The 45,686-nt window shown below is 69.4% G+C and carries 52 protein-coding genes and 1 pseudogene; 30 read left to right on the top strand and 23 right to left on the bottom strand.

What is annotated here, in order from left to right; all coding sequences use genetic code 11:
- Positions 1-119 (bottom strand): annotated as a pseudogene (locus VEC04_RS06570) (DNA recombination/repair protein RecA); the annotation flags it as partial.
- A 218-nt stretch (positions 120-337) separates the two neighbouring features.
- On the opposite strand from VEC04_RS06570, the gene VEC04_RS06565 reads away from it, so the two are divergent.
- The gene (locus tag VEC04_RS06565; RefSeq protein WP_324775060.1) at positions 338-1,885 is read left to right on the top strand and encodes a GNAT family N-acetyltransferase; all 1,548 of its coding nucleotides are present in this window, start codon (positions 338-340) and stop codon (positions 1,883-1,885) included.
- Between the two features lie 3 nt (positions 1,886-1,888).
- On the opposite strand, the gene VEC04_RS06560 is transcribed toward VEC04_RS06565, so the two are convergent.
- The 6 genes from VEC04_RS06560 to chpT all read right to left on the bottom strand — a co-directional run bounded on the left by VEC04_RS06560 (position 1,889) and on the right by chpT (position 7,489).
- On the bottom strand, positions 1,889-2,341 hold the full coding sequence (locus VEC04_RS06560) for a MaoC family dehydratase (RefSeq protein ID WP_324775059.1): 453 nt from the start codon (positions 2,339-2,341) through the stop codon (positions 1,889-1,891).
- Position 2,342: 1 nt separating this feature from the next.
- On the bottom strand, positions 2,343-4,235 hold the full coding sequence (locus VEC04_RS06555; protein ID WP_324775057.1) for a M20/M25/M40 family metallo-hydrolase: 1,893 nt from the start codon (positions 4,233-4,235) through the stop codon (positions 2,343-2,345).
- Positions 4,236-4,318: 83 nt separating this feature from the next.
- Positions 4,319-5,350, bottom strand: coding sequence for a hypothetical protein (locus VEC04_RS06550; protein WP_324775056.1), 1,032 nt, complete (start codon positions 5,348-5,350; stop codon positions 4,319-4,321).
- 196 nt (positions 5,351-5,546) lie between these two features.
- Complete coding sequence (locus VEC04_RS06545) at positions 5,547-6,362, bottom strand: protein-glutamate O-methyltransferase CheR (protein ID WP_324775053.1); 816 nt, start codon at positions 6,360-6,362, stop codon at positions 5,547-5,549.
- A gap of 4 nt (positions 6,363-6,366) precedes the next feature.
- Complete coding sequence (locus VEC04_RS06540) at positions 6,367-6,738, bottom strand: response regulator (RefSeq protein WP_324775050.1); 372 nt, start codon at positions 6,736-6,738, stop codon at positions 6,367-6,369.
- A gap of 97 nt (positions 6,739-6,835) precedes the next feature.
- Positions 6,836-7,489, bottom strand: coding sequence for a histidine phosphotransferase ChpT (gene chpT, locus VEC04_RS06535; protein WP_324775047.1), 654 nt, complete (start codon positions 7,487-7,489; stop codon positions 6,836-6,838).
- A gap of 90 nt (positions 7,490-7,579) precedes the next feature.
- Between chpT and cysQ the strand changes: the two genes are divergently transcribed.
- The gene (gene cysQ, locus VEC04_RS06530; RefSeq protein ID WP_324775045.1) at positions 7,580-8,365 is read left to right on the top strand and encodes a 3'(2'),5'-bisphosphate nucleotidase CysQ; all 786 of its coding nucleotides are present in this window, start codon (positions 7,580-7,582) and stop codon (positions 8,363-8,365) included.
- Between the two features lie 3 nt (positions 8,366-8,368).
- Here cysQ and VEC04_RS06525 read toward each other — a convergent pair whose 3' ends face one another.
- Entirely contained in the window at positions 8,369-9,613 is a 1,245-nt protein-coding gene (locus VEC04_RS06525; RefSeq protein WP_324775043.1) for a hypothetical protein, read from the bottom strand.
- Between the two features lie 126 nt (positions 9,614-9,739).
- On the bottom strand, positions 9,740-10,606 hold the full coding sequence (locus VEC04_RS06520) for a LysR family transcriptional regulator (protein ID WP_324775041.1): 867 nt from the start codon (positions 10,604-10,606) through the stop codon (positions 9,740-9,742).
- Between the two features lie 91 nt (positions 10,607-10,697).
- Between VEC04_RS06520 and VEC04_RS06515 the strand changes: the two genes are divergently transcribed.
- Positions 10,698-11,465, top strand: coding sequence for a class I SAM-dependent methyltransferase (locus tag VEC04_RS06515; RefSeq protein WP_324775038.1), 768 nt, complete (start codon positions 10,698-10,700; stop codon positions 11,463-11,465).
- A 75-nt stretch (positions 11,466-11,540) separates the two neighbouring features.
- Entirely contained in the window at positions 11,541-12,305 is a 765-nt protein-coding gene (locus VEC04_RS06510) for an SDR family oxidoreductase (protein WP_324775036.1), read from the top strand.
- Between the two features lie 6 nt (positions 12,306-12,311).
- Here VEC04_RS06510 and VEC04_RS06505 read toward each other — a convergent pair whose 3' ends face one another.
- A complete protein-coding gene (locus tag VEC04_RS06505; protein WP_324775033.1) occupies positions 12,312-13,958 on the bottom strand; it encodes a peptide chain release factor 3 in 1,647 nt (548 codons plus the stop codon).
- A gap of 161 nt (positions 13,959-14,119) precedes the next feature.
- Here VEC04_RS06505 and VEC04_RS06500 point away from each other — a divergent pair, with 161 nt between their 5' ends.
- Positions 14,120-14,251: a hypothetical protein gene (locus VEC04_RS06500; protein ID WP_324775031.1), complete on the top strand. Its 132-nt coding sequence runs from the start codon at positions 14,120-14,122 to the stop codon at positions 14,249-14,251.
- Here the strand turns inward: VEC04_RS06500 and VEC04_RS06495 are convergent.
- The 3 genes from VEC04_RS06495 to VEC04_RS06485 all read right to left on the bottom strand — a co-directional run bounded on the left by VEC04_RS06495 (position 14,248) and on the right by VEC04_RS06485 (position 16,713).
- Complete coding sequence (locus VEC04_RS06495; RefSeq protein WP_324775029.1) at positions 14,248-15,798, bottom strand: hypothetical protein; 1,551 nt, start codon at positions 15,796-15,798, stop codon at positions 14,248-14,250. The genes VEC04_RS06500 and VEC04_RS06495 overlap by 4 nt on opposite strands.
- 67 nt (positions 15,799-15,865) lie before the next feature.
- The gene (locus VEC04_RS06490) at positions 15,866-16,246 is read right to left on the bottom strand and encodes a hypothetical protein (RefSeq protein WP_324775064.1); all 381 of its coding nucleotides are present in this window, start codon (positions 16,244-16,246) and stop codon (positions 15,866-15,868) included.
- A gap of 116 nt (positions 16,247-16,362) precedes the next feature.
- The gene (locus VEC04_RS06485; protein ID WP_324775026.1) at positions 16,363-16,713 is read right to left on the bottom strand and encodes a DUF1491 family protein; all 351 of its coding nucleotides are present in this window, start codon (positions 16,711-16,713) and stop codon (positions 16,363-16,365) included.
- A gap of 56 nt (positions 16,714-16,769) precedes the next feature.
- On the opposite strand from VEC04_RS06485, the gene VEC04_RS06480 reads away from it, so the two are divergent.
- From VEC04_RS06480 to VEC04_RS06440, 9 genes are all read left to right on the top strand, one after another.
- A complete protein-coding gene (locus VEC04_RS06480; protein WP_324775024.1) occupies positions 16,770-17,630 on the top strand; it encodes a hypothetical protein in 861 nt (286 codons plus the stop codon).
- A 94-nt stretch (positions 17,631-17,724) separates the two neighbouring features.
- Positions 17,725-19,362 carry a flagellar basal-body MS-ring/collar protein FliF gene (fliF, locus tag VEC04_RS06475; protein WP_324775023.1) on the top strand — a complete coding sequence of 546 codons (1,638 nt, stop codon included), beginning with the start codon at positions 17,725-17,727 and terminating at the stop codon, positions 19,360-19,362.
- A gap of 11 nt (positions 19,363-19,373) precedes the next feature.
- Entirely contained in the window at positions 19,374-20,399 is a 1,026-nt protein-coding gene (gene fliG, locus VEC04_RS06470) for a flagellar motor switch protein FliG (RefSeq protein ID WP_324775021.1), read from the top strand.
- Between the two features lies 1 nt (position 20,400).
- Positions 20,401-21,069 (top strand): flagellar assembly protein FlbE, encoded by a 669-nt coding sequence (locus VEC04_RS06465; protein ID WP_324775019.1) that lies wholly within the window; start codon positions 20,401-20,403, stop codon positions 21,067-21,069.
- Complete coding sequence (gene fliN / locus VEC04_RS06460; RefSeq protein ID WP_324775017.1) at positions 21,069-21,401, top strand: flagellar motor switch protein FliN; 333 nt, start codon at positions 21,069-21,071, stop codon at positions 21,399-21,401. The genes VEC04_RS06465 and fliN overlap by 1 nt, the downstream gene beginning before the upstream one ends.
- A 36-nt stretch (positions 21,402-21,437) precedes the next feature.
- Entirely contained in the window at positions 21,438-22,832 is a 1,395-nt protein-coding gene (locus tag VEC04_RS06455; protein ID WP_324775015.1) for a sigma-54 dependent transcriptional regulator, read from the top strand.
- A gap of 2 nt (positions 22,833-22,834) precedes the next feature.
- A complete protein-coding gene (gene bla, locus VEC04_RS06450; RefSeq protein WP_324775013.1) occupies positions 22,835-23,737 on the top strand; it encodes a class A beta-lactamase in 903 nt (300 codons plus the stop codon).
- Positions 23,734-25,848: a flagellar biosynthesis protein FlhA gene (flhA, locus tag VEC04_RS06445; RefSeq protein WP_324775010.1), complete on the top strand. Its 2,115-nt coding sequence runs from the start codon at positions 23,734-23,736 to the stop codon at positions 25,846-25,848. Before bla ends, flhA begins: the two co-directional genes overlap by 4 nt.
- Before the next feature lie 53 nt (positions 25,849-25,901).
- Complete coding sequence (locus tag VEC04_RS06440) at positions 25,902-26,456, top strand: SRPBCC domain-containing protein (RefSeq protein ID WP_324775007.1); 555 nt, start codon at positions 25,902-25,904, stop codon at positions 26,454-26,456.
- On the opposite strand, the gene VEC04_RS06435 is transcribed toward VEC04_RS06440, so the two are convergent.
- Positions 26,457-27,170 carry a hypothetical protein gene (locus VEC04_RS06435; RefSeq protein WP_324775005.1) on the bottom strand — a complete coding sequence of 238 codons (714 nt, stop codon included), beginning with the start codon at positions 27,168-27,170 and terminating at the stop codon, positions 26,457-26,459.
- A gap of 114 nt (positions 27,171-27,284) precedes the next feature.
- Between VEC04_RS06435 and VEC04_RS06430 the strand changes: the two genes are divergently transcribed.
- The 3 genes from VEC04_RS06430 to VEC04_RS06420 all read left to right on the top strand — a co-directional run bounded on the left by VEC04_RS06430 (position 27,285) and on the right by VEC04_RS06420 (position 29,408).
- Entirely contained in the window at positions 27,285-28,661 is a 1,377-nt protein-coding gene (locus VEC04_RS06430) for a sensor histidine kinase (RefSeq protein ID WP_324775004.1), read from the top strand.
- On the top strand, positions 28,661-29,128 hold the full coding sequence (locus VEC04_RS06425; protein ID WP_324775002.1) for an NUDIX domain-containing protein: 468 nt from the start codon (positions 28,661-28,663) through the stop codon (positions 29,126-29,128). The genes VEC04_RS06430 and VEC04_RS06425 overlap by 1 nt, the downstream gene beginning before the upstream one ends.
- A gap of 94 nt (positions 29,129-29,222) precedes the next feature.
- Entirely contained in the window at positions 29,223-29,408 is a 186-nt protein-coding gene (locus tag VEC04_RS06420; protein WP_324774999.1) for a CsbD family protein, read from the top strand.
- Positions 29,409-29,465: 57 nt separating this feature from the next.
- Here VEC04_RS06420 and VEC04_RS06415 read toward each other — a convergent pair whose 3' ends face one another.
- The 6 genes from VEC04_RS06415 to VEC04_RS06390 all read right to left on the bottom strand — a co-directional run bounded on the left by VEC04_RS06415 (position 29,466) and on the right by VEC04_RS06390 (position 34,239).
- Positions 29,466-29,975 (bottom strand): hypothetical protein, encoded by a 510-nt coding sequence (locus VEC04_RS06415; protein ID WP_324774997.1) that lies wholly within the window; start codon positions 29,973-29,975, stop codon positions 29,466-29,468.
- Between the two features lie 35 nt (positions 29,976-30,010).
- Entirely contained in the window at positions 30,011-31,189 is a 1,179-nt protein-coding gene (locus tag VEC04_RS06410; protein WP_324774995.1) for a VWA domain-containing protein, read from the bottom strand.
- A 12-nt stretch (positions 31,190-31,201) separates the two neighbouring features.
- Positions 31,202-31,927, bottom strand: a complete 726-nt coding sequence (locus tag VEC04_RS06405) for a DUF72 domain-containing protein (protein WP_324774993.1) — start codon at positions 31,925-31,927, stop codon at positions 31,202-31,204.
- Positions 31,928-31,950: 23 nt separating this feature from the next.
- Positions 31,951-32,625, bottom strand: a complete 675-nt coding sequence (locus VEC04_RS06400) for a hypothetical protein (protein WP_324774991.1) — start codon at positions 32,623-32,625, stop codon at positions 31,951-31,953.
- 65 nt (positions 32,626-32,690) lie between these two features.
- Positions 32,691-33,218 carry a GNAT family N-acetyltransferase gene (locus VEC04_RS06395; RefSeq protein WP_324774989.1) on the bottom strand — a complete coding sequence of 176 codons (528 nt, stop codon included), beginning with the start codon at positions 33,216-33,218 and terminating at the stop codon, positions 32,691-32,693.
- A 16-nt stretch (positions 33,219-33,234) separates the two neighbouring features.
- Positions 33,235-34,239, bottom strand: a complete 1,005-nt coding sequence (locus tag VEC04_RS06390; protein WP_324774986.1) for a zinc-binding alcohol dehydrogenase family protein — start codon at positions 34,237-34,239, stop codon at positions 33,235-33,237.
- An 85-nt stretch (positions 34,240-34,324) separates the two neighbouring features.
- Between VEC04_RS06390 and VEC04_RS06385 the strand changes: the two genes are divergently transcribed.
- From VEC04_RS06385 to VEC04_RS06325, 13 genes are all read left to right on the top strand, one after another.
- Complete coding sequence (locus tag VEC04_RS06385; protein WP_324774984.1) at positions 34,325-34,702, top strand: helix-turn-helix domain-containing protein; 378 nt, start codon at positions 34,325-34,327, stop codon at positions 34,700-34,702.
- On the top strand, positions 34,699-35,619 hold the full coding sequence (locus tag VEC04_RS06380; protein ID WP_324774982.1) for a histone deacetylase family protein: 921 nt from the start codon (positions 34,699-34,701) through the stop codon (positions 35,617-35,619). Before VEC04_RS06385 ends, VEC04_RS06380 begins: the two co-directional genes overlap by 4 nt.
- A 36-nt stretch (positions 35,620-35,655) precedes the next feature.
- Positions 35,656-36,309, top strand: a complete 654-nt coding sequence (locus VEC04_RS06375; protein ID WP_324774979.1) for a histidine phosphatase family protein — start codon at positions 35,656-35,658, stop codon at positions 36,307-36,309.
- A 69-nt stretch (positions 36,310-36,378) separates the two neighbouring features.
- A complete protein-coding gene (locus VEC04_RS06370; RefSeq protein ID WP_324774977.1) occupies positions 36,379-36,627 on the top strand; it encodes an exodeoxyribonuclease VII small subunit in 249 nt (82 codons plus the stop codon).
- Complete coding sequence (locus VEC04_RS06365; RefSeq protein WP_324774974.1) at positions 36,627-36,992, top strand: tRNA-binding protein; 366 nt, start codon at positions 36,627-36,629, stop codon at positions 36,990-36,992. The genes VEC04_RS06370 and VEC04_RS06365 overlap by 1 nt, the downstream gene beginning before the upstream one ends.
- Before the next feature lie 35 nt (positions 36,993-37,027).
- Positions 37,028-37,897 carry a farnesyl diphosphate synthase gene (locus tag VEC04_RS06360; RefSeq protein WP_324775062.1) on the top strand — a complete coding sequence of 290 codons (870 nt, stop codon included), beginning with the start codon at positions 37,028-37,030 and terminating at the stop codon, positions 37,895-37,897.
- A gap of 209 nt (positions 37,898-38,106) precedes the next feature.
- The gene (gene dxs / locus VEC04_RS06355) at positions 38,107-40,014 is read left to right on the top strand and encodes a 1-deoxy-D-xylulose-5-phosphate synthase (protein WP_324774971.1); all 1,908 of its coding nucleotides are present in this window, start codon (positions 38,107-38,109) and stop codon (positions 40,012-40,014) included.
- 68 nt (positions 40,015-40,082) lie between these two features.
- A complete protein-coding gene (locus VEC04_RS06350; RefSeq protein ID WP_324774969.1) occupies positions 40,083-40,442 on the top strand; it encodes a hypothetical protein in 360 nt (119 codons plus the stop codon).
- Between the two features lie 252 nt (positions 40,443-40,694).
- The gene (locus tag VEC04_RS06345; protein WP_324774967.1) at positions 40,695-41,057 is read left to right on the top strand and encodes an AtpZ/AtpI family protein; all 363 of its coding nucleotides are present in this window, start codon (positions 40,695-40,697) and stop codon (positions 41,055-41,057) included.
- Between the two features lie 50 nt (positions 41,058-41,107).
- Positions 41,108-41,890 (top strand): F0F1 ATP synthase subunit A, encoded by a 783-nt coding sequence (locus tag VEC04_RS06340; RefSeq protein WP_324774964.1) that lies wholly within the window; start codon positions 41,108-41,110, stop codon positions 41,888-41,890.
- A gap of 45 nt (positions 41,891-41,935) precedes the next feature.
- Positions 41,936-42,160, top strand: coding sequence for a F0F1 ATP synthase subunit C (locus VEC04_RS06335; protein WP_324774962.1), 225 nt, complete (start codon positions 41,936-41,938; stop codon positions 42,158-42,160).
- Positions 42,161-42,240: 80 nt separating this feature from the next.
- A complete protein-coding gene (locus VEC04_RS06330; protein WP_324774960.1) occupies positions 42,241-42,840 on the top strand; it encodes a hypothetical protein in 600 nt (199 codons plus the stop codon).
- A complete protein-coding gene (locus VEC04_RS06325) occupies positions 42,840-43,358 on the top strand; it encodes a F0F1 ATP synthase subunit B (RefSeq protein ID WP_324774958.1) in 519 nt (172 codons plus the stop codon). Before VEC04_RS06330 ends, VEC04_RS06325 begins: the two co-directional genes overlap by 1 nt.
- 59 nt (positions 43,359-43,417) lie before the next feature.
- Here the strand turns inward: VEC04_RS06325 and VEC04_RS06320 are convergent, their stop codons facing one another.
- From VEC04_RS06320 to gcvPB, 3 genes are all read right to left on the bottom strand, one after another.
- Entirely contained in the window at positions 43,418-43,885 is a 468-nt protein-coding gene (locus tag VEC04_RS06320) for a DUF6789 family protein (protein ID WP_324774955.1), read from the bottom strand.
- Between the two features lie 104 nt (positions 43,886-43,989).
- Positions 43,990-44,460 (bottom strand): nuclear transport factor 2 family protein, encoded by a 471-nt coding sequence (locus VEC04_RS06315; RefSeq protein WP_324774953.1) that lies wholly within the window; start codon positions 44,458-44,460, stop codon positions 43,990-43,992.
- 6 nt (positions 44,461-44,466) lie between these two features.
- The coding region (gene gcvPB / locus VEC04_RS06310; protein ID WP_324774950.1) for an aminomethyl-transferring glycine dehydrogenase subunit GcvPB at positions 44,467-45,686 on the bottom strand (1,220 nt) is incomplete at its 5' end.

Genomic DNA, 45,686 nt, shown 5'->3' with positions numbered 1-45,686 from the left:
AGCTTCATCACCGAGCCCTTGCCGAAGGCGCGGTCGATCTGCGCGATCGCCGCCTCCAGAGCCCGTTGCTTGTCGCCGTCGTCCTTGCCGACCAATTTCAATGCCGCCTGCGCTGCCACCTTGCCACTCTCCCTTGCCATGATTCCCGATCGGTATTCCGGGGGAGAGGCCCGCCTTCGGTCCGATGACCGTGACCCGCTCCCTGTGAGCAGGGATATGTGCACGGTTTGTTCCCGTTGCCAATATGTTCTTTTCAGAGCGTCGGGGCTTACGACCGATTTTGACGTATTCCAGCGGTCCGAGTTGATCCACGCGCGCCGCCGTGCGTTCAGGGGCGATGAAGAAGCCCCGCAAATCCGCCATCCTCAACATCCGCAACGCCCGCCTCGGCGACGTCGACGCCATCTCCGCCCTCGTCGCCAAGGTTTACAAGGACATGCCGGCCTATACGCCGGGCATGCTGCGCGGCCAGATCGCGGCCTATCCCGACGGGCAGTTCGTGGTCGAGTACGATGACGAGATCGTCGGCTACGCCGCCGGCTTCCGCATCGACGAGAAGACGGCGATGTCGCCCCACACCTGGACCCAGATCACCGGCGGCGGCTATGCGGCGCGGCACGACCCCCTCGGCGACTGGTTCTACGGCATGGAGGTGTGTGTCGATCCCGACCGACGCCGGCTTCGTATCGGCCAGCGGCTGTACGACGCCCGGCGCGACCTGTGCGAGGCCCAGAACCTGAAGGGCATCGTCTTCGGAGGCCGCATGCCGGGGCTGGCGCGGCGCAAGGCGGCCTGGCCGGACCCGCGCGACTATCTGGACGCGGTCACGGCGCGCAAGCTGAACGACCCCGTCATCGGTTTCCACATGCGCTCCGGTTTCGAGCCGATCGGGGTGCTGGAGAACTACCTGAGTTCAGACGCCGCCTCGATGGGTCACGCGGCCCACATGGTCTGGCGCAATCCCTACTACGCGGAGACGCACGGCCGGGGCGCGGCGTTCGCGGTCAAGGAGACGGTGCGGGTGGCGACGGTGCAGCTGCAGGCCCGCAAGGTCGCCAGCTTCGAGGAGTTCATCGCGAACATCGAGTATTTCGTCGACGTCACCTCGGACTACCGCTCGGACTTCGTGGTGTTCCCGGAGCTGTTCACCCTCCAGCTACTGTCGCTGGAGTCGAAGAAGCTGTCGCCGGTCGAGTCGATCGAGGCCCTGACCCGCTATACGCCCCGCTTCGTTGAGGCGCTGCGGAAGATGGCGGTCGAGTACAACATCAACATCATCGGCGGCTCTCACCCGACGCGGACCGAGGATGACGACATTCAGAACGTCGCCTACGTCTTCCTGCGCGACGGATCGGTTCACGCCCAGGAGAAGATCCACCCGACGCCGAACGAGCGCCACTGGTGGAACATCAAGGGCGGCGACCGCGTCCATGCCATCCCCACCGATTGCGGACCGATCGGGGTGCTGATCTGCTATGACTCGGAGTTCCCCGAGCTGGCCAGGCGGCTGGTGGACGAGGGGGCGCGGCTGCTGTTCGTGCCCTTCTGCACGGACAACCGGCAGGGCTATCTGCGGGTCCGCTACTGTTCGCAGGCCCGGGCCATCGAGAACCAGTGCTACGTCATCCTGTCGGGCAACGTCGGCAATCTGCCCAATGTCGAGAACATGGACGTCCAGTACGCCCAGTCCTGCATCCTGACGCCGTGCGACTTTCCGTTCGCGCGCGACGGGGTGGCCGCCGAGGCCAGCGAGAACGTCGAGACGGTCACCGTGGCCGACCTCGATCTTTCCGATCTGGCCTGGGCCAAGTCGCAGGGCACGGTGCGCAACCTGCGCGACCGCCGCTTTGATCTCTACAAGACGGTGTGGGCCGACGGCGGCTGAGGGTCAGACTCCGGCCTGCCGCCGCCACACCACGATGCCGAGGTGGGATATCTGCACCGCCTCGCCATGCTGGTTGCGGGTCTCGTGGCGGGTGCGGACGATGCCGCGCTCAGGCCGCGACTTCGACGGAATGATCTCGAGCACCTCGACATGGACGGTCAGGGTGTCGCCCGGGCGGGTCGGGCGCGGCCATGTGGTTTCGCCGCCGACGCCGACGAGGCCGCCGGCGAAGGGCAGGCCGTCGACCATCAGCCGCATGCTCAGCGCCGCCGTGTGCCAGCCGCTGGCCGCCAGCCCTCCGAACAGACTGTCCCGCGCCGCCGCCTCGTCCAGATGGAAAGGCTGGGGATCGTATTCCCGCGCGAAGGCCTTGATGGCGTCGGCGGTGACGGTGACCGAACCGGTCACGAAGGTCTGACCGACATGGAGGTCGTCGATGTAGAGCGGGTCCTTCACCTCAGGCCGCCCCGGCGACGGCGGGAGCGGGCGGCATCGGCTGGGCCATGCGCGCCCAGCCCGACACGGCCGCGCCGAGCACCAGCACCGCCAGCGCAGCCATCAGCCACGGCCTGACCGCGCCGCGCTCGGGCGACAGCGGCCGCACCAGCATGAGCACCAGCAGCCCCACCAGCACCAGCACGCCCGGCAGGTCGAGACCGATGCCGAGAAACACCGGATGGGACAGGCCGATCAGCCAGCCGCCGCCGAGAGTCGCCGTCACGGAGATCGGGACCAGCGACGGCGCCCGGGTCAGGCCGGGATCGAGGACCGCCGCCAACGCCGCCCCGGCGGCCGCCAGCAGACCCGGCCACAGGAACAGGAAGGCGGCTTCCGGCGCGACCGTCTGGGCCACGGCGCCGACGGCCAGCACGAGGCCGATCAGACCGATCCAGCCGCCCCACGCCGTGCGCGCGGCCAGTCCGGGAAGCAGCGACAGGCCGACGGCCGCCATCGACGCCCCGATGACGATCGGATTGCCGAACCCTCCCAGCGTGAGCCCGACGACGGCCATGGCGGCGAGGGCGGTCGCCGTGACCCTCGGGTCCGGCCGGCTTCGGCCGCCCAGCAGCGCCATGCCGAGCGCCAGCACGGTCAGCGCCGCCCCGGCCTCCATCCACGGCAGGCGCGCCAGCAGGGTGTAGTAGGCCTCGGCGCTGTCCGCCCGGTGGGTCATCGGTCCCGCCAGCGTCCGCACCGCGTGGGTGAGAACGAGGCCGACGGCCAGGAACCAGATCCCGTCCAGCGCTCCTCGCCCGACATCGGCCAAGGTCAGCCCCGCCCGCGCCCGCGCGCGCCACACCGCTGTTGCAGACAGCGCGAGGGCCAGCGCCAGAAGGGCCCAGCCCACCGCCGGTGGATGGCTGACGACCACCCGCCCGAACAGGTCGGCGTAGACCGCATTGGCGCCGCTTGCGGGCAGCGCGTCGGCGCGCAGCAGGGCGTCCGCGCTTTCCAGCGCCTGCGAACCGAGGTGCTGCACCGCGCCGCGATCCAGAGCCTCCGGCGTGGAGCTCGCGTGGTACTGTTCCGGCCGTCCGATGAAGGCGAGGTTCAGGCCCTGCACGCCCCGGCGTTTGGGGATGGTGAAGTCGGTGCCGTTGGGCATCCGCTCATAGACGAACACCGCCAGCGAATTCGAGGTGACGCCGCCCTCGGCGCGCACGCCCGCCCGGCTGAACAGGGCGATGGTCTCCGCATTGCCGCGCCCGGTCTCGAACATCATGGCCCGGCCGCCGCCGCCGCGCGCCTCCAGATTGATCACCGCGCCGATCCGGTCGCGCAGCGGGTGGTCGCCCCAGAAGGCCCGCGCCCCCTCCATGCCGATCTCCTCGGCGTCGGTGAACAGGACCACCAGCGTCCGGTCGGCTGGTCCCCGCGCCCGGATCGCCCGAACGGTTTCGAGCGCCGCCGCGACCCCGGCGGAATCGTCGGCCGCCCCAGCCGACATCGGCACGGTGTCGTAGTGGGCCATCAGGGCCACGGCGGGCAGGGCGGGGTTGCGCCCCGGCAGTACGCCGATCAGGTTCACAGCCGTGAAGTTCGCCGCCTCGGGATCGCCGCCCATCCGGCGCAGATAGTCCGCCGCCCCGCGCGCGATCGGCCCGGTCTGGGTCGAGGTCTGGAGTCCGAGCGCCGCCATCCTCCGCAGCAGGACCCCCTGCACCCTGGCGTGGTCGGGTGAGCCGACCGGATGCGGCCGTTGCGCCAGCTCGCGCACGTCGACCATGGCCCGCTCCGCCGAGAAGGCCGTCGCGGGTGCACCCCGCCCAGCCGGGGAGGGGACCTGCAACGACATGATCCCGACGAGCAGCGCGAGCGCCAGCGATCCGGTCAGCCAGAACAGCCGCATCAGACATCCTCCCCGATGACGGCCTGACCCTAGCGGTGCGGGCAGGGTCCGTCATCAGGGAGGACGCTGGAGTGTGGGCCCGGCTAGATGCAGCTGGCGGGATCGGCGCGGCAGCGGGCGAGACGCTGCAGCTGGGCGATCAGATCGGCCTCGCCCTTGACCTCGGCGGCCTGAACGGCGGCGCTGTCTTCCCCGAACAGGCCAAGGATCGTGGCCCCGCCGTTCGCGGCTCCGGCGACGCCGCTCTTCGTGCCGTAGGTGAGGGCGGTGACGGCCCCCGATTCGGCCAGGCCGAGCGACAGGGAGTTTTCTCCGAACGGCGCGGCGCGCGGCAGCGGGATTTCATACTCATCGGACTCGGCGATGACGATCGTGCTCGTGATCGTTTCGTCACTGAGCGTCGTCAGGACCAGATCGACCGCCGCAGTGTGGTTCAGCGGGAGCATGACGAGGTAGGGGTCCGCCTGGCCGGTATAGACGGCGGTCGGAGAGAGGCGACGCGGATCGCCAGCTGTCAGTCGGAGCGTCGGAAGGGCGGCCCCGAAGGACGAGCGGATTTCCCGGTTGCGCTGGGTCATGCTCAGGGTGACATTCCCGGGCGTGAACTCGTCATGATCGAAGCTCGCCGTATGTTCGATGGTCAGCACGCCCTTGCCGTCGGCGTCGAATTTCCCGTCGCAGAGGCTCCGCTGAGGGGGCTCGTCCCCGGCGCTCTTCTGACCGGTAGCCGCCGCCGCGGGGACGCCCGCCGCTACTGAAATGAGGCCGATGGCGGCCTTGATGATTTCCTCGCCTCGTCCCGTGGCCGTCGAATTGATGCTCTTCAGCCGTCCGTCCTCGTAGAAGGTGAAGCCGGCGGACCCGTCGCTCCACGCCGGGATGACCTGGCGCAGGGCGACGCTGTGTGCGTTTGGCGCGCGGAAATATCGGGTCTCCGGCTTCAGCGCGTAAACCGCCACGATCCCCATCCGATCCGGGGTGCACGCCAAGGTTTCGAGGACCGTGACATCCGTCGAACCGGTGGTCGGATAATACTGCACGGTGACGGGCGGCATGCTGGCGCAGGCGGTGACCGCCACGCCCGCCAGGGCGGCGGCTGCAATCAAATTCCTCATGACCATTCTCCAGGCGCCTGGAAGTGAGGCGCCGTGCCGTTGAACAGGAGAACGGTCATGCCTGCGCGTGACGGCCGTCACGGCTGGCATCCGGGTCGGGAGATCGCTGCATCCGGTCGTCCGTGACCACGCGACCCCTTTGAACTCCTTCGGGATCGGGGGTGATCATCTGGCCGCCGGCCGGCGGCCCTCCCGCTCAGGCGGCCCGCCGGAGCGCCCCCGGCGCCTTGACGAACAGGCCCGGCCGCCCGGCCACCGCGCGGAAGGCGAGGCTGTCTCCGTCCAGGCTCTCGTCGATGCCGAGGAACAGGCAGCCATCGTCGACGAGGCGCCGCTCGAGGTTGTCCAGCACCGCGCCGCGGCGGGCCGGCTCCATGTCGCCCAGCACGTGGCGGCAGAAGATGACGTCGAAGCGGTGGTCGTCGGCCGGCGGGTCCAGCAGATTGGCGCGGGCGAAATGCACCGCCGCGCGCAGCTGGGGCTTGGCGATCCAGTTGTCTTCGGCTTGGTCGAACCAGGCCAGCATGGTCCCGGCCCTGAGGCCGCGCTGGATCTCGAAACCGGTGTAGGCTCCCGAGCGGGCCTTCTCCAACGCGCGCTGGGACAGGTCGGTGGCGACGATCTCGATCGGGAAGCCCGCATCCATGGCGCCGATGGCCAGCGACCAGGCTTCCTGTCCGGTCGAGCACCCCGCCGACCAGATCTTGACCGGAGCCCCGCCGCGGGCGGTGGAGAGCGCGGGCAGCAGTTCGCTGGCGAAGGTGTCGAAGGTCGGCCGGTCGCGGCGGAACCAGGTCTCCGGATTAAGCAGCGCCTCGATCACCGCCCAGCCCAGCCCCGCCACCGGCTTGGCCCACAGCGAGGCCAGCAGGTCGTCGACAGTCTCGTACCCCTCGCGCCGCGCCAGCGGGCCCAGCCGGTGTTCGGCCAGCTTCATGCGGTCGCGCGTCAGCCGGAACCCGGCGCGCGACGCCATCAGCGACTGCAGGCGATCGAAGGAGTCCGGCGACATGGGTTCAGACGGCCCCCACCTCGGCGAATTTCGAAGTCAGGATCTCGCCGTCGAACGGCTTCATCACATAGTCGTCCGCGCCGGCCGACAGGGCCTCGGCGATGCGTTCGGCGCGCGTCTCGATGGTGCAGAACAGCACCTTGGGTCCGCCTCCGCCCGGCATGGTCCGCAGGCGGCGCAGGAAGGTCAGCCCGTCCATCACAGGCATCGACCAGTCGAGCAGGATGACCTCGGGCATGACGCCGGCGCAGAAGGTCAGGGCCTCGGATCCGTCCGCCGCCTCGTCGACCTCGAAGCCGAGTCCTTCGACGATGCGCCGCGCGACCTTCCGGATGATCCGGCTGTCGTCGACGATCAGGCAGGTTCTGGGGGTCAAGGACTGGGTTCCGGAACTGACGCTCAACGCACGTTCGGCGTTAGCCTTATCATCGCCGCGCGCCGGTTAACGAGTCCTTGGGAAACCGGCTTAAGGGTCAGTTAGGCATGTGGAGGGTCAGGGCCACGCGGCCCTCGTCGGCCTGGACATCCAGCGAGCCTCCGGCGTCGTGAGCGGTCAACCACAGCCAGTAGGGCTGGATCCACTGCCCCGGCAGGCCCTCGGCCAGCGGACGCCCCGCCAGACCGGCCACCGCCTCGGGCTTGAGCCGGGCCCGCGCGCCCTCGGCCACGCCGGTGATCGTCAGGCCGTCGCCCCGGCTCGTCGAGATGACCGCCGCCCCGCCGGAGGGCAGCGCCGCCATGGTCAGATACGCGAGGTTCACCAGCGCCCGCGCCTGGGCCTTCGAATAGTCGCCGCCGTCGACCCGCCACTCCAGCGTGGCCCGGCCGCCTTCGGTCAGGCCGGCGACCAGCTCACCGAGCTCGGCGCCCGAAAACCGTTCGGCGGAGGTCGAGGCCCCGAACGCCACCCGGGCGAAGGACACCAGCGCCACCATCTTCTTCGCGCTGGCCTCGATCAGGCCCATGGCGTCGTCGCGCATGTCCTGGGCGGTCGGGTCCTTGAGCAGGTCCAGCCCCGAGTTGATCGCCCCGGCCGGGCTGATGAAGTCGTGGCACAGCTTGCCGGCGACCAGCGCGGCGAGGGCCTGGCCGTCGGGGAGAGAGGAGGGGGCGGCGGTGTCGGTCATCGGGCTCGAAAACAACAGGTGATCGGTCGCGCGGACGCTGCCCTGATTTGCCGGTTCTTCAAACCGCCGCGATGGTCTATCGGAGCGGCCATGAGCAAACGACTGACCGCCGACCTCGCCTCCGGTGCGTTGACCGAGGCGCTGGCCGACATCGCCGAGGACGCCGCCCGCGTCATCCTTCCCTACTGGCGCAACGGCGTGGCGGCCGAGGCCAAGGCCGACGACAGCCCCGTGACCCGCGCCGACCGCGAGGCCGAGGCCCTGATCCTTGAGCGGCTGGAGGCGCTGTATCCCGGCGTCCAGACCGTGGCCGAGGAGGCGGTCGCCGCCGACGGCGCGCCGGCCGAGGCCGCCGAGTGGTTCTGGCTGATCGATCCGCTGGACGGCACCCGCGGCTTCATCGAGGGCCGGGAGAGCTTCACCGTCAACATCGCCCTGGTGCACAAGGGCAAGGTCGTGGCGGGTGTCGTCACCGCCCCGGCCACCGCCACTACCTGGCGCAGCGGAGGCAAGGGCGCCGGCGCCTTCCGCCGCCGTTTTGGCGAGGCGTGGCAGCCGATCCGGGTGCGCAACCGGCCCGCGTCGCCGACGGCGGTGATGAGCCACTCGATGAGCGACGTCGAGGCCGAACGCCTCGCCTCCCGCCATGGCTGCGTGCAGTGGCAGGGCACGGATTCCTCGCTCAAGTTCTGCCTGATCGCCGAGGGGCGCTTCGACGCCTATCCGCGCACCGGTCCGACCTCGGAATGGGATACGGCGGCCGGGCAGGCGGTGCTGGAGGCCGCCGGCGGCCGCGTCATGGCCGAGGACGGCCAGCCGCTGCGCTACGGCAAGTCCTGCTTCGCCAACGGTGGCTTTGTGGCGCTGGGCGGTTAGGGCTCAGGCCCTCGCCGCCGCCTCCGGCGTCGCCAGCACCGCCCGCTGCGTCAGCGCCGGAGCGCCGCATTCGCGGGCCGTCTCCATCGCCTCGGCGAGCATCAGTCCGACGGCGCGCGGCGCGGTTCCGGTCAGCCGGCTCCGGGCCATGGCCAGATGGGCCATGCCGATCTGGTCGGCGGCCCAGTCGAGCGGCTCGGTACGGGCCGTGTCCGCCAGCCGGCGCCGGACGATCGCCTCGAGCCTCGCGAGGGCCTCGATATCGGCCGTCGTCTCGGCCAGCCCGGCCTCGGCGGCCAACCGGCGCTCGCGGGCGAGGGCGCCGAGGATCAGCCCCGGCTCACGGCTCAGCGCCTCGGCCTCGGCGAGCAGCAACAGCGGGGTGTCGGCCTGCGCCTGGGCGAGGCGCACGGCCACCCAGTCGAGCGGGCTGTGGTCCGGTGTGAACTGGTCGGCGGCGGCGTCGAAAAGCGCCCGGCCCTGCACCCGCGCGGCGTCGTTTCCGGCCAGGTCAGCCAAGGCCATCAACCCGGCTCCGGCCAGAGCCAGCGCTCTCGCCCGCGTCAGGGGCCGATAGTCGGGCGAGGCCGCCTCGACGAGGGCGCGCAGATCGCGTCCGGCCTGGTCCAGCAGGCGGCCGTCGCGCCGCGCCACGCCCGCCTCCAGCGCCAGCGCCGCGCGGTCCAGCCGCAGCTCGTCTCCCGCGGTCGACGGCAGGGCCCGGGCGCCATGCAGCGCGGCGTCCAGCAGGGCCGCGGCGTCGAGCAGATTCGAAGGCGATCCTGACAGCCGCGCGCGCCGGGCGCACAGCCGGGCGTGCAGCGCCGCCGCCGCGGCCCGGGTGACCGGCCGCTCGGCGGTCAGCGACTGGGCGTCGGCGAGCGCCGCCGTCAGGGCCGCCGGTCCGCCGAACAGGTCGAAGCGCAGCAGGTGAATCTCTCCGGACTCGATCGCCGCCGCGGCGGTCTGGTCCGGGGTGGTGGTGTGGCGGGCCGCGTCAGAGGCGCATTTCGCCGCCCGGTCGAGGCTCTCGCGTCGTCCTGTCCGCCGCGCGTGTTCGCGCCACAGGCCCGAGGCCCGGATCCAGCTGTCGAACGGGCGGGCGCAGGAGACGCGGCCGGCGTCGACCGCCTCGCGGCGCGCCTCGGCCTCGACCAGGTCCGCGCCGATCAGCTCCAGCCAACCGAGGTCGTCGCTTTCGCGCGCCTTGTCGAACAGCTTCCTCAGGTCCCGGCCGAATTCGAACATGGGTGACCCGCGCTCCGTCCCGCTTCGGGACTGACAGCCGTCCCTCTCGCTGTCCTTGCAAACGCAGCGCCGCCCCGGGGGTTCGGCTTCGCCGTGAAGGTGTTTCGATCGGGGCGGTGGAAGCGGTCAGATCTTCTGACCCGGCGCCTCCAGCCAGGCGAGGAACCGCCGCGTCGACGGTCCCGCTTCGCCCCGGCGGTGGAAGGCGGCGAATACGGCGCCGTCGCTGACGAAGCCGTGGGGTGCGACCAGCCGGCCGGCGGCGAGATCGGCCTCGACGAGGGGGCGCTGAGCCACAGCCGCGCCCAGCCCCGCCGCCGCCGCCTCGATCATGGTCTGCTGGTGATCGAACTCGACCGGACCTCCTGCGGGCGCCGGCTGGCCGGTCAGGGGGGACCAATTGGCCCAGGCCGCCGGATGCGACCGCGAGACCAGCCGGACGTCGGACGCGGCGCCAGGCGCGGCGACCATGCCGATCGCATTGTTCATGAACGGCCTCGCCTCCAGTCCCTCGGGACAGGGCGTGTCTGGCGCCAACATGCGGATAGCCAGATCGGCGCCGCCGAGGGTGCGGTCCAGCGGCGCGTAGGATTCAGTCAACTCGACCACCACGCCCGGCGCGGCGGCGGCGAAGTCCGGCAGACGAGGGATCAGCCAGCGGGCCGCCAGCGTCGACAGGCACGACACCCGCACCCGTCGTCCGGCCCGGCCCCGGCCGGCCACCGCCTGCTCCAGGGCGGCGAAGGCCGGTGCGATCTCCCGCCACAGCCGCTCCGCCTCGGCGGTGGGCCGCCGGGCGTTGCGCGGGCCCTCGAACAGCGGATGGCCGAGCGTCTGCTGCAACAGGCCGATCTGACGGCTGACCGCTCCGTGGGTGACGCCCAGCCGCTCCGCCGCCCGGCCTATTCCGCCCAGCCGCATCGTCGCCTCGAAAGCCTGCAGCGCCTTCAATGGCAGGTAGGCTGCTGACGGTGCAGGGGTGGCTGGCTTCATGTGCGAAAAACTCACGAACAGCGTCCGATAAGTCGTTAGGCGGTCACGGGCAAGACAGGCATTCGCTGGTCGGCCAACCGGGAGGAGCGAGATGATCGACGCCGTCGACTACGACCAGCGCCAGCACCAGACCTATCAGGTGGGGCGCGAACTGCCTGCCGCCAGCCGAAAGCTGTGGGCCGACGCCTTCGCCGCCCGCGCGCCGGCCGCCCGCCCGCTGACCTGCCTCGACCTCGGCTCCGGCACCGGTCGCTTCACGCCTTTGCTGGCCGAGGTGTTCGGCGGACCGGTCTACGGCGTCGAGCCCTTCGACCGGATGCGGGAACAGGCCGAAGCGGCGCCGCACACCAAGGCGGTGCGCTATCTCGCCGGGCGGGCCGAGGCGATCCCCCTGCCGGACGAGACCTGCGACCTGGCGCTGATGTTCCTGTCGTTCCACCATGTGCGCGACCGCCCCGCCGCCGCGGGAGAAATCCGCCGCGTGTTCAAGCCCGGCGGCCGGCTGCTGATCCGCAGCCATTTCTCCGACCGGATGCCCGAGGTGCACTGGCACCGCTGGTTCCCCCGCGCCCGCGCCGTCGAACTCAAGATGTTCCCGACACTCGCGGAGGTCACGGACCTGTTCGCGGCGGTCGGGCTGCAGCCCCTTGCCCTCGACACGCTGCGCGAGCGGTTCACCGACAGCCTCGCGGAGTCCTCCCGCCGCCTGCGCACCCGCGCCATCTCGACCTTCGAACACCTCGACGAGGCCGAGATCGAGGAAGGCTTCCGCCGCATGGACGCCGAGATCGCCGCCGGGCCTGAGGGCCCGACATACGGCGACTGCGACCTGCTGGTCCTCGGCCGAGGGGAGGGATGACGGGGCCGGACTCCGCCAGAAGCGCCGTGTGGGGCATGCGAGATCCGGGCTCCCCCAACGAACGCGGAGCCCCTCATGTCCATTCTCGCCGGCAAGGTCGCCATCGTCACGGGAGCTAGCTCTGGCATCGGCGAGGCGACAGCGCGCCTCTTCGCCCGCGAGGGCGCGGCGGTGGTCGTTTCCGCGCGCCGTGAGCCGGAACTCGACCGCCTTGTCCACTCCATCGCCTCCCAGGGCGGCCGGGCCGTTGCCGTGGCGGGAGACGTTCGTGACGAGGCCGTCGCCGAACGGCTGGTGGCCGTGGCCGTCGATCGGTTCGGCGGTCTCGACATCGCCCTTAACAACGCCGGTTCGGTTGGCGACAACGAGCCGGTCACGGAGATCGCACTGGACCGGTGGCGAGCGACGCTTGAGATCAACCTCACCGGCGCCTTCCTCGGCGCCAAGCACCAGATTCCAGCGATGCTTGATCGCGGCGGCGGCTCGCTGATCCTGACTTCCAGCTTTGTCGGCCACACTATCGGCATGCCCGGAATGGGCGCCTACGCCGCCGCCAAGGCCGGGATGATCGGTCTGACCAGGGTCATCGCCGCAGAGTTCGGGGCCAGGGGAGTCCGCTGCAACGCCCTCCTGCCCGGCGGTACGGATACGCCAGCCGGCCGCGAGTTCGCCAATACGCCGGAAATCATCGCCTTCGTCGAAGGCATGCACGCCCTGAAGCGGATGGCCCATCCCGACGAGATCGCCCGGGCGGCGCTGTTCCTCGCCTCGGACGCCTCAAGCTTCGTAACCGGCAGCGCCATGCCCGTGGACGGAGGCGTATCGATCAACAAGGCCTGAGCGGGCTCAGCCCCGCTCCTTCGTCTTCGTGAAGGCTACCTGCGGGAACCGCTCCATCACATAGCCGGTCTCCCAGCTCGACTTGGCGAGGAAGACCGGGTCGTCGTCGATGTCGCGGGCCATCTGGCCGCGGTACTTGCCCATGAAGTCCTCGAGATCGGCCTTGGCGCCGCCGATCCAGCGGGCCTCGGCCCAGGGCGAGGGTTCGAACACGACCTCCAGCCCGTATTCCTCGCCCAGCCGGTCGGCCATGACCTCGAATTGCAGCTGGCCGACGGCGCCGACGATGAAGTCCGAACCCAGCTCGGGGCGAAACAGCTGGGTCACGCCCTCCTCGGCCAGGCCGTCCAGCGCCTTCTTCAGATGCTTGGCCTTGAGCGGATCCTTGACCCGGACCCGCTGCAGGATTTCCGGCGCGAAGTTGGGCAGGCCGGCGAAGCGGATCAGTCCGCTCTCCGACAGGCTGTCGCCGACGCGCAGCACGCCGTGGTTCGGAATGCCGATGACGTCGCCGGCGAAGGCGTCCTCGGCCAGTTCGCGGTCCGAGGCGAAGAACATGATCGGGGCGTTCACCGACAGCTGCTTGCCGGTGTTCTGCACCTTCAGCTTCATGCCGCGGCGGAACTGGCCCGAGGCCATGCGGAACATGGCGATGCGGTCGCGGTGGTTGGGGTCCATGTTGGCCTGGACCTTGAACACGAAACCGGTCACCTCTGCCGCACCGGGCTCCACGGTCAGATCGACCGGGGCGGGGGCGTTGCGGGTCTCCGGCGGGGCTTCCTTGCGCGCCTTCATGACCTTGGGCGCCGGGGCCCATTCGCCGATCGCGGCCAGCAGTTCGTCGATGCCGAAGTGGCGCAGGGCCGAGCCCCACAGCACCGGCGTCATATGGCCCTCGAGGAAGGACTGGCGGTCGAAGGTCGGATAGCCCGCCTCGACCAGCTCCTGCGCCTCCATCAGGGCCTCGTGCTCGCCCTCCTCGAAATAGCGGCCGGCCTCGGTCAGCGGCAGGGCTTCCGGGTGGGGCACGTCCTCGGCGGCGCCGGCGGGCTTGCGGGCGTAGGGCTGGAACCTGCCCGTGCCCATCTCGACCATGCCGCGCAGACGATTGCCGCTCTCCGCCGGCCACCAGATCGGGGCGGGGTCCAGCTGCAGCCGGCTGGCGATTTCGTCCAGCAGGGCCATAGGGTCCCGGGCCTCGCGGTCCAGCTTGTTGATGAAGGTGATGATCGGGATGTCGCGCAGGCGGCAGACCTCGAAAAGCTTCAGCGTCTGCGGCTCGATGCCCTTGGCCGCGTCCAGCACCATGATGGCGCAGTCGGCCGCCGTCAGGGTGCGGTAGGTGTCTTCCGAGAAGTCCTCGTGGCCCGGCGTGTCCAGCAGGTTGAACATCTTGGCCCCACCGTCTTTCGTGGTGTGCTCGAACGTCATCACCGACGCCGAGACGGAGATGCCGCGTTCCTTCTCGATCTTCATCCAGTCGGACTGGGTGCGCCGGTTCTCGCCGCGCGCACGCACGGCGCCGGCCGCGCGGATGGCTCCGCCGGCCAGCAGGATGTGCTCGGTCAGCGTGGTCTTGCCGGCGTCGGGGTGCGCGATGATGGCGAAGGTCCTGCGGCGCAGGGCCTCCTGTTCGAGGGTGAGCTTCGACATGTTCTATCCGTTGGGTCGCGCGAGTTACCCCGGACGGGCCCGGATGTCACCCGATGCGTATACCCCCTCGCAACGAAGGGCTTTCGGAGTCATTGTCGTGTCAGGCGAGACGCCCGGTCACGCAATCGGGCGCCGCCTTTGGAAACGCAAAAGGAACGGCCATGGCTCACGACCATCCCGCCGACCCCCGCCCTGAAGGCGGTCCCCACCCCGCCGTCAGCCTGATCGTCGGCTTCGGCGTCATCGTCCTCGGCGCGACCGTGGTGCACGTGGTTTTCAACGTGCTGGTCTAGGCCTCGGGCGGAGCCGGCTCCTCACCCTCGCCGTCACCCTCCTCCGGGACTTCGTCGGCGGAGGCCGCCTCCAGTTCTTCGGCGGTGAGCGGTCGCTGCCGGTTTTTCGCACGGTCCATCAACCCGGCGGCCATCTCGGCGGCGCGGCCCCCGTGTGCGGCATTGGCCAGGGGCCGCAGCAGGATCACGGCCTCGTCGAACTCTTCCGCCTGCATCATGGCGTTGGCGTATCCGAGGCGGATCGCCGCGAGTTGGGGGGCGAGCTGAAAGGCCTGATCCCAGGTTACGAGATCGTTCTCGGTCGGATAATTCTCTTCCACCTGCCGCGACTCCGCCAGCAGCTGCAGCGTGTAGTACTGCGCCGGATCGGCGGCATAAGCGCGCGCAAGGTAGCTCCGGGCCTGCCTCATCAGGGATACCGCCGCCTCAGGTCGCTCTTCGGCGAGGCGCATGAACCGGGTCGCCATCAGTTGTAGCGCCTCGATGTTCTCTGGCTCCTGCTCGAGAAGGCGGAGCAGGACACCTTCCCCCGCTTCCGGATCACCGAAATGCAATTCGGCGTGGCCGAGCTGGAGCATGGCGAAGGGGTCGCCGGGATGCCGGGCCGCCAAACGGCGGACGAGTTCGGCGGTCTCCGCCCGTTTGTCTTCAGCAACCCCGATTTTCAGCCGCTGGCCGATAAGCAGCAGATCGTCGGCCGAGCGGGGTAGCCGCGTGACCGTTATCGGCGTCTCGGGAAATTCCGCCGTATAGTGCTCGATCGTGAGCCTGCGGTAGCGACGGAGTTCCTGACGGATCTGGTCCATTGTCAGGCCTGTCGCCTTTTCCATCGCGGCGACGGATTCCCCACCCTGCTGAATGTCCCGGATATAGGCGGCCAACTGGGCGCGGCGGGTGTCGTCGCTCATGAACCAGTGGGTCATCAGCCAGGCCACCGGATAGTAGCTGGGTTGATGGGTGCGGCGCACTTCGCCGACCCGTTTGGTCAGGAGATCTTCGAGCGGCAGCCAGGTCGCGTCGAACAGCCCATACACCCGGCCCTCGTTGTACCCGCCGATCTTGACGGAGGTCTCCGAGACCTCCGCGGTCATGAAATACTCGGCGAGACCCTCAAGCAGCCAGGCCGGATACCCTGCCGTGGACGCCATCTGATAGCTGAAGTGGTGGAAATACTCGTGGAAGAGATAGTCCTGTTCGCGATCGTTGAAGGCGGCGGCGAAAATATCCTCCCCGACCGGGAAATAGGTCCCGGCCACGTTCTGGCCGCTCGTCGGATTGATCTGCAGCAGGCCCGATCGACCATTCACCAGATAGATCGGCAGCTTCCGGCCGGCGGTCTCGGCTGGCAAACCCATGCGCGCCCGCAGGATGAAATCGTAAATCTCGAGATTGCGGATGTACCGTCGCAGGGCGTGTTCGCTGCCCTGGGAATAGACGACGAAATGCGGGCTTTCCGCCTTGCGCCATTCGGCATGAGCAGGGCTCGCGGCGGATGCCGCAAGGATCGCGATCGCGAACAGGATCGCGCGCTTCAGGCCTTTGAACATCGAAATCCTCCACCCCTGGAGGGACAACCTACCGTTGGACGGAAGCCTTGTCCAAATCGAGCGGAGCCTACGCCGCCAGCCGCATCCACACGGCCTTGTCGGCGGCGACGGCGTCGAGCTTGCCCTTGGCCGCGCGGTTCTTGAGCTGACGCATAACCGGATCGGGCAGGGCGCAGAACTGCGGCTCGACCAGATCAGGGTCGCAGGCCGCCGCGGGCGCCGCGAACAGGGCGGCGTTGATCTCCGGCGAGCGGTCGTGGATCAGCCACGCCAGACGGCGCGCCCGCTCCGGGTCGTTGTGGTGCAGCAGCGGGTCTTCGGCGAACAGCTCGCAGCCCAGCGTCAGCACATAGTCGAAGCCCAGCTTCTCGAACCGGCGCGCGTCGCCGGGCGTGACCGGGCAGGTCTCGTCCAGGTCGAACACAACGTCGTTCAGAAGAAAGAGCATCGAAAACACCCGTCATCTCCGGGCTCATTGCGGCCCGTTAGATGAGACCATAGGGGCAGGCGCTTGAGGTTCCGTTCCCGAACGTCGTTAAGGATTTCGCACTGGCGGCGGCGGCGTTAACCCCCCGGTTTGATCTCCGGCTCCGCCACCTTCTCGGTGATGAAATGACGCCCCTCGCGGTCCTCGATCTCGATGATCCAGAGGTCGGGATCGTGTCGGATCTGGCGCTGCAGATACTCGTCCAGTTCGCTCTCGAACTCGCTCTCGACCGGCTGCATCCACAACCGCTCGCCGTCCGGTCCGAAAGCCTCACTATAAAGTCTGGCGTGGCGGTTCCTCGTGTCGAACGCCTTGACGATGACCGTCCCCGCGCGGGCGTCGCCCTTGCGCGCCACCGTGGCGAAGGCCCCCGCCAGTTCGGCGCGGCGGATGAGGGCGGAGACCCACAGCTCGGTGGAAAGAAGCAATTCGCTAACCCTGCTCGGAAACCGGACCGGAACGCGTGGCGCGTAGGGTGCGGCGCATGACGATAGGGCAGAACGCCACCGCCGCCAAAGCCGTCCTCCTCGCCGCCGCTGTGCTGGCGACGCCGGGGCAGGCCTGGGCGGGGCCCGCCGACACCTATTACGAACGCGCCTTCGTGGTCGCCGCCGACGCCCGCTGCGGACTGTTCGGCGACCGCGTCGATGCCGCCCTCGGCGCCGCCACGGCCCAAGCGCGCGGCGCCGCCCTGCGCTCCGGCGCCGCCGAGGCCGACCTCGACGCGGTCGCCGCCCGGGCCCGCTCGCGCGCCGGCGCCGTGTCGTGCCGCGATCCCCAACTGGCCCTTGTGCGCGACCGCGTCGACGGAGCCTTCTCCGGCTGGACCCGCACGCCGCGCATGACCTTCGCAGGCGAGCGCCAACCGTGGATCGCCGACCGCACCAAATGGACCCGGCCCGGCTGGCGGCTGAAGCAGGCCTCCCGCGTCGGGGCCTCACCGGTGACCTTCGGTTTCGGCGGCGAGGCGGACGCCTCCGTTCTGACCGCCGTGGTCTCCTTCGTCGGCCGGTCCCGTCCCTATGCGGCGCGGATCGTCTTCCGCGACGACGCCAGGGCCCCCCGCGCCTGGCTGTCCGGCGGCGGTCTGGCTCCGGCGTCGTCGCGCGCCAGCGTCTGGGCCACCGGCGTCTCGGCCGCCGCCCCCGCCCTGCTCGCCGAGGGCCGCCGCTCAGGCGACGCCTGGCGGTTCCCGGCCTCGGCCGCCGATCGTCTGGCCCGTCTCGATCCGCGCGAGATATTCCTGGTCGAGTTCCATTTCCGCGACGGCAGCGTGGCCAAGGCTCGCTTCGAAGTCGGCGATTTCGCCGCCGGCCGCGCCTTCATGGCCATGGGCGCGCTGTAAGAGCTCCGCCCCTTAACGGCTCGTTTACCACGAACACGGCAGTTTCTGCCTAGCGGGCGTCGGTATGCACCCGTGAGTATTCGGGGCGGGACGCGTGGGCGGCTTCACGGCGGCGTTGCAGAGATTCGGGATCGGTCGCCTGACCGTGGTGCTGGGCGTCGCCGCCGGCGTCGCGGCCGTGCTGGTGGCGGTCATGCTGCGCATCGGCCAGGCCCCCGACGCCCTGCTGTATTCCAACCTCGACCTGCGCGAAGCCTCCGAGATCACCACCGCGCTGGACAGCGCCGGCATCAAATATTCCTCGAAGGGCGACGGCTCGACCATCTTCGTCAGCCGCGACAAGGTCGGCGAGGCCCGCCTGCTGGTCGCCGGCAAGGGCCTCGTGACCTCCGGCTCGGTCGGCTACGAAATCTTCGACAACCAGTCGGTGCTGGGCCAGACCGAGTTCCAGCAGAACCTCAACGAGAAGCGCGCCCTCGAGGGCGAACTGGCCCGCACCATCATGGACATGCGGGGCATCACCTCGGCCCGGGTCCTGATCGCCTTGCCGTCGCGCCAGCTGTTCCAGACCGCCGCCGCCGACCCGACGGCCTCGGTGGTCGTCGGCGTCACCGGCGGGACCCTGACCGGCGCCCAGGTCCAGGCCATCCGCAACGTGGTCGCCTCGGCCGTGCCCAACCTGAAGCCGGAAAAGGTCACCCTGACCGACACGGCCAACCGCACCCTCGCCGCCGGTTCCGACGCCGAGGGCTTCAACGCCGCCTCCGCCGAGGAGGCCAAGACCTCGACCGAGGCCCAGCTGCAGGCGCGCATCAAGGACATCGTCGAGGGCGTCGTCGGCGTCGGCGCGGCCCGCGTCGTCGTCACCGCCGACATCGATCACAGCCGCTCCACCACCCAGGAACAGCGCTTCGACCCGGACGGCCAGGTCGTCCGCTCGACCTCGTCGAACGGCTCGGAGAGCGCCGACACCACCGGTGTCAACGACGGCGGAGCAACGGCGACCAACAACATCCCGGGCGGCGCCGATCCGGCCGCCACTCCCATCGGCTCGCGCGACACCCAGACCAACGAGACCACCAACTACGAGATCTCAAACACCACCACGACGACCGTCAAGGAAGCCGGCGAGGTCAAGAAGCTGGCCGTTTCGGTCGCCGTCGACGGCCGCTGGACGCCCGCCGCCAACGGCCGGGGCGAACCGACCTATGCGCCCCGAAGCGAACAGGAGATCGCCCAGATCAGGTCGCTGGTCGCCGCCGCCGTCGGCATCGACGAGGCCCGCGGCGACAAGCTCGAGGTCCAGAACGTCCGCTTCGCCCGCGAGGTCGCCCCGGCGGGCGGGGTCGAGGCCGGCTCGTCGCTGTTCGACTTCACCAGGAACGACCTGATGCGCGGCGTCGAGCTGCTGGTCCTGCTGATTACCGGCGTGCTGCTGATCTTCTTCGTCCTGCGCCCCCTGCTGAAGTCGGCCTCGGGCGGTGGTCAGCAGTCCCAGCTAGCCGGGCCCGGCGGCGTGCCGGTGACGCCGCTGCAGACCACCATCATGGGCGGGGTCCAGATGCCCCAGCTCGCGGGCCCGCTGCCGCCCTCCGAGATGGAGCAGCGGCTCGACATCGCCCGCATCGAGGGACAGGTGAAGGCCTCCTCCGTCAAGAAGGTCGCCGACTTCGTCGAGAAACATCCTGACGAGTCTACCTCCATCCTGCGCAGCTGGGTGCATGAGGGTTGATGGCGGCGCGGATGGTCAGCAAGAAACCCGCAGTGGACGACGTCAGGAAGCTGACGGGTCCGGAAAAGGCCGCCGTCATCCTGCTGTCGCTGGGCGAGGACCACACCCGCCTCTGGCAGAGCCTCGACGAGGACGAGATCAAGGAAATCTCCCAGGCGATGGCGTCGCTGGGCACCGTCAGCGCCCAGGTGGTCGAGGAGCTGATGGTCGAGTTCGTCTCGGGCATGAGCGGCTCGGGCGCGGTCATGGGCAGCTACGAGCAGACCCAGCGCCTGCTGACCGCCTTCATGCCCGCCGAGCGGGTCGAGGCCCTGATGGAGGAAATCCGCGGCCCCGCCGGCCGCACCATGTGGGACAAGCTCGGCAATGTGAACGAGGCCGTCCTCGCCAACTATCTGAAGAACGAATACCCGCAGACCGTCGCGGTGGTCCTGTCCAAGATCAAGGCCGATCACGCCGCCCGGGTGCTGACCGCCCTGCCCGAGGACTTCGCCCTGGAATGTGTCCAGCGCATGCTGCGCATGGAGCCGGTGCAGCGCGAAATCCTCGACAAGATCGAGCAGACCCTGCGCACCGAATTCATGTCCAACCTGGCCCGCACTTCGAAGCGCGACAGCCACGAGATGATGGCCGACATCTTCAACAGCTTCGACCGCCAGACGGAGGCCCGCTTCATCGGCGCGCTGGAGGAACGCAACCGTGAGGCGGCCGAGCGGATCCGCGCCCTGATGTTCGTCTTCGAGGATCTCGCCAAGCTGGACCCCGGCGGCATCCAGACCCTGCTCCGCGCGGTCGAGAAGGACTCCCTCGCCCTCGCCCTGAAGGGCGCCTCGGAAGCCCTGCGCGAATTGTTCTTCTCCAACATGTCCGAGCGGGCCTCGAAGATCATGCGCGAAGACATGGAGAGCATGGGTCCCGTCCGCCTCAAGGATGTCGACCAGGCGCAGATGGCGATGGTCCAGGTCGCCAAGGACCTCGCCGCCAAGGGCGAGATCATGCTGGTCGGGCAAGGCGCAGACGACGAGCTGATCTACTGACATGACCGCTCGTCCCTCCAGCACCCCCTTCTCCTTCGACACCGAGTTCGACGCCTCGGGCGTGGTCGTGCAGCCGTCGGCCTTCCGCCCTATCCGCCGGGCCTACGCGCCGACGGAGGTCGAGGCCCTCGTCGCCCAGGCCCGGCTCGAAGCCCGCAACGAAGCGTTGGCCGAGACCGGGAGCCTCCAGGCCATGGCCCTGTCGGCGATCGGCCAGGCCCTGACCGCCGCCGTCCCCGCCCTGGCCCACGTCGCCCGCGCCCATCGCGAGCAGTCGGCGGAACTGGCTCTCGCGGCCGCCCGCGTCGTCGCCTCGGCCGCCCTGGACCGTTTCCCCGCCGGTCCCTTGCAGGCGGCGCTCGAGGCTCTCGGCCAGGAAATCGATTCCTCGCCCCGCCTTGTCATCCGCACCGGTCAACTCGACGACGCCAACCGCGCCCGCGTCGAACAGCTGTGCGCCGACGCCGGTTTCTCGGGCGTGGTGGCCTTCCGCGACGAGCCGGGTCTGCCGCCCGCGTCCTTCCAGCTGGAGTGGGCCGACGGCCGCGCCGAGTTCGACGCCGACGCCGCCTTCGCCCGCATGAACGAGGCCCTCGCCTCCGCCCTCGCCGCCGAGGCCGGCCACGCTGAAACCCTGACCCCCGACACCTCACTGGAAGGGAGGCCGTAATGGCGTCCGACACCATGGCCCTGGAGGAGTTTCCCGACTCCACCGCGATCACCGTCAATGACGAGGCGGCGGACAAGACCGCCAGCGACCTGGCCCCGGTCTTCGACGTGCCGGTCAACATCTCGGCTGTGCTCGGCAAGGCGCACATGTCCGTCGCCCAGCTGCTCAAGCTGAATCGCGGCTCGGTGCTCGAGCTGGACCGCAAGGTCGGCGAGGCTATCGACATCTTCGTCAACAACCGGCTGGTCGCCCGCGGCGAGGTCGTCGTCGTCGAGGACCGGCTGGGCGTGACCATGACGGAAATCATCAAGACGGAAGACAGCGGCGCCTGATCGGCGACGCCTGGTAAAGATTAGAGGAGAAGACCCATGCGGCTTCTGGTGGTTGGCAGGCTCAGCGGACAGCTGGCGACGGCGGTGAAGATGGCCATGGCGCACGGCGCCAAGGTGCAGCACGTCGAGCGCGGCGATCAGGCGACGGAACAGCTCCGTCGCGGGCAGGGCGCCGACCTGCTGATGGTCGACTACCGCGTCGACATCGCCGCCCTGATCGCCGCCAACGAGGCCGAGCGCATCTACGTGCCGGTGGTCGCCTGCGGGGTCGACGCCGACGCCGCCGACGCCGCCGGGGCCATCCGCGCCGGCGCCAAGGAATTCATCCCCCTGCCGCCCGAGGCCGATCTGATCGCCGCCGTCCTGTCGGCCGTCGCCGACGACGAGCGCCCGCTGATCTCGGCCGACCCGTCGATGAAGGCTGTCATCCAGCTGGCCGACCAGGTCGCCCGCTCGGAAGCCTCGATTCTGATCACCGGCGAAAGCGGCGTCGGCAAGGAGGTCATGGCCCGCTACCTGCACGCCGGATCGAAGCGGTCCGAGCGGCCCTTCATCAGCGTCAATTGCGCAGCCATCCCCGACAACCTGCTGGAATCCGAGCTGTTCGGACACGAGAAGGGGGCCTTCACGGGGGCCATGGCCCGCCGCATCGGCAAGTTCGAGGAGGCCGACGGCGGCACCCTGCTGCTGGACGAAATCTCCGAAATGGACGTCCGCCTTCAGGCCAAGCTGCTGCGCGCCCTGCAGGAACGGGTCATCGACCGCGTCGGCGGGACCAGGCCCGTGCCGGTCAACATCCGCATCATCGCCACCTCGAACCGCGACCTCGCCAAGTCGGTGGCCGAAGGGACATTCCGCGAGGACCTGCTCTACCGCCTCAATGTCGTGAACCTGCGCCTGCCGGCGCTGCGCGAACGGCCGGGCGACATCGCCGTGCTGGCCGACCACTTCGTCAAGAAATACGCCGCCGCCAACGGCGTGTCGGTGCGCCCGATCTCGGCGGACGCGAAGCGGGCGCTGGTCTCGCACCGCTGGAACGGCAACGTTCGCGAGCTGGAGAACGCCATGCACCGCGCCGTGCTGCTGGCGGTCGGGCCCGAGATCGACGTCGAGGCCATCCGCCTGCCCGACGGCCAGCCGCTGTCCATGGGCGGGCACGGCGCCGCGCCCGACGCCGGCGTGGCCGGCCGCGCCGCCCACGTCGCCGACGCCGTCACCCGCGCCCACGTCGGTCAGACGGTGGCGCAGATGGAGAAGACGTTGATCCTCGACACGCTGTCGCACTGCCTCGGCAACCGCACCCACGCGGCCAACATCCTCGGCATCTCCATCCGCACCCTTCGCAACAAGCTGAACGAGTACGCCGACGAGGGGACGAGGATCCCGGCCCCGCAGTCGGGCATCGCCGCCTCCGGCTACGCGGCGGCCTGACCATGATCCGCGCGGACCGCAGAAGCGTTCTGACCGGCCTGGGCGCGCTGGGCCTGATCGGCTGTTCGCGCCGGCCTGAAGCCGCGGCGGCCGATGTGGTCCCGCCCCGGTCCATCGCCGTCGACTTCGCCCCGCTCGAAGCGCGCCACGGCGGCCGGCTCGGCCTCGCCGCCTTCGTTCCGGGCGGCGACCGGGTCGACTGGCGCGCGTCGGAGCGGTTCGTCTACTGCTCGACCTTCAAGATGTATCTCGCCGCCGCGACGCTGGAGCGCGTCCAGCGCGGCGAGGAGCGGCTCGACCGCATGGTGCCGGTCACACAGGCCGACATGGTCAGCCACGCCCCGGTCACCGAGCCCGCCATCGGCTCGAGCCTGTCCGTCGAGACGCTGTGCAAGGCCGTCGTCGAGGTCAGCGACAATCCCGCCGCCAACATCCTGATCCGCGAACTCGGCGGCATCGACGCCCTGCGCGCCTGGTACCGCTCGATCGGCGACAAGAGCACCACGGTCGATCGCCTCGAGCCGATGATGAACCGCCTCGACGGCGACAAGGACACCATCGCCCCCGGCCAGTCGGCCGCGAACCTGCACCGTCTGTTCATCGCCGACGAGACGCCGCTGACGCCGGAAAACAAGGCCCGGCTGCTCGGTTGGATGTTCGACTCCCCGACCGGCGCGGCCCGCATCAAGGCCGGGGTTCCGCCGGGCTACCGGGTCGCCCACAAGACCGGCACCGGCGGCTATGGCCCGACCAACGACATCGGGATCGTCTACCCGTCTTCGGGCGCGCCGGTGATCATCGCCGTCTACTACCACGGCGTCAGCGCCTCGACCGGCGTGCAGAACGAGGCGGTCATCGCCGACGCGACCCGCATGACACTCGCCGCCCTCGGCCACGCCGCATGAGCGACGCCGCCGCCATCATGATGAAGGACGGCATGGCCCGCCCCAGCGGCCGCGACATGCTCGGCTGGATCGCCCGCGGCGAGGTCGGCATGGCGGTCGGCGTCATCGGCGTCATCCTGCTGCTGATCCTGCCGATCCCCGCCTTCCTGATGGACATGCTGCTGGCGCTGTCGCTGGTCTCGAGCGTGCTGATCCTGATGACCGCGGTGATGATGAAGAAGCCGCTGGACTTCGCCATCTTCCCCACCGTCCTGCTGGTGTCGACCCTGTTCCGCCTCGGGCTGAACCTCGCCTCGACCCGGCTGGTGCTCAGCCACGGCCACGAGGGTCCCGGCGGCGCGGGTCAGGTGATCCAGGCGTTCGGCAGCCTGATGATGGGCGGCAGCTTCATCATTGGCATCATCATCTTCGCCATCATCCTGGTGGTGAACTTCGTGGTCATCACCAAGGGCTCGACCCGCATCGCCGAGGTCTCGGCCCGCTTCACCCTGGACTCCATGCCGGGCAAGCAGATGGCAATCGACGCCGACCTGTCGTCGGGTCTGATCAACGAGGAGCAGGCCAAGTCGCGCCGCAAGGAACTGGAGCAGGAATCGACCTTCTTCGGGGCCATGGACGGCGCCTCGAAATTCGTCCGCGGCGACGCCGTCGCGGGCCTGATCATCGTCTTCATCAACGTTATCGGCGGCATCCTGATCGGCGTCATCCAGCATCAGATGCCGATCGGCGATGCGGCCGATTCCTACGTCGCCCTGACCATCGGCGACGGTCTGGTGACCCAGGTCCCGGCCATCATCATCTCGATCGCCGCCGGCTTCCTGGTGTCCAAGGCGGGGGTCGAGGGCACGGCCGACAAGGCGCTGGTCGCCCAGCTGGCCACCAACCCGGTCAGCCTCGGCGTCGTCTCCGGCGCCGCGGGCCTGATCGGCCTGATCCCCGGCATGCCGATCCTGCCGTTCGCGGCTCTCGCCATCGGCACGGGCATTATGGCTTGGCGCCTCGGCCGCCAGCGGCTCAAGCCGAGGCCGACCGAGGCCGAACTGAGCGCCGCCGCCGCCACGCCCAGGGAAGACGTCGAGGAGCCGATCGGCACCGCGCTGACCATCGACGAAGTCAAGATTGAGCTGGGCTATTCGCTGCTGTCGCTGATCAACGATCTGGAAGGTCGCCGCCTGACCGACCAGGTCCGCGCCCTGCGCCGCTCGCTGGCCCAGGAGTACGGCTTCGTCATGCCGTCGGTGCGCATCCTCGACAACATGCGCCTCGGCACCCAGGGCTACGCCATCCGCATCAAGGAGATGGAGGCCGGGTCGGGCGAGGTGCGTCTCGGCTCGCTGATGGCCATGGATCCGGCCGGCCGTCAGGTCGAACTGCCCGGCGAACACACCCGCGAGCCCGCCTTCGGCCTGCCCGCCACCTGGATCGACGAAAGCCTGCGCGAGGAGGCCACCTTCCGCGGCTACACCATCGTCGACCCCTCGACGGTGCTGACCACCCACCTGACCGAAATCCTCAAGGAGAACATGGCCGAGCTGCTCTCCTACGCCGAGGTGCAGAAGCTGCTGAAGGAAATGGGGCCGGAAGAAAAGAAGCTGGTCGACGAGCTGATCCCGTCCGTGGTCACGGTCACCACCCTGCAGCGGGTGCTCCAGTCCCTGCTGCGCGAGAAGGTCTCGATCCGCGATCTCGGCGCCATTCTCGAGGGCCTCGCCGAGGCGGCGCCGCACACCAGCTCTGTCACCACCCTGGTCGAGCACGTCCGCGCCCGGCTGGCCCGACAGCTGTGCTGGCAGCACAAGGGCGACGACGGCGCCCTGCCCATCGTCACCCTGTCGCCCGACTGGGAGCAGGCCTTCGCCGAGGCGCTGGTGGGCTCAGGCGAGGACAAGCAGCTGGCCATGGCGCCGTCGCGCCTGCAGGACTTCATCCGCGCCGTCCGCGACGTGTTCGAGCGGGCCGCCATGGCCGGCGAAACGGCTGTTCTGCTTACGGGGCCGCAGGTCCGCCCCTACGTCCGCTCCATCATCGAACGCTTCCGCGGCCAGACGGTGGTGATGAGCCAGAACGAGGTCCACCCCAAGGCCCGCCTGCGGACCATCGGGACGGTCTAGGGAAATCCGCCGCCTCGGATATAAGGATGGCTCCGCTTTTGAGGGAGGGTTCCATGCGCCTGCTGCTCCTTGTCGCCGCCCTGGGCGTGCTTTCGGCCGCTCCCGCCGCGGCCCAGACCGCAGGCGGCCTTGTCGACACCTCCAGCGTCGAGTCGAACGGCCACCGGATCATCCAGCTGTCGGTCGAGATTCCGGCGCCGCCGTCCGAGGTCTGGTCCGCCCTGACCACCTCGGAAGGCTGGCGCCGGCTGGGCGTCAGCTTCGCCGACGTCGACTTCCGCACCGGCGGCGTCATTGAGACGGGCTACGCCCCGGGCGCAACGGCCGGCTCCCCCGGCAATATCGGCAACCAGATCGTCGCCTACGTGCCCGGTCGCATGCTCGCCATCCGCAACGTCCAGGCCCCGCCCGGATTTCCGCACGCGGCCGAGTTCGCGCAGACGGCCACGGTCATGGAGCTTGACCCGCTCGGCGAGGACCGCACCCGCGTGACCCTGACAGCCACGGGCTTCGCACCCGGTGCAGCCTACGATACGCTCTACGGCTTCTTCCACCAAGGCAATGGCCAGACCCTGGAGATGCTGCGCGACAGCTTCGCGGACGAGTGACTAGTCCGCCTCGGTCCAGCCCCCCGCCGACGCCGCCCGCGCCACGTCGTTGGCCGGCCGCGCGATCAGGCCCGACTGGGTGATCCACACCTCGTAGCGAGCGCCGTCGGCCATCGGCATATAGGCGCCGCCGCCGTAGAGGGTGTCGACCGCGTCGACGTACTGGCGGTATTTCCGCGCCGTGTTCCAGGCGCTGACCTTCCACGGCATCCACTCCGGCCCCGCCTCATCACCCCCGCTCAGCGGGTGCACGCTGCGCGCCCCGTTGATCTCCTGCTCGATCGACTGGTAGCGGCCCGACAGCCGGTCCAGCCGGTATTGCGTGTCCAGCCCCAGCACATTGGCCCACGGCTTCCACTTCAGCACCTGGGCCTCGATCCGCCATTCGTCGCCGTGCAGCGGGTAGAGATTGCTGACCGCCGGGGCGTTTTCGCCGCGCGCCGGCTGCATCACGGTGGCTTCGAAATACTGCGGGCCCAGCTGGCGGGTCTCGATCGTCGCCACCGGCCGCTCATAGGTCAGGCGGGAATAAGTCTGTATGTCCAGACCTAGCAGGGCCGCGACCATGGCCGCGGCGATGAAGCCCGCGCCGCCGACCCCGCCCAGCAGACCGCTGAAGAACCGGCCCCTGATCAGCGCGCCCAGACCCTTGAACAGCAGCACCAGCCCGATGAGTCCGACCAGCGCCGGCGCGATCCACCACCACCAAACCATGTTCTCACTCCCGCCCCTGACCGAACGATCTTTACCCTAAATCCGCAGAACGGGGACGGTTTCCCTCCGCGGGCGACTGGACAGGCCAAAACGCGCCGCTAATGCTCGCGCCTGATGTTTTCGGCCCTCCGCCCGTCCCTGCCCGCCCTGCTCCGGTTTGCGCGGACGCCGAGCATCGGTCGATCAATCGTCGCCCTGCTGGCCGGGGCCATCCTGCTGCTGCTGGCGGTGAACATGGCGACCTTCGTCATGATCCAGCGCACGGCGGCCTTCAACGACCAGGTCGAGCGTTCGCAGCAGGTCCGTCGCGCCGCCGGCAACCTGTTGCTTTCGCTGGTCGACGCCGAAACCAGCCAGCGAGGCTATTTGCTCTCCGGCAGTCCCGAATTCCTTGTCCCCTACAATCGCGCCGAGATCACCGTTCCGGAGCAGATGGACGAACTCGAGCGGCTCGCCGCCGGCGACCCCCAACTCGAGGCGCATGTCGCCGCCATGCTCGAGGCCGTCCGCGACAAGCTCGCCGAACTCGACCGCTCGGTGGCCCTGTCGCGAACCGGCCGCACCGGCGAGGCCGTGCAAATGGTCCGTTCGGGATCGGGCCGGGCGCTGATGGAATCGATCCGCGAGCGGATGGCGACCATCGACGAGGTCGAGAACGAGCGGTTCACCGTCCGCACCAGACAGTCCGAGCTCGGCCTGACCCTCACGCTGTGGGCCAATGCGCTCGGCGGGATGCTGGTGCTGGTGCTGGCCGGGATCATGATCTGGCTGGTCCGCCGCTACGTCGCCGAGATCCAGACCGCGCGCGACACCCTCGACCGCATGAACGCCGGACTGGAAGGCCAGGTCCGCGACCGCACCGCCGAACTGACCCGCGCCCGCGATCGCGCCGAGGCCATGCTGCGCGAGGTCAACCACCGCGTCGGCAACTCGCTGCAGCTGGTCTCCAGCTTCATGTCGCTGCAACTGCGCCATCTCGCCGACGACGGCGCCCGCGCGGCCCTGAAGGAGTCCCAGGCGCGTATCGAGGCCGTGGCTCACGTGCACCGCCGCCTCTACACCTCCGACGACATGTCCTCGGTGGCCATGGACGAATATCTCGAAGGCCTGATCGCCGAGCTCGGCAAGTCGCTGGCGCCCGGCAAGGGTTCACCAACCCTGACGCTCGAGGCCGCGCCGCTGAGCGTCTCGACCGACCAGGCTGTGTCGCTCGGGGTCATCGTCACCGAACTCGTCACCAACGCCGTCAAATACGCCTACGGTCCCGGCCAGGCTGGCGAGATCCGCATCATTCTCGAACCCGGGAGCAAGGGCCGCGCCTGGCTGACGGTCGAGGACGACGGCCCGGGCCTCGGCGACGGCAAGCCCCGCGGCACGGGCCTCGGCGGCAGGATCGTTTCGGCCATGGCCTCCGGCCTGCGTTCGAAGGTCGAATACGACCCGGACCACCCGGGCGTGCGCGCCCGGCTGGCTTTCGATCTCCAGCCCTGATGCGCCAGGCTCGCTCCATGCTCCAGTTCGGCCAACCCGACCCGTCCCTCGACTATGCGCCGCGGCCGACGGCGTTCGGGCTCGTCTTCCAGGGCGGCAAGCTGGCCTGCGTCCGGGTCGACCGCGGCGACGCCAGCTATTTCGACCTGCCCGGCGGCGCCATCGACGGCGACGAGACCGGCGAACAGGCCCTCATCCGCGAATTCGTCGAGGAGACCGGCATGGCCGTCCGGCCCTTCGCCCCCATCGCCGAGGCCGCCCAGTATTTCCGCAAGTCGGATGGGACCCCCGTCAACAACATCGGCGCCTTCTGGATCGCCGAGCAGCTGTCGCTCGATCCGTCCGCCAAGGTGGAGGCCGACCACGAACTGGTCTGGCTTCACCCGCACACGGCGCTCAACGAACTCCGCCACGACGCCCACGCATGGGCCGTCGCCGTCTGGCTTCGTCGGCACGCCCAGGGCTGAATCCTTTGACGCGCAGTACGGGAACGGCGCCGCTGTCCTGGTGGTTCGGACTCCATGCGCGGCGGTTTCGGCCGCGTCAGCAAGGAGTTCGACAATGCCCGATCATGATCGAGTTGAAGGCGCCGCCAGGAACATGGGCGGCAAGGCCAAGGAAGCGGCCGGCAAGGTCACCGGCGACGAGAAGCTGAAGGCGGAGGGCAAGGCCGACCAGATGTCCGGCAAGGTCCAGAACGCGGTCGGCGGGATGAAGGACTCCCTGCGAGACGACAAGCGTCACTGATCCGGTCCTGACCATCCAGCGCCGCGCTCCTCACGGGGCGCGGCGTTCGCGTGCCCGCTAGTCGTCGTCCCCGCCCAGCCGGAACCTCAGCCCCTCCTCGGCGGGCTCGCTGCCGTCGGCCGGCCGGCATTCCTCAACCCAGGTCACGCCGCCTTCGCGCTGCGCCCGCGGACGGGTTTCGCAGGTCCGGTCGACCAGCCGGGGTCCGCTCGGAGCGGCTCGCCCGGGCGCGCCGCACTGCAGGGCGTAGCGGTCGCCCGCCGCCTCCTGCCGGCATCGGTCGGCGGCCTCGGCGGTCGCCATTCCTCCGGGCAGGGCGGCGTCGAGCGCCAGCGCGGCGCGGACCCGCGCCTGACAGGCCTCCAGGCTCTCGTTGGCCTTGCGCATCAGCGGGCTGCACTCCGACCGCTCATAGCCATAGGGATCGGCCCGGGCCCAATCGGGCAGGGCGGGCCCGGCAGGCGCGGGCGTCGCGGCGGCGACCGGCGCGGGGGCAGCCGGTTCCTGCCACACCACCTGGCCCGTGGCGGCCTGTTGCAGGACGGCGGCGGCGACGATGGCGAGCATGACAGACCTCCTGGAACGTAGCGTCCGAAACTAGCCTATTTGGCGAGCGCCCGCATCGCCTTCTCCAATCCGGCCAGCGTCAGCGGATACATCCGCTCGTCGACCAGTTCGCGGATCATCCCGACCGAGGCCGAATAGCTCCAGTAGCGTTCCTGCGACGGGTTCAGCCACGCGACCTTGTCCCACTGCTGCGTCGCGCGTTTCAGCCACACCGCCCCTGCCTCCTCGTTCCAGTGCTCGACCGAACCGCCGGGCATGGTCACCTCATAGGGACTCATGGTGGCGTCGCCGACGAAGATGGCCCGCCAGTCGGCCGGGTATTTGTGCAGCAGGTCCCAGGTCGGGATCTTCTCGCTGTGCCGGCGCCGATTGTCCTTCCACACCCCCTCGTAGAGGCAGTTGTGGAAGTAGAAGAACTCCAGGTGCCTGAACTCGCTCCTCGCGGCCGAGAACAGCTCCTCGCACATCTTCACATGGGCATCCATCGAACCGCCGATGTCGAGGAACAGCAGCACCTTGATCGTGTTGCGCCGCTCGGGCCGCATGTGGATGTCCAGCCAGCCTTGCCGCGCCGTGCCGTCGATCGTGGCGTCCATGTCCAGTTCGTCCGGCGCGCCCTGTCGGGCGAACCGCCTCAGCCGGCGCAGCGCCACCTTGATGTTGCGGGTGCCCAGCTCGACCTGGTCGTCGAGGTTCCGGTACTCGCGCTTCTCCCACACCTTGACCGCGCGGCCCTGCCGTCCCGGCCCGCCGATGCGCACGCCCTCGGGATTGTAGCCGCCGTGTCCGAATGGGCTGGTTCCGCCGGTGCCGATCCATTTCGAGCCGCCCTCGTGCCGGCCCTTCTGTTCCTCGAGCCGCTGCTTCAGCGTCTCCATCAGCTTGTCGAAGCCCCCAAGTGCCTCGATCTGCGCCTTCTCTTCATCGGTGAGGTATTTCTCGGTCAGCAGCCGCAGCCAGTCCTCCGGGATGTCGGTGATCAGGTTCTCGCCCGCCCCGACCGTCTCGACCCCCGCGAACACCTTGCCGAACACCTGATCGAAGCGGTCGTAGTGTTTCTCGTCCTTGACCAGCACCGCCCGCGACAGGTGGTAGAAATCGTCCACCTTCCGTCCGGCCACATCCCGGTCCATGGCCTCCATCAGATGGAGCCATTCCTTCATCGACACGGGCACTTTCGCTTCGCGCAGGGCTGTGAAGAAGGGGAGGAGCATGGCTCGACTCTATCAGGCCTTCTTCAGCAGCCCAATCAGCTGTTCAGCATCCTTGGGCGCGGCGCTTTTGATGTCGTTGTCGAAGTAGACGAACACCTCGCGCTCCTTGCGCCACGCCCGGATCGCCTTCGCCCAGTCCTTCAGCGCCGCCTCGCCGTAGCGGCCGTGGTAGCGTCCGCCGGGCCCGTGCCCGCGCAGATAGACGAAGTCCGCCGTCGCCTCCCACGGCGCCGGGGCGTGGTGGTGGTCCGAAATGCACAGGGCGACGTTCCGCCGACGGAGCCTCTCCAGCACCTCGTCCGCGTACCAGCCGGGATGCCGGAATTCGACGCTGTAGCGGTGACCGGCGGGCAGGGCGTCGAGGAAGCTCTCCAGCCGCTCGTCGTTGCGGTGCAGGTTCGGCGGCAGCTGGAACAGGATCGGCCCGATCTTGTCGCCGAGACCTTGAATGCGGCTGAACATGTACGCCAGTGGCTCGACCGGGTCTTTCAGCTTCTTGTTGTGGGTGATGAAGCGCGAAGCCTTCCAGGCGAACAGGAAGTCGTCCGGCGTCTGGTCGCGCCAGCCCGCCACGGCCTGATCTGTCGGCATGCGGTAGAAGCTGGCGTTGATCTCCAGCGTCCGGAACCGGCGCGAGATATACTCCAGCCGCCCGGCGGCCTTGACCTCCTCCGGATAGAACGGCCCGTTCCAGTCCCTGTAGGCCCAGCCGGAGGTGCCGATCCGAACGTCGCGCATGGACCCGAAGCGCGGGCGGCGTCTCAGCGGTTCCGGGTCGCCTCGTCCTCGCGATCCGCCAGAGCGCCCTCGAAGACGACGCCGGTGTACAGGCTGACGACCATGGCGTCTTCGAAGGGGCCCGTCGCCCGGGCCTTGAACCCCCAGCCGTCGCGATGGCTCACAAGCGCCATGGTCAGCTTGTCCTCGCCTTCGAGGCGCACCCGGTAGGCGGCGAGCAGGGCCGGGCTCTGGCCTTCGAAATTCATTCTCGTCAGGTCGCCGTCATAGACCTTGGCGTCGGGCCATCGGTTCTCGATGGCCCGGCGCGCGGTGGCCAGGATCATCTCTTCGGACGGAAGCGGCCGGTAGCGGGTGGCGTAGAGGGTGATGTCGATGTCGACCGCCTCGTCGCGCGAGACGCAGCCGACGTCCTCGCCGTGCGGAATGTCGCCGCCCTGGACCGGGAAGATGCTGATGCGGTCTTCGGGGCCTCCGTCGAACACGCAGACCATGCCGCTCGGCACATGCGTGACCTCCGCGAGGACGCCGTCGGTCGTATTCACGAAGATGCCCTCGGCGCCGGCCGCGGCGATGATCCGGTCAGCGATCGCCTTGGCGGCTGCGATCTGCTCGGGCGCCGCGTCCTTGTCGGCCTCCTGGGCCACAGCCGCCGTTGAGGCGAGCAGCGCCGCAACGAACACCATTTTCGCGATCATGAAACACCCTCCCACAATGAGAAGATGTAGGCACGCTTCCGCCGCCCCGTCTATCCGCTGGCTGTCTATCCCCGTCGCAGGATGAACTCGTCGTCCAGCCAGCGGCCGACCGGATACTGATACTCCCCGGCCTTCTCGAACCCGTAGGCGGCATATAGTTTCTGCGCCTTCAGGTTGCCGCTCCAGACGCCGATCCACAGCGGCCCGTCGCTGTGGGCCTCCATCCACTCCAGCGCGAGGGCCAGCAGCCTGGTGCCCAGCCCCAGCCCCTGCGCCGACTTCGCCACATACAGGCGCCGCAGCTCCGCGTGGCTGGCCCGCGCCTCCGGATGGGGCAGGGTGTTCGGCCCGGTGTTGGCGAAGGCCAGCAGTTCCCCATCCCGTTCGGCCACCCACCACGCCGCCCCCGCCTCCTTCAGCTTGGTGCGAACCGCCTCCGGGCTGAAGCTGGCGTCCAGAAACGCCGTCAGGTCGTCGGCCGGGTAGGGGATGCCGAACCCCGCCACGAAGGTGTCGATGAAGGTCTGCCGCCCCAGTTCGCCCAAGGCGGCGGCGTCGTCTTCAACGGCGGGACGGATCACGGGCTCTGTCATGATCCGCCCCTTAACGTCAGAAGCTTGTCAGGGCGAGCTTGCCGATGGTCGATCCGCTCTCCAGCCGCCGATGACCCTCGCGCAGGGTCTCGGCGGACATGGGCCCCAGCACTTCGGTCAGGGTGGTGCGGATGCGGCCGGCGTCGACCAGCGCGGCCACTTCCGTGAGGATCTCGTTCTGCCGGATCATGTCGGGCGTGCCCTGCACCGAGCGGGTGAACATGCTTTCGAGGGCCAGACCCACCGACTTCGTCTTCAGACTGTCGAACGGCCCCGTCGGAAGTTCGTCGATCATGCCGATCATGCCTTGCGGGGCGACGGCGCGCGCCAGGGCGTCGAAATGCCGGGGCGTCTGCGTCAGGGAGGCGATATATTTCGGAGCGCGTTCTCCGGCGGCGGCCAGGGCCTCGTCCAGCGGCCCGGAGTGGTCGATCACCGCATGGGCGCCGAGGGCGAGGCTCCAGTCCCGCGTCTCGGGCCTGGAGGCCGTGGCCACCACGCGCAGCCGGGTTCTGGCCCGGGCGATTTGAATCAGGGCCGAACCGACGCCGCCGGCGCCTCCGACGACCAGCAGCGTCTGGTCCTCGTCCGCGTCCGCCCGCATCCGGTCGAACAGCAGCTCCCACGCCGTCAGGGACGTCAGCGGCAGGGCCGCCGCCTGGGTGAAGTCCAGCGACCGCGGCTTCGGACCGACGATCCGTTCGTCCACCGCTTGCCGCTCGGCATTCGATCCGGGGCGGTTGATCTGTCCGGCGTAGAACACCTCGTCGCCGACCTTGAACAGGCTGACCTCTGGACCGACCGCGGTCACGATACCCGCCGCGTCATAGCCCAGGATGTCCGGCGCCCCGTCGCCCGGCGTACGGCTGAGCCGCACCTTGAAATCGACCGGGTTCAGCCCGACGCCCTTGATCTCGACCAGCAGGTCACGGGGGCGCAGCTCGGGCTCCGGGGCGTCGATGGCGACAAGGGCGGCCGGGTCGGTGACGGGGCGCGGACCGGGGGTTACGATGGCTTTCATGCGGTGACTCCATTGCGGGTCCCGCTCAGCTGATGCATCGTCTTGCCGCCTACAAGTACGCCAATTCTGTGCAGGTAGTACCTAAATGGATACCGCATCCAGTCTTCATCAGAACCCGATCCGCCGTCGCGTGCGCGGCGGCGAATGCGTCGTCGACGCCGCTCTCGACGTCATCGGCGGCAAGTGGAAGGGGATGATCGTCTATCAGCTGCTCGATGCGGGCCCCCTGCGATTCAACGCGCTTCGCCGGGAGGTCGGCGACATCACCCAGCGCATGCTGACCAAGCAACTGCGCGAACTCGAGGACGACGGGTTGGTGTCCCGCACGGTCTATGCCGAGGTGCCGCCGCGCGTGGAGTACCGGCTGACTGCCGGCGGCGCGGCGCTCGCCCCGGTGATCGCCGCCCTCAAGGCGTGGGGCGAGGACCACCTGCGCGTCCCCGCGACCCGGGAGGCCGCGTGAGCGTCGCCCTCTTCACCCATCCCGACATGATCGAGCACCGGCCCGGGGCCGGGCATCCGGAGCGGCCCGAGCGGCTGCGGGCCGTGCTCGACGCGCTGGACGACGCCGGCCTGTCCGGCGACCGGCGCGGCGCCACGGAAGCCGCCATCGCCGACCTCGAGCGGCTGCACCCGGTCGCCTATGTCGCCAACCTGCTCAATGCGGCGCCCGCCGAGGGGCTGAACGCCATCGACGCCGACACCCTGCTGTCGCCTGGCAGCGTCCGCGCCGCCCGCCTCGCCGCCGGGGCGGTGGTCGACGCCGTCCGCGCCGTCGCCCGGGGCGAGACCGGCCGCGCCTTCGCCGCCGTCCGCCCGCCCGGCCACCACGCCGAGCCCAACCGCGCCATGGGCTTCTGCCTGTTCTCCAATGTCGCCGTCGCCGCCCGCGTCGCCCAGTCCGAAGGTCTCGCCCGCGTCGCGGTGATCGATTTCGACGTCCACCACGGCAACGGCACCCAGGCCGCCTTCGAGGCCGACCAGAGCCTGTTCCTCGGCTCGATCCACCAGTCGCCGCTCTATCCCGGCACCGGCGCGGCCTCAGAGACCGGCGTCGGCAATATCGTCAACGCCCCGGCGCCGCCTCACGCCCCTCGCGAGGCATGGCGGGCCCTCTTCTCCGGCGCCCTGATGCCGGCGCTGGAAGCCTTCCGTCCCGACCTGATCCTGATTTCCGCCGGCTTCGACGCCCACCGCCGCGACCCGCTGGCCCACCAGAGCCTCGAGGCCGAGGATTTCGCCTGGGCGACCCGCGCCGTCGTCGAGGTCGCGCGATCGTGCTGTGCGGGCAAGGTTGTTTCCTCGCTCGAGGGCGGCTACGACCTCGAAGGGCTTGGTCGTTCGGCGGCCGCCCATGTCCAGGCTTTGGGGGAGGACTAGGGGGCCGGTTCGCAATCGCTGTTCCGCCCGTCGCTCATGTCAGCTCCCGCCCGAGAACCCACCGCAGATCACCCCGCCCCGGCGCCCGTTCCGCGCCCGGCCGCGCTCGTCTCCGTCCGTCCCGGGGCCATCATCCTCGCCCGCCACGGCGAGCCGGCCCTGTCGCGCAAATGCCTTCTCACCTCCGATCAGTACCGCGACTGGTGGGCGAAGTACGAAGTCGGCGGCCTGCGCGCCGGCCAGACCCCGCCGCCCGAGCTGCTCGCCACCGCCGAGGGCGCCGGGGCCATCTACGCCTCGACCCGCCCGCGCGCCCAGGAAACCGCCGCCGCCATCGCCGCTGGCCGCGAGGTGATGTCCGACGCCCTGTTCATCGAGGCGCCCCTGCCGCCGCCGCATTTCCCCTCGTGGTTCAAGCTGCCGCCGAAATATTGGGGCGCCGTGGCCCGCATCTGGTGGCACGCCTTCAACCACCACGAGGGTCAGGAGACCCGCGCCCAGGCCGAGGTCCGCGCCGAACAGGCCGCCCAGGCCCTGATCGCCCGCGCCGAGTCGGGTCAGGACGTGCTGGTCCTCGCCCACGGCTATTTCAACCACATGGTCGGCAAGCGGCTGAAGGCCGACGGCTGGAAGCTGGTCCACAACCAGGGCTACAAATACTGGTCCCAGCGCCGCTACGAACGCCGCTGACCGCGGAAAACCGTTCCGCTTGATGCTTGTCGTTGAAGCCTTGCGCTCGCCCCTCTAGGGTCGCCGCCGATGACTGACGCCGCCCCCATCCCCGCCGACCTCAGCTTCGAGGACGCCCTGCAGCGCCTCGAGCAGATCGTCTCCCGCCTCGAATCCGGCCAGGCACCGCTCGAGGAGTCGATCACCCTCTACGAGGAGGGCGCGCGCCTCAAGGCCCACTGCGAGGACCGCCTCAAGGCCGCCCAGCTCCGCGTCGAGAAGATCGTCGTCGGCGCCGACGGTCAGGCCAAGGCCGTCGAGCCGGCCGGGTTCGACTGATGTCGGGCTCGCCGGCCGGGAGCGTCTCGCCAACCGTTTCGTTCGACGACTTCCTCAAGGTCGACATCCGCGTCGGCCAGGTGATCTCCGCCGAGCCCTTCCCGCAGGCGCGCAAGCCCGCCTACAGGCTGGCCATCGACTTCGGCCCCGGGATCGGCGTGAAGAAATCCTCGGCCCAGATCACCGTACACTACACGCCGGACCAGCTGGTCGGCCGCAAGGTCGCCGCGGTGGTCAATTTCCCGCCGCGCCAGATCGGCCCGTTCATGTCCGAGGTCCTGACCCTCGGCTTCCCCGACGCCGCCGGCGAGGTCGTGCTGGTCGGGGTCGACCGCGAGGTTCCGGTGGGCGGGAGGCTGTTCTGAACGTTGTCGCCGCCAATTCCCCGGAGCAGGGCGTCATCGACCGGGTGGCCGAGACCGCAGATCTCGTCACCGTCGCCCTCGACGAGCTTCTGCCCCGCGCCGACGGGCCCGAATCGCGCCTGACCGAGGCCATGCGCTATGCGGCCCTGGGCCCCGGCAAACGGCTGCGCCCCTTCTTCGCGCTCGAGGCGGCCAATCTGTTCGACATCGAGGAGCGGCCTGTGCTGCGCGCCGCCTGCGCCCTCGAATGCGTCCACGCCTACAGCCTGGTCCACGACGACCTACCCTGCATGGACGACGACGACGTCCGCCGCGGCCGTCCCACTGTCCACCGCGCCTATGACGAGGCGACCGCCGTCCTCGCCGGCGACGCCCTGCAGACCGCCGCCTTCGACATCCTGCTCCACCCCGACACCCACGAGAATCCCGCCGTGCGCTGCGAGCTCGCCGCCCGGCTGTCGCTGGCCTCCGGCGCGCGGGGCATGGCCGGCGGCCAGATGATCGACCTGCTGGGCGTGCGCGACGACCTCGGCGGCGTCGCCCGCATGCAGCGGCTCAAGACCGGGGCCCTGTTCACCTACGCCTTCGAGATCCCGCTGATCATCGCCGACGCCCGCGAGGCGCACCGCCAGGCCCTGATCAGCTTCGCCCACGACATCGGCCTGGCCTACCAGATCGTCGACGACCTGCTCGATGTCGAGGGCGACGAGGACATCCTCGGCAAGGCCGCGCGCAAGGACCACGCCCAGGGCAAGACCAATTTCGTCACCCTGCTGGGCATAGAGGCGGCGCGGCATCGCGTCGCGCATCTGGCCGATCAGGCCCGCGCCCACCTTGATCCCTTCGGCTCCGACGCCGAAATCCTCAAGGCCAGCGTGGACTACGTTCTCCAGCGCCGTTCGTGATCCTTCTTCGCCGTCACCCTCGGGGTTGACCCGAGGGTCAGAGGTTGGGAACAGCCCGGTATCCAAAGGCTTCTCTGACTGCGATAACCCTCGACGACTGAGCACCGGAACGTCTGATCCCCGGGTAGTAGCGTTCGCGATCGCATGCGGTCGCGGCGAAGGCCGAGGATGACGAGTAGAGAGGGGCTCGTAAGGAACACGTGAGTTTCATGCCCGACACCCCGCTGCTCGACCAGGTCAAGCTCCCCGCCGACACGCGGAGCCTCGACATCCCGCAGCTGAAGCAGCTGGCCCAGGAACTGCGCGCCGAGACCATCGACGCCGTCTCGGTGACCGGCGGCCACCTCGGGGCCGGTCTCGGCGTGGTCGAGCTGACCGTGGCGCTGCACCACGTCTTCGAGACGCCGAAGGACATCCTGATCTGGGATGTCGGTCACCAGTGCTACCCGCACAAGATTCTCACCGGACGGCGCGACCGCATCCGCACCCTGCGCCAGCCCGGTGGCCTAAGCGGCTTCACCAAGCGCAGCGAGAGCGAGTACGATCCGTTCGGCGCCGCCCACGCCTCGACCTCGATCAGCGCCGCCCTCGGCTTCTGCGCCGCCCGCGACCAGAAGGGCGAGTCGAACAAGGTCGTGGCCGTTATCGGCGACGGCTCGATGTCCGCCGGCATGGCCTATGAGGCGATGAACAACGCCGCCGAGACTACCAAACAGCTGGTCGTCATCCTCAACGACAACGACATGTCGATCGCCCCGCCGGTTGGCGGCATGAGCGCCTATCTGGCCAAACAGGTCTCGGGCGGCGCCTATCGCAATTTCCGTCGCTTCGGGAAGTCGGTCGCCGAACACCTGCCACGCCCGTTCCGCAATGCCGCCCGCAAGGCCGAGGAATACGCCCGCGGCATGATCGTCGGCGGCACCTTCTTCGAGGAGCTCGGCTTCTACTACATCGGCCCGGTGGACGGGCACGACATGGACAACCTCGTGCCCATCCTGAGGAACGCAGCCGCCGTCGACGACCGGCCGGTGATCGTCCACGTCGTCACGCAGAAGGGGAAGGGCTACGCTCCGGCCGAGACCAGCGCCGACAAGCTCCACGCCGTGGTCAAGTTCGACGTCGTCTCCGGCCAGCAGTCGAAGAGCGTTTCCAACGCCCCCAGCTACACCAAGGTGTTCGGGACCGAGCTGATCAAGCGGGCCGAACGCGATCCGTCCATCGTCGCCATCACCGCCGCCATGCCGTCGGGCACCGGGCTGGACCTGTTCGGCCAGGCCTTCCCCGAGCGCACCTATGACGTCGGCATCGCCGAACAGCACGCCGTCACCTTCGCCGCCGGCCTCGCCGCCGACGGCATGAAGCCGGTCTGCGCCATCTATTCCACCTTCCTCCAGCGCGGCTACGACCAGGTCGTCCACGACGTCGCCATCCAGAAACTGCCGGTCCGCTTCGCCATGGATCGCGCCGGACTGGTCGGCGCCGACGGGGCCACGCACGCCGGCAGCTTCGACATCGGCTTCATGGGCGCCCTGCCGGGCATGGTGCTGATGGCCGCTGCCGACGAGGCCGATCTGGCCGCCATGATCGCCACCTCGCTCGAGATCGACGACCGCCCCTCCGCCTTCCGCTATCCGCGCGGCGACGGCGTCGGCGTCGAGATCCCCGAACTCGCCGCCCCGCTCGAGATCGGCAAGGGCCGCGTCGTCCGCGAGGGCACGACCGTCGCCATCCTGTCGCTGGGAACGCGCCTTCAGGAATCGCTCAAGGCCGCCGACGCGCTCGCGGCGCGCGGCGTCTCCGCCACCGTCGCCGACGCCCGCTTCGCCAAGCCGCTCGACGCCGACCTGATCCTGCGCCTCGCCCGCGAACACGAATGCCTGATCACCGTGGAGGAGGGAGCCATGGGCGGTTTCGGCGCCTTCGTGCTCCAGATGCTGGCCGAAAAGGGCGCGCTCGACGCCGGCCTCAAGGTCCGCACCCTTTGCCTGCCCGACGTGTTCCAGGACCAGGATGCGCCCCACGAAATGTACGAACAGGCGGGACTGAACGCCGGGCACATCGCCGCCGCCGCCCTGCAGGCCCTGGGCGTCGAGGCCTCGCGCGCCGTGCGGGCCTGATCGCGCCTTGGCAACCGGACTCCGCCGACCCCGTTCTGTCCCGGGACAGGCAAGGTGGAGTACCGATTGTGAAAGCTCATCTCTTCGTGGCCGCGGCCCTGATCTGCGGCGGCTGCGCGACGCAGCAGACGTCCAGCGCCCCGGTGGTCCGGGCCGGGGACGACCGGCTGACTTGCCGCCAGATCGCCGACGAGGCGGCGACCCTCAGCGAGCGGATGGGCGGAACCCCGACCGGAAGCGCCCTGGGCACGGCCACGACAGTGGCCAAGGCGGGCGCGGCGGCGTTGATCCCGGGCGCCGGTCTCGTCATGGCGGGGGTCAACGCCCTCAACGCCCCCGAGCGAGCGCGTCGGGAGGCCGATGAGAACCGCTGGCACTACCTCAACGGCCTCTACACCGCCCGCAACTGCCTCCAGGGCGGCCGCTGACAGGCAACGCGGCCGAACTCCGCCCGGCGCCAGGCGCCGAGGAACGAAGACTCATGCCATGAATCCGCGCTTCCGCCAGCGACCGTTCGCCACGCCTCGGAAACGGCGAAATAAACGTGCGGGAATTCAACGGCCTAATGGTGTTCTGCACCGCCTTGACCTGCGGGGGTCGCGCCTATAGGTTCCGCGCCGAATTCAGACCCCCTCCGACGCCCGCCTTCCGGCGCCAGCATCGAGGCGCTGAGCAGGCCAATGCCCCCGATCGAGGAAACCCGCGAAGAGACGATCAGACGTCTCAACGCCCAGGCCGACTCGCTCAAGGCGCGGGCTACGCCCGAACCGCCCGAGTACGGCGGAGCGGCGGTCGGCTACGGCTACCGGATCATGGCCGAGATGATCGGCGGTGTGCTGGTGGGTCTGGGGCTCGGTTGGGGTTTCGACATGTTCGTCGGAACCGCGCCGTGGGGGACGATCGTCGGGACCCTGCTGGGTTTCGCGGTCTCTATCTGGCTGGCGGTGCATTCCGCCAAGAAGTTGAGCGCACGCGCGCTGAAGGAATTCGGTCCCCCCCGGGACCTTCCGGACGACGCGGACGTGGACGAACAGGACCGCTGACCGGATCGCCTCAGGGCGTTTCGGATATTTGACTTGGGAGACACGGCGGCATGGCCGATCCGATGCATCAGTTCGAGGTCCAGAAGGTTCTGGACATCCCGCCCGTCTCGGTGCCGGGTCTCGGGCTGATCGACCTTTCGATCACGAACTCGACCGTGGCCATGCTGGTCGCGGCGACGCTGGTCGTGCTGTTCTTCGCCATCGTCACCGCCTCGCCCAAGGTCGTTCCCGGGCGGCTGCAGGTGGTCGGCGAGGGCATGTTCAGCTTCATCGACGATCTCGCGACGGGAATCATCGGCTCGCAGGGCCGCGCCTTCTTCCCGTTCGTCTTCACCCTCTTCATCTTCATCCTGGCGATGAACATGCTCGGCATGTTCACCGTGTTTACCGCGACGGCCCAGCTGGCCGTGGCGCTGACCTTCGCCCTGATGACCTTCCTGCTGGTCATCGTGGTCGGCTTCGCGAAGAACGGTCTCGGCTTCCTCAAGCTGTTCGCCCCGTCCGGCGTGCCTTGGTACATGCTGCTGTTCGTGGTGCCCATCGAGGTGATCTCCTTCTTCCTGCGCCCCGTCACCCTGTCGCTCCGATTGTTCGGCAACATGCTGGGCGGCCATGTGGCCATGAAGGTGTTCGCCGGCTTCATCGTCTCGCTCGGCGCTGTGGCCTCGGCCGGCGGCGTCGCCTACCTGGCCTATGTCGCCGCGGCTCTCGCGTTCGGCGGCGTGCTGGCGCTGACCGCGCTGGAGTTTCTGGTCGCCTTCCTGCAAGCCTTTGTGTTCGCGGTTCTGGCCTGCGTCTATCTCAACGACGCCGTCCACGCCGGGGACCACTGACCCCTCCACCCAACCTTCAATCGCTTCATTCAAAGGACGAAAATCATGGAAGCTGAAGCCGCGAAATACATCGGTGCTGGCCTCGCCACCCTGGGCATGATCGGCGCCGGCATCGGCGTTGGCACGATCTTCTCGGGCTTCCTGCAAGGTGCGCTGCGCAACCCGTCGGCCGCTGGCAGCCAGTTCACCAACCTGGTTCTGGGCTTCGCCCTGACCGAAGCGCTGGGCATCCTGGCCTTCGTGCTCGGCCTGCTGATCCTCTTCAGCTAAGCCAGACGACCCTTTCGGGCGGCGGCGGTCCCTGCGGGCCGCGCGCCGCCCGACGCATTTTCTGACGAACCGGACTGACCATGGCTGTGCATCCCAGCGACGCCCCTCCGATCCATGACGTTTCCGCCGCTGCGCCGGCGGCGGCGCACGGCGACGCCCATGCCACGGGCACGGAAGCCGGACATGAATCCGGCGGCGGACTGCCTCAGTTCGAATTCGAGTGGTGGGCCGGCCAGATCGTCTGGCTCCTGCTGATCTTCGCCGTCCTCTACCTGCTGCTGTCGAAGGTCTTCCTGCCGCGTCTGCGCGGGGTGAAGGACGAACGGGCCGCCACTATCGCCACGGCGGTGGAAGCCGCCCGTCAGGTTCAGGCGGAAGCGGCCGGCCAGGCCGAGATCGCCAAGGCGGAGGTCGAACAGGCCCGGGCCGCCTCGCGGGCCACCGCCGCGGCCGCCAAGGCGCGCGTCACCGACGAAGCCAACGCCCGCGCCGTCGCTGAGGAAGCCGTGGTCAACGCCCGCATCGCCGAGGCCGAGGCCGCGATCGGCAAGACCCGCGACGCCGCCATGACCAATGTTTCCGCGATCGCCTCCGACACGGCTCGCGCCATCGTCGAGAAGCTGACCGGCCAGGCCGCGACGGCCGCCGAGGCCGACGCCGCCGTCAAGGGAGCCGCCTGATGCCCGCCTTTCTGGACTTCGGACACTTCTATGATCTAGGCAACGCCGAGTTCTGGGTCGGCGTCGGCTTGGTCGTCTTCTTCGGCATCCTCGTGTTGGTGAAGGTGCCTCGCGCCATCGCCGCCCAGTTGGACGGCGCCGCCGCCAAGATCCAGTCCGAGCTCGACGAGGCCGCCCGTCTGCGCGCCGAGGCCGAGGCCCTGCTGGCCCAGATCCGCGCCGAGAAGGCCGAGGCCGAGGCGCAGGCCGCCAGCATGCTCAAGGCCGCGGAGGACGACGCCCGCGTCATGGAGGCCGAGGCCAAGGCGAAGCTGGAAGAGACGCTGGCTCGCCGTCAGGCCCTGGCCGAGCGCCGCATCGCCCAGGCCGAGGCCCAGGCCTCCGCCGAGGTCAAGGCGGCCGCCGCCGATCTCGCCGCCCGCGCCGCCGAACAGATCCTCGCCGCCCGTCTGGCCGGCCAGAAGACCGATCCCCTGCTCGACGCCGCCATCGCCCAGATCGGCTCGCGCCTGAACTAGGCGTCCGGAGAGCTCAAGAGGAACAACCCCCGTCGGGCGACCGGCGGGGGTTTCTCGTTCTAGTGCGCCGTGGCGCCGCCGACGGGGATCCGAAGGCGCTTCTCGCGCGCCACCAGCCGCCCGTAGACATTGCCCAGCACGATCCCGAAGATCGCATGGCTGACGACCATCCACGCCACCGTGCCGAAGCCTGCCCGCATGAAGAACATGCCCGCCCCGCCGATCGGGGCGATGACGAGGCCCATCAGGATGAAGGCCCCCACCGCGAACAGGATGCCCTTCGATTCGGGGGTGTCCGTCGGCAGCCGCGGGCACAGCACCCCGAACGCCGCGCCGAGGCCGAGGCCCGCGACGAGGTGGGCGATCCAGCCGACGATCGGCTGATCAGCGGGCTGCTGCAGAATGACGCCGAGCAGCTGTGGAAATGCGACGGCCCAGTGGCCCACCGTCATGTTGATCGCCTCGATGATCGAGACCACCACCGTCGCCGCGAAACCGGCGACAAGACCCTTTTGTACGCGTGACATCATGACCTGAGCGCCTCCCAACGCCTGTTCCGGTTCTGATAACGCGTGGAGAAGGATACGCCTTTTCGGGAGGCCGGCGTTCACATTGCCGCGACTGGCGGAACTCAGCGCCTTTCGGCGATCGGGGTCTCGTCCTCGACCCGGATTCGCCACTGGCCGTCGATCCGCACCAGCAGGCCATGATAGGCGACATTCTGAACCCCGCCGTCCGGCCGGGGCCAGTCGAACCGTCCCGTCACCGTGACGACGTCGTCTCCGGCCGGAATGAAACTCAGGTCCTTCCAGGCGAAGTCCGCCGGCGGCCGCCATGACTCCGAACGGTAGATCTCGGCGATCTGGTCGGTCGTCAGCCACTCCCCGCGCCCGCCGCTGAAGAACCAGACGCCCGCCGGGTCATAACCGGCGATCACCGCTTCGCGGTCGAGGTTCCGCAGGTTCCGGGCATAGGCGTCCATGAAGGCACGGGCCTCCACGTGATCCCGGCTTTCCGCCGGCGGCGGGATCGACTGGCCCGAGGCGCCTGTCGCGGCGCTTCCGAGTGTCACGGCGAACGCTGCGGCGAGGATCAGGCGCATCGGGGGTCACTCCGCGGCGATGTTCGACCCTTCGGGAGCCGTCCAGCGCAGGACAGGCTGACGCGCGGCGCGAGTTTCGTCCAGCCGCTTCAGCGGCGCGTGGAAGGGCGCGCCCTTGAAGCGGTCGACGTCGCCGGCCTTAGCCGCCTCGGCCAGCGCCCGCATAGCCTCGATGAAGCGGTCCAGTTCCTGCTTCGACTCCGTCTCGGTCGGCTCGATCAGCATGGCCCCGTGCACGACCAGCGGGAAATACATGGTCATCGGGTGGAAGCCCTCGTCGATCATCGCCTTGGCGAAATCGAGCGTGGTCACCTCCGTGCCCTTCAGCCACTCGTCGTCGAACAGGGCCTCGTGCATGCACGGCCCCTCGGGGAAGGCCGGGCTCATCAGGTCCTGCAGCCGGGCCTTGATGTAGTTGGCGTTCAGCACCGCGTCCTCGGCGACCTGCCGCAGGCCGTCCGAGCCGTGGCTCATCATGTAGCTGAGGGCCCGGACGTACATGCCCATCTGGCCCTGGAAGGCGCACAGCCGGCCGAAGGCCTGCCCGGCCTCGCCCTCGGCGAACTCGACCAGTCTGAAGCCGTCGTCGCCCGAGACGACCCACGGCACCGGAGCGAACGGGGCGAGGGCCTCGGACAGCACCACCGGACCCGCGCCCGGCCCGCCGCCGCCGTGCGGCGTTGAGAAGGTCTTGTGCAGGTTGATGTGCATGGCGTCGACACCGAGATCGCCCGGCCGCACCCGCCCGACGATGGCGTTGAAGTTCGCCCCGTCGCAGTAGAAATACGCCCCCGCCTCGTGCGTCAGCCGGCTGATCTCGAGGATGTCGCGTTCGAACAGGCCGCAGGTGTTCGGATTGGTCACCATGATGGCGGCCACGTCCGGCCCCAGCTTCGACGCCAGATCGGCCACGTCGACACGCCCGTCGGCGGTCTGGGCCACTTCCACCACCGTATAGCCGACGAAGGCGGCGGTGGCCGGGTTGGTGCCGTGGGCCGAGGTCGGGACCAGCACCTTGCGGCGCTGCTCGTGCTCGCCCTCGGCCTCATGCGCGGCGCGGATCGCCATCAGGCCGCACAGCTCGCCGTGAGCGCCGGCCTTGGGCGAGAGGGCGACCGCGGGCATGCCGGTCAACGTCTTCAGCCAGTGGGCCAAGCGGTCCATGAGGGCGAGCGCGCCCTGCGCCGTGGCGATCGGCGCCAGCGGGTGCAGGTCGGCGAAGCCGG

It is taken from the genome of Brevundimonas sp. (genome assembly GCF_035626535.1).
Classification (GTDB): domain Bacteria; phylum Pseudomonadota; class Alphaproteobacteria; order Caulobacterales; family Caulobacteraceae; genus Brevundimonas.
Note: the sequence above shows the minus strand (reverse complement) of the source record. Positions and strands in the feature narration are given on the sequence as shown.

Excerpts from the sequence above, each read along its gene's own strand:
- VEC04_RS06565 (WP_324775060.1), top strand. The coding sequence starts at position 338 with ATGAAGAAGCCCCGCAAATCCGCCATCCTCAACATCCGCAACGCCCGC.
- VEC04_RS06555 (WP_324775057.1), bottom strand. The coding sequence starts at position 4,235 with ATGCGGCTGTTCTGGCTGACCGGATCGCTGGCGCTCGCGCTGCTCGTC.
- VEC04_RS06550 (WP_324775056.1), bottom strand. The coding sequence starts at position 5,350 with ATGAGGAATTTGATTGCAGCCGCCGCCCTGGCGGGCGTGGCGGTCACC.
- VEC04_RS06545 (WP_324775053.1), bottom strand. The coding sequence starts at position 6,362 with ATGTCGCCGGACTCCTTCGATCGCCTGCAGTCGCTGATGGCGTCGCGC.
- chpT (WP_324775047.1), bottom strand. The coding sequence starts at position 7,489 with ATGACCGACACCGCCGCCCCCTCCTCTCTCCCCGACGGCCAGGCCCTC.
- cysQ (WP_324775045.1), top strand. The coding sequence starts at position 7,580 with ATGAGCAAACGACTGACCGCCGACCTCGCCTCCGGTGCGTTGACCGAG.
- VEC04_RS06525 (WP_324775043.1), bottom strand. The coding sequence starts at position 9,613 with ATGTTCGAATTCGGCCGGGACCTGAGGAAGCTGTTCGACAAGGCGCGC.
- VEC04_RS06520 (WP_324775041.1), bottom strand. The coding sequence starts at position 10,606 with ATGAAGCCAGCCACCCCTGCACCGTCAGCAGCCTACCTGCCATTGAAG.
- VEC04_RS06515 (WP_324775038.1), top strand. The coding sequence starts at position 10,698 with ATGATCGACGCCGTCGACTACGACCAGCGCCAGCACCAGACCTATCAG.
- VEC04_RS06510 (WP_324775036.1), top strand. The coding sequence starts at position 11,541 with ATGTCCATTCTCGCCGGCAAGGTCGCCATCGTCACGGGAGCTAGCTCT.
- VEC04_RS06505 (WP_324775033.1), bottom strand. The coding sequence starts at position 13,958 with ATGTCGAAGCTCACCCTCGAACAGGAGGCCCTGCGCCGCAGGACCTTC.
- VEC04_RS06500 (WP_324775031.1), top strand. The coding sequence starts at position 14,120 with ATGGCTCACGACCATCCCGCCGACCCCCGCCCTGAAGGCGGTCCCCAC.
- VEC04_RS06495 (WP_324775029.1), bottom strand. The coding sequence starts at position 15,798 with ATGTTCAAAGGCCTGAAGCGCGCGATCCTGTTCGCGATCGCGATCCTT.
- VEC04_RS06490 (WP_324775064.1), bottom strand. The coding sequence starts at position 16,246 with ATGCTCTTTCTTCTGAACGACGTTGTGTTCGACCTGGACGAGACCTGC.
- VEC04_RS06480 (WP_324775024.1), top strand. The coding sequence starts at position 16,770 with ATGACGATAGGGCAGAACGCCACCGCCGCCAAAGCCGTCCTCCTCGCC.
- fliG (WP_324775021.1), top strand. The coding sequence starts at position 19,374 with ATGGTCAGCAAGAAACCCGCAGTGGACGACGTCAGGAAGCTGACGGGT.
- VEC04_RS06465 (WP_324775019.1), top strand. The coding sequence starts at position 20,401 with ATGACCGCTCGTCCCTCCAGCACCCCCTTCTCCTTCGACACCGAGTTC.
- fliN (WP_324775017.1), top strand. The coding sequence starts at position 21,069 with ATGGCGTCCGACACCATGGCCCTGGAGGAGTTTCCCGACTCCACCGCG.
- VEC04_RS06455 (WP_324775015.1), top strand. The coding sequence starts at position 21,438 with ATGCGGCTTCTGGTGGTTGGCAGGCTCAGCGGACAGCTGGCGACGGCG.
- bla (WP_324775013.1), top strand. The coding sequence starts at position 22,835 with ATGATCCGCGCGGACCGCAGAAGCGTTCTGACCGGCCTGGGCGCGCTG.
- flhA (WP_324775010.1), top strand. The coding sequence starts at position 23,734 with ATGAGCGACGCCGCCGCCATCATGATGAAGGACGGCATGGCCCGCCCC.
- VEC04_RS06440 (WP_324775007.1), top strand. The coding sequence starts at position 25,902 with ATGCGCCTGCTGCTCCTTGTCGCCGCCCTGGGCGTGCTTTCGGCCGCT.
- VEC04_RS06435 (WP_324775005.1), bottom strand. The coding sequence starts at position 27,170 with ATGGTTTGGTGGTGGTGGATCGCGCCGGCGCTGGTCGGACTCATCGGG.
- VEC04_RS06430 (WP_324775004.1), top strand. The coding sequence starts at position 27,285 with ATGTTTTCGGCCCTCCGCCCGTCCCTGCCCGCCCTGCTCCGGTTTGCG.
- VEC04_RS06425 (WP_324775002.1), top strand. The coding sequence starts at position 28,661 with ATGCGCCAGGCTCGCTCCATGCTCCAGTTCGGCCAACCCGACCCGTCC.
- VEC04_RS06420 (WP_324774999.1), top strand. The coding sequence starts at position 29,223 with ATGCCCGATCATGATCGAGTTGAAGGCGCCGCCAGGAACATGGGCGGC.
- VEC04_RS06415 (WP_324774997.1), bottom strand. The coding sequence starts at position 29,975 with ATGCTCGCCATCGTCGCCGCCGCCGTCCTGCAACAGGCCGCCACGGGC.
- VEC04_RS06410 (WP_324774995.1), bottom strand. The coding sequence starts at position 31,189 with ATGCTCCTCCCCTTCTTCACAGCCCTGCGCGAAGCGAAAGTGCCCGTG.
- VEC04_RS06405 (WP_324774993.1), bottom strand. The coding sequence starts at position 31,927 with ATGCGCGACGTTCGGATCGGCACCTCCGGCTGGGCCTACAGGGACTGG.
- VEC04_RS06400 (WP_324774991.1), bottom strand. The coding sequence starts at position 32,625 with ATGATCGCGAAAATGGTGTTCGTTGCGGCGCTGCTCGCCTCAACGGCG.
- VEC04_RS06395 (WP_324774989.1), bottom strand. The coding sequence starts at position 33,218 with ATGACAGAGCCCGTGATCCGTCCCGCCGTTGAAGACGACGCCGCCGCC.
- VEC04_RS06390 (WP_324774986.1), bottom strand. The coding sequence starts at position 34,239 with ATGAAAGCCATCGTAACCCCCGGTCCGCGCCCCGTCACCGACCCGGCC.
- VEC04_RS06385 (WP_324774984.1), top strand. The coding sequence starts at position 34,325 with ATGGATACCGCATCCAGTCTTCATCAGAACCCGATCCGCCGTCGCGTG.
- VEC04_RS06375 (WP_324774979.1), top strand. The coding sequence starts at position 35,656 with ATGTCAGCTCCCGCCCGAGAACCCACCGCAGATCACCCCGCCCCGGCG.
- VEC04_RS06370 (WP_324774977.1), top strand. The coding sequence starts at position 36,379 with ATGACTGACGCCGCCCCCATCCCCGCCGACCTCAGCTTCGAGGACGCC.
- VEC04_RS06365 (WP_324774974.1), top strand. The coding sequence starts at position 36,627 with ATGTCGGGCTCGCCGGCCGGGAGCGTCTCGCCAACCGTTTCGTTCGAC.
- dxs (WP_324774971.1), top strand. The coding sequence starts at position 38,107 with ATGCCCGACACCCCGCTGCTCGACCAGGTCAAGCTCCCCGCCGACACG.
- VEC04_RS06345 (WP_324774967.1), top strand. The coding sequence starts at position 40,695 with ATGCCCCCGATCGAGGAAACCCGCGAAGAGACGATCAGACGTCTCAAC.
- VEC04_RS06340 (WP_324774964.1), top strand. The coding sequence starts at position 41,108 with ATGGCCGATCCGATGCATCAGTTCGAGGTCCAGAAGGTTCTGGACATC.
- VEC04_RS06335 (WP_324774962.1), top strand. The coding sequence starts at position 41,936 with ATGGAAGCTGAAGCCGCGAAATACATCGGTGCTGGCCTCGCCACCCTG.
- VEC04_RS06330 (WP_324774960.1), top strand. The coding sequence starts at position 42,241 with ATGGCTGTGCATCCCAGCGACGCCCCTCCGATCCATGACGTTTCCGCC.
- VEC04_RS06325 (WP_324774958.1), top strand. The coding sequence starts at position 42,840 with ATGCCCGCCTTTCTGGACTTCGGACACTTCTATGATCTAGGCAACGCC.
- VEC04_RS06320 (WP_324774955.1), bottom strand. The coding sequence starts at position 43,885 with ATGTCACGCGTACAAAAGGGTCTTGTCGCCGGTTTCGCGGCGACGGTG.
- VEC04_RS06315 (WP_324774953.1), bottom strand. The coding sequence starts at position 44,460 with ATGCGCCTGATCCTCGCCGCAGCGTTCGCCGTGACACTCGGAAGCGCC.